Annotated in this window: 60 protein-coding genes and 2 tRNA genes (2 of these 62 cut by a window edge); 27 read left to right on the forward strand and 35 right to left on the reverse strand. The window is 64.1% G+C overall.

The features are described from left to right. Together nadA and nadC are read left to right on the forward strand one after the other, a co-directional pair. Positions 1-478 carry the end of a quinolinate synthase NadA gene (gene nadA, locus RQX22_RS05500; protein WP_315724393.1) on the forward strand. The gene continues 524 nt to the left of window position 1, outside the view, so only the last 478 of its 1,002 coding nucleotides appear in the window; its start codon lies beyond the left edge, outside the window; the stop codon is at positions 476-478. Positions 479-501: 23 nt separating this feature from the next. Beyond that, entirely contained in the window at positions 502-1,347 is an 846-nt protein-coding gene (nadC, locus tag RQX22_RS05505) for a carboxylating nicotinate-nucleotide diphosphorylase (protein ID WP_315724395.1), read from the forward strand. A gap of 6 nt (positions 1,348-1,353) precedes the next feature. Here the strand turns inward: nadC and RQX22_RS05510 are convergent, their stop codons facing one another. Further along, on the reverse strand, positions 1,354-1,800 hold the full coding sequence (locus RQX22_RS05510; protein ID WP_315724396.1) for a DUF4112 domain-containing protein: 447 nt from the start codon (positions 1,798-1,800) through the stop codon (positions 1,354-1,356). A 20-nt stretch (positions 1,801-1,820) separates the two neighbouring features. Then, positions 1,821-3,272 carry an ABC transporter substrate-binding protein gene (locus RQX22_RS05515; protein WP_315724398.1) on the reverse strand — a complete coding sequence of 484 codons (1,452 nt, stop codon included), beginning with the start codon at positions 3,270-3,272 and terminating at the stop codon, positions 1,821-1,823. Positions 3,273-3,402: 130 nt separating this feature from the next. Between RQX22_RS05515 and RQX22_RS05520 the strand changes: the two genes are divergently transcribed. Beyond that, on the forward strand, positions 3,403-3,732 hold the full coding sequence (locus RQX22_RS05520) for a hypothetical protein (protein ID WP_315724400.1): 330 nt from the start codon (positions 3,403-3,405) through the stop codon (positions 3,730-3,732). Positions 3,733-3,746: 14 nt separating this feature from the next. Here RQX22_RS05520 and RQX22_RS05525 read toward each other — a convergent pair. From RQX22_RS05525 to cmk, 4 genes are all read right to left on the reverse strand, one after another. Then, positions 3,747-3,833 (reverse strand) — tRNA-Leu (locus tag RQX22_RS05525). 74 nt (positions 3,834-3,907) lie between these two features. Beyond that, positions 3,908-4,204 (reverse strand): integration host factor subunit beta, encoded by a 297-nt coding sequence (locus tag RQX22_RS05530; protein WP_410001604.1) that lies wholly within the window; start codon positions 4,202-4,204, stop codon positions 3,908-3,910. Positions 4,205-4,376: 172 nt separating this feature from the next. Continuing rightward, positions 4,377-6,086 (reverse strand): 30S ribosomal protein S1, encoded by a 1,710-nt coding sequence (rpsA, locus tag RQX22_RS05535; protein ID WP_315724404.1) that lies wholly within the window; start codon positions 6,084-6,086, stop codon positions 4,377-4,379. A 176-nt stretch (positions 6,087-6,262) separates the two neighbouring features. Further along, positions 6,263-6,892, reverse strand: coding sequence for a (d)CMP kinase (cmk, locus tag RQX22_RS05540; protein WP_315724406.1), 630 nt, complete (start codon positions 6,890-6,892; stop codon positions 6,263-6,265). Positions 6,893-6,989: 97 nt separating this feature from the next. Here cmk and RQX22_RS05545 point away from each other — a divergent pair, with 97 nt between their 5' ends. The 4 genes from RQX22_RS05545 (at position 6,990) to RQX22_RS05560 (ending at position 8,361) form a co-directional block, all read left to right on the forward strand. Beyond that, positions 6,990-7,313, forward strand: a complete 324-nt coding sequence (locus tag RQX22_RS05545; RefSeq protein ID WP_315724408.1) for a TIGR02300 family protein — start codon at positions 6,990-6,992, stop codon at positions 7,311-7,313. A gap of 78 nt (positions 7,314-7,391) precedes the next feature. Continuing rightward, positions 7,392-7,467: transfer RNA gene (locus RQX22_RS05550), tRNA-Ala, on the forward strand. Between the two features lie 161 nt (positions 7,468-7,628). Continuing rightward, the gene (locus RQX22_RS05555) at positions 7,629-8,069 is read left to right on the forward strand and encodes a hypothetical protein (protein WP_315724410.1); all 441 of its coding nucleotides are present in this window, start codon (positions 7,629-7,631) and stop codon (positions 8,067-8,069) included. A gap of 121 nt (positions 8,070-8,190) precedes the next feature. Continuing rightward, a complete protein-coding gene (locus RQX22_RS05560) occupies positions 8,191-8,361 on the forward strand; it encodes a hypothetical protein (protein ID WP_315724412.1) in 171 nt (56 codons plus the stop codon). Between the two features lie 55 nt (positions 8,362-8,416). On the opposite strand, the gene RQX22_RS05565 is transcribed toward RQX22_RS05560, so the two are convergent. Further along, positions 8,417-9,688, reverse strand: a complete 1,272-nt coding sequence (locus RQX22_RS05565) for an MFS transporter (RefSeq protein ID WP_315724413.1) — start codon at positions 9,686-9,688, stop codon at positions 8,417-8,419. 122 nt (positions 9,689-9,810) lie between these two features. Here RQX22_RS05565 and pgsA point away from each other — a divergent pair, with 122 nt between their 5' ends. The 3 genes from pgsA to RQX22_RS05580 are packed head-to-tail and all read left to right on the forward strand — an operon-like array spanning position 9,811 to position 11,067. Then, positions 9,811-10,374 carry a CDP-diacylglycerol--glycerol-3-phosphate 3-phosphatidyltransferase gene (pgsA, locus tag RQX22_RS05570; protein ID WP_315724415.1) on the forward strand — a complete coding sequence of 188 codons (564 nt, stop codon included), beginning with the start codon at positions 9,811-9,813 and terminating at the stop codon, positions 10,372-10,374. Positions 10,375-10,388: 14 nt separating this feature from the next. Continuing rightward, a complete protein-coding gene (locus RQX22_RS05575) occupies positions 10,389-10,649 on the forward strand; it encodes a MoaD/ThiS family protein (protein WP_315724416.1) in 261 nt (86 codons plus the stop codon). Between the two features lie 13 nt (positions 10,650-10,662). After that, positions 10,663-11,067: a molybdenum cofactor biosynthesis protein MoaE gene (locus tag RQX22_RS05580; protein ID WP_315724418.1), complete on the forward strand. Its 405-nt coding sequence runs from the start codon at positions 10,663-10,665 to the stop codon at positions 11,065-11,067. Between the two features lie 15 nt (positions 11,068-11,082). Here RQX22_RS05580 and RQX22_RS05585 read toward each other — a convergent pair whose 3' ends face one another. Beyond that, positions 11,083-11,976, reverse strand: coding sequence for a hydrogen peroxide-inducible genes activator (locus RQX22_RS05585; protein ID WP_315724621.1), 894 nt, complete (start codon positions 11,974-11,976; stop codon positions 11,083-11,085). Positions 11,977-12,110: 134 nt separating this feature from the next. Between RQX22_RS05585 and RQX22_RS05590 the strand changes: the two genes are divergently transcribed. Then, positions 12,111-12,650: a peroxiredoxin gene (locus tag RQX22_RS05590; protein ID WP_315724420.1), complete on the forward strand. Its 540-nt coding sequence runs from the start codon at positions 12,111-12,113 to the stop codon at positions 12,648-12,650. A gap of 160 nt (positions 12,651-12,810) precedes the next feature. Next, a complete protein-coding gene (locus RQX22_RS05595) occupies positions 12,811-13,329 on the forward strand; it encodes a carboxymuconolactone decarboxylase family protein (protein WP_315724422.1) in 519 nt (172 codons plus the stop codon). Between the two features lie 38 nt (positions 13,330-13,367). Here RQX22_RS05595 and RQX22_RS05600 read toward each other — a convergent pair whose 3' ends face one another. Continuing rightward, positions 13,368-14,132 (reverse strand): sulfite exporter TauE/SafE family protein, encoded by a 765-nt coding sequence (locus RQX22_RS05600; RefSeq protein WP_315724424.1) that lies wholly within the window; start codon positions 14,130-14,132, stop codon positions 13,368-13,370. A gap of 158 nt (positions 14,133-14,290) precedes the next feature. On the opposite strand from RQX22_RS05600, the gene epsC reads away from it, so the two are divergent. Continuing rightward, positions 14,291-14,989, forward strand: coding sequence for a serine O-acetyltransferase EpsC (gene epsC / locus RQX22_RS05605; RefSeq protein WP_315724425.1), 699 nt, complete (start codon positions 14,291-14,293; stop codon positions 14,987-14,989). Further along, positions 14,989-15,351: a DUF2794 domain-containing protein gene (locus RQX22_RS05610; protein ID WP_315724426.1), complete on the forward strand. Its 363-nt coding sequence runs from the start codon at positions 14,989-14,991 to the stop codon at positions 15,349-15,351. The genes epsC and RQX22_RS05610 overlap by 1 nt, the downstream gene beginning before the upstream one ends. A 28-nt stretch (positions 15,352-15,379) precedes the next feature. On the opposite strand, the gene RQX22_RS05615 is transcribed toward RQX22_RS05610, so the two are convergent. The 9 genes from RQX22_RS05615 to RQX22_RS05655 form a co-directional block, all read right to left on the reverse strand. Then, complete coding sequence (locus RQX22_RS05615) at positions 15,380-16,462, reverse strand: hypothetical protein (RefSeq protein WP_315724428.1); 1,083 nt, start codon at positions 16,460-16,462, stop codon at positions 15,380-15,382. Positions 16,463-16,636: 174 nt separating this feature from the next. Continuing rightward, entirely contained in the window at positions 16,637-16,948 is a 312-nt protein-coding gene (locus RQX22_RS05620; RefSeq protein WP_315724429.1) for a hypothetical protein, read from the reverse strand. Between the two features lie 124 nt (positions 16,949-17,072). Continuing rightward, positions 17,073-17,771, reverse strand: a complete 699-nt coding sequence (gene phoB, locus RQX22_RS05625; RefSeq protein ID WP_315724431.1) for a phosphate regulon transcriptional regulator PhoB — start codon at positions 17,769-17,771, stop codon at positions 17,073-17,075. Then, a complete protein-coding gene (gene phoU / locus RQX22_RS05630; protein ID WP_315724434.1) occupies positions 17,768-18,475 on the reverse strand; it encodes a phosphate signaling complex protein PhoU in 708 nt (235 codons plus the stop codon). The genes phoB and phoU overlap by 4 nt, the downstream gene beginning before the upstream one ends. 11 nt (positions 18,476-18,486) lie before the next feature. Further along, positions 18,487-19,305 (reverse strand): phosphate ABC transporter ATP-binding protein PstB, encoded by an 819-nt coding sequence (gene pstB, locus RQX22_RS05635; protein ID WP_410001597.1) that lies wholly within the window; start codon positions 19,303-19,305, stop codon positions 18,487-18,489. A 5-nt stretch (positions 19,306-19,310) separates the two neighbouring features. Further along, the gene (pstA, locus tag RQX22_RS05640; protein ID WP_315724436.1) at positions 19,311-20,525 is read right to left on the reverse strand and encodes a phosphate ABC transporter permease PstA; all 1,215 of its coding nucleotides are present in this window, start codon (positions 20,523-20,525) and stop codon (positions 19,311-19,313) included. Positions 20,526-20,565: 40 nt separating this feature from the next. After that, entirely contained in the window at positions 20,566-21,957 is a 1,392-nt protein-coding gene (gene pstC / locus RQX22_RS05645; RefSeq protein ID WP_410001605.1) for a phosphate ABC transporter permease subunit PstC, read from the reverse strand. A 63-nt stretch (positions 21,958-22,020) separates the two neighbouring features. Beyond that, complete coding sequence (locus RQX22_RS05650) at positions 22,021-23,055, reverse strand: substrate-binding domain-containing protein (RefSeq protein ID WP_315724624.1); 1,035 nt, start codon at positions 23,053-23,055, stop codon at positions 22,021-22,023. Between the two features lie 96 nt (positions 23,056-23,151). After that, positions 23,152-24,381 (reverse strand): sensor histidine kinase, encoded by a 1,230-nt coding sequence (locus tag RQX22_RS05655; RefSeq protein ID WP_315724440.1) that lies wholly within the window; start codon positions 24,379-24,381, stop codon positions 23,152-23,154. 95 nt (positions 24,382-24,476) lie between these two features. On the opposite strand from RQX22_RS05655, the gene RQX22_RS05660 reads away from it, so the two are divergent. From RQX22_RS05660 to RQX22_RS05675, 4 genes are read left to right on the forward strand one after another with little or no spacing between them, the layout of a single operon-like run. Next, positions 24,477-24,881 carry a hypothetical protein gene (locus tag RQX22_RS05660; protein ID WP_315724442.1) on the forward strand — a complete coding sequence of 135 codons (405 nt, stop codon included), beginning with the start codon at positions 24,477-24,479 and terminating at the stop codon, positions 24,879-24,881. A 17-nt stretch (positions 24,882-24,898) separates the two neighbouring features. Further along, a complete protein-coding gene (locus RQX22_RS05665; protein ID WP_315724444.1) occupies positions 24,899-25,177 on the forward strand; it encodes an HPr-rel-A system PqqD family peptide chaperone in 279 nt (92 codons plus the stop codon). Beyond that, entirely contained in the window at positions 25,174-26,037 is an 864-nt protein-coding gene (locus RQX22_RS05670; protein WP_315724446.1) for an HprK-related kinase A, read from the forward strand. The genes RQX22_RS05665 and RQX22_RS05670 overlap by 4 nt, the downstream gene beginning before the upstream one ends. Beyond that, a complete protein-coding gene (locus RQX22_RS05675; RefSeq protein ID WP_315724448.1) occupies positions 26,034-27,035 on the forward strand; it encodes a nucleotidyltransferase domain-containing protein in 1,002 nt (333 codons plus the stop codon). The genes RQX22_RS05670 and RQX22_RS05675 overlap by 4 nt, the downstream gene beginning before the upstream one ends. A gap of 49 nt (positions 27,036-27,084) precedes the next feature. Here the strand turns inward: RQX22_RS05675 and RQX22_RS05680 are convergent, their stop codons facing one another. After that, positions 27,085-28,692 carry a GNAT family N-acetyltransferase gene (locus RQX22_RS05680; protein WP_315724450.1) on the reverse strand — a complete coding sequence of 536 codons (1,608 nt, stop codon included), beginning with the start codon at positions 28,690-28,692 and terminating at the stop codon, positions 27,085-27,087. Between the two features lie 125 nt (positions 28,693-28,817). Then, a complete protein-coding gene (gph, locus tag RQX22_RS05685) occupies positions 28,818-29,486 on the reverse strand; it encodes a phosphoglycolate phosphatase (protein ID WP_315724452.1) in 669 nt (222 codons plus the stop codon). Between the two features lie 61 nt (positions 29,487-29,547). Here gph and glmU point away from each other — a divergent pair, with 61 nt between their 5' ends. Genes glmU through RQX22_RS05700 form a run of 3 tightly spaced genes read left to right on the forward strand, consistent with a single transcriptional unit; the run spans position 29,548 to position 33,095 of the window. Beyond that, the gene (glmU, locus tag RQX22_RS05690) at positions 29,548-30,906 is read left to right on the forward strand and encodes a bifunctional UDP-N-acetylglucosamine diphosphorylase/glucosamine-1-phosphate N-acetyltransferase GlmU (RefSeq protein WP_315724454.1); all 1,359 of its coding nucleotides are present in this window, start codon (positions 29,548-29,550) and stop codon (positions 30,904-30,906) included. A 6-nt stretch (positions 30,907-30,912) separates the two neighbouring features. Next, on the forward strand, positions 30,913-32,736 hold the full coding sequence (gene glmS / locus RQX22_RS05695) for a glutamine--fructose-6-phosphate transaminase (isomerizing) (RefSeq protein ID WP_315724455.1): 1,824 nt from the start codon (positions 30,913-30,915) through the stop codon (positions 32,734-32,736). Between the two features lie 23 nt (positions 32,737-32,759). Then, positions 32,760-33,095: a GFA family protein gene (locus tag RQX22_RS05700; protein ID WP_315724457.1), complete on the forward strand. Its 336-nt coding sequence runs from the start codon at positions 32,760-32,762 to the stop codon at positions 33,093-33,095. Between the two features lie 269 nt (positions 33,096-33,364). Here the strand turns inward: RQX22_RS05700 and RQX22_RS05705 are convergent, their stop codons facing one another. Then, on the reverse strand, positions 33,365-34,453 hold the full coding sequence (locus RQX22_RS05705) for an acyltransferase family protein (protein WP_315724459.1): 1,089 nt from the start codon (positions 34,451-34,453) through the stop codon (positions 33,365-33,367). A 167-nt stretch (positions 34,454-34,620) separates the two neighbouring features. On the opposite strand from RQX22_RS05705, the gene RQX22_RS05710 reads away from it, so the two are divergent. Further along, positions 34,621-34,992 carry a hypothetical protein gene (locus RQX22_RS05710; protein ID WP_315724461.1) on the forward strand — a complete coding sequence of 124 codons (372 nt, stop codon included), beginning with the start codon at positions 34,621-34,623 and terminating at the stop codon, positions 34,990-34,992. Positions 34,993-35,073: 81 nt separating this feature from the next. On the opposite strand, the gene RQX22_RS05715 is transcribed toward RQX22_RS05710, so the two are convergent. The 5 genes from RQX22_RS05715 to RQX22_RS05735 form a co-directional block, all read right to left on the reverse strand. Next, positions 35,074-35,523, reverse strand: coding sequence for a MaoC family dehydratase (locus tag RQX22_RS05715; protein ID WP_315724463.1), 450 nt, complete (start codon positions 35,521-35,523; stop codon positions 35,074-35,076). 96 nt (positions 35,524-35,619) lie between these two features. After that, positions 35,620-36,720 (reverse strand): redox-regulated ATPase YchF, encoded by a 1,101-nt coding sequence (gene ychF, locus RQX22_RS05720; protein ID WP_315724467.1) that lies wholly within the window; start codon positions 36,718-36,720, stop codon positions 35,620-35,622. A 97-nt stretch (positions 36,721-36,817) separates the two neighbouring features. After that, positions 36,818-37,393 (reverse strand): aminoacyl-tRNA hydrolase, encoded by a 576-nt coding sequence (pth, locus tag RQX22_RS05725; protein WP_315724626.1) that lies wholly within the window; start codon positions 37,391-37,393, stop codon positions 36,818-36,820. 114 nt (positions 37,394-37,507) lie between these two features. Further along, positions 37,508-38,161 carry a 50S ribosomal protein L25/general stress protein Ctc gene (locus tag RQX22_RS05730; protein ID WP_315724469.1) on the reverse strand — a complete coding sequence of 218 codons (654 nt, stop codon included), beginning with the start codon at positions 38,159-38,161 and terminating at the stop codon, positions 37,508-37,510. Between the two features lie 120 nt (positions 38,162-38,281). Further along, entirely contained in the window at positions 38,282-39,184 is a 903-nt protein-coding gene (locus tag RQX22_RS05735; protein ID WP_315724470.1) for a TraB/GumN family protein, read from the reverse strand. A 102-nt stretch (positions 39,185-39,286) separates the two neighbouring features. Here RQX22_RS05735 and RQX22_RS05740 point away from each other — a divergent pair, with 102 nt between their 5' ends. From RQX22_RS05740 to ppdK, 3 genes are all read left to right on the forward strand, one after another. Further along, positions 39,287-40,195, forward strand: coding sequence for a glycine--tRNA ligase subunit alpha (locus RQX22_RS05740; RefSeq protein WP_315724472.1), 909 nt, complete (start codon positions 39,287-39,289; stop codon positions 40,193-40,195). After that, positions 40,195-42,441 (forward strand): glycine--tRNA ligase subunit beta, encoded by a 2,247-nt coding sequence (gene glyS / locus RQX22_RS05745; RefSeq protein ID WP_315724473.1) that lies wholly within the window; start codon positions 40,195-40,197, stop codon positions 42,439-42,441. The genes RQX22_RS05740 and glyS overlap by 1 nt, the downstream gene beginning before the upstream one ends. Positions 42,442-42,520: 79 nt before the next feature. After that, entirely contained in the window at positions 42,521-45,184 is a 2,664-nt protein-coding gene (gene ppdK, locus RQX22_RS05750; RefSeq protein ID WP_315724475.1) for a pyruvate, phosphate dikinase, read from the forward strand. Between the two features lie 12 nt (positions 45,185-45,196). On the opposite strand, the gene RQX22_RS05755 is transcribed toward ppdK, so the two are convergent. The 8 genes from RQX22_RS05755 to RQX22_RS05790 form a co-directional block, all read right to left on the reverse strand. Next, the gene (locus RQX22_RS05755; RefSeq protein ID WP_315724477.1) at positions 45,197-45,442 is read right to left on the reverse strand and encodes a hypothetical protein; all 246 of its coding nucleotides are present in this window, start codon (positions 45,440-45,442) and stop codon (positions 45,197-45,199) included. Positions 45,443-45,542: 100 nt separating this feature from the next. Then, on the reverse strand, positions 45,543-46,535 hold the full coding sequence (locus RQX22_RS05760) for a type II secretion system F family protein (protein WP_315724479.1): 993 nt from the start codon (positions 46,533-46,535) through the stop codon (positions 45,543-45,545). 19 nt (positions 46,536-46,554) lie between these two features. Further along, complete coding sequence (locus RQX22_RS05765) at positions 46,555-47,532, reverse strand: type II secretion system F family protein (protein WP_410001598.1); 978 nt, start codon at positions 47,530-47,532, stop codon at positions 46,555-46,557. A gap of 53 nt (positions 47,533-47,585) precedes the next feature. Further along, the gene (locus tag RQX22_RS05770) at positions 47,586-48,869 is read right to left on the reverse strand and encodes a pilus assembly protein CpaE (protein WP_315724481.1); all 1,284 of its coding nucleotides are present in this window, start codon (positions 48,867-48,869) and stop codon (positions 47,586-47,588) included. Next, the gene (locus tag RQX22_RS05775; protein WP_315724483.1) at positions 48,869-49,510 is read right to left on the reverse strand and encodes a CpaD family pilus assembly protein; all 642 of its coding nucleotides are present in this window, start codon (positions 49,508-49,510) and stop codon (positions 48,869-48,871) included. Before RQX22_RS05775 ends, RQX22_RS05770 begins: the two co-directional genes overlap by 1 nt. Before the next feature lie 25 nt (positions 49,511-49,535). Beyond that, positions 49,536-51,038, reverse strand: coding sequence for a type II and III secretion system protein family protein (locus RQX22_RS05780; protein ID WP_315724485.1), 1,503 nt, complete (start codon positions 51,036-51,038; stop codon positions 49,536-49,538). Position 51,039: 1 nt separating this feature from the next. Beyond that, positions 51,040-52,059 (reverse strand): Flp pilus assembly protein CpaB, encoded by a 1,020-nt coding sequence (gene cpaB, locus RQX22_RS05785; protein ID WP_315724487.1) that lies wholly within the window; start codon positions 52,057-52,059, stop codon positions 51,040-51,042. A gap of 46 nt (positions 52,060-52,105) precedes the next feature. Further along, on the reverse strand, positions 52,106-52,588 hold the full coding sequence (locus tag RQX22_RS05790; protein ID WP_315724488.1) for an A24 family peptidase: 483 nt from the start codon (positions 52,586-52,588) through the stop codon (positions 52,106-52,108). A gap of 36 nt (positions 52,589-52,624) precedes the next feature. On the opposite strand from RQX22_RS05790, the gene RQX22_RS05795 reads away from it, so the two are divergent. Continuing rightward, a complete protein-coding gene (locus RQX22_RS05795) occupies positions 52,625-53,563 on the forward strand; it encodes an alpha/beta hydrolase (protein ID WP_315724490.1) in 939 nt (312 codons plus the stop codon). Next, the gene (locus RQX22_RS05800) at positions 53,560-54,660 is read left to right on the forward strand and encodes an NAD(P)/FAD-dependent oxidoreductase (protein ID WP_315724491.1); all 1,101 of its coding nucleotides are present in this window, start codon (positions 53,560-53,562) and stop codon (positions 54,658-54,660) included. Before RQX22_RS05795 ends, RQX22_RS05800 begins: the two co-directional genes overlap by 4 nt. On the opposite strand, the gene rnhA is transcribed toward RQX22_RS05800, so the two are convergent. Further along, positions 54,633-54,719, reverse strand: partial view of a ribonuclease HI gene (gene rnhA / locus RQX22_RS05805; RefSeq protein ID WP_315724493.1) — the end only. Its footprint extends 354 nt past the window's final position; only the last 87 of its 441 coding nucleotides appear in the window; the start codon falls outside the window, past its right edge; the stop codon is at positions 54,633-54,635. The genes RQX22_RS05800 and rnhA overlap by 28 nt on opposite strands.

Consider the following 54,719-nt stretch of genomic DNA (forward strand, 5'->3'; position numbering starts at 1 on the left):
GCCGGGCGTCTGCATCGTCCATGAGGCCTTTTCCGAAACCGAACTGCTCAAGCTGAAGGCGCAGCATCCCGGCGCCCCGGTGCTCGCCCATCCGGAATGCCCCCCGCACATTCTCGACCATGCCGACCATGTCGGGTCGACCTCCTCGATACTTGATTATGCCCTGCGCGCGCCGGACTCGACCTTGATCGTGGCGACCGAGCCGCACATCATCCACCAGATGGAAAAGGCGGCGCCGCACAAGACATTCATCGGCGCGCCGGGAGCGGACGGAAACTGCAATTGCAACATGTGCCCCTATATGGCCCTCAATACGATGGAGAAGCTCTATCTCGCCCTGCGCGATCTGGAGCCTCGGATCGAGATCGAGGAAGGGCTACGCCTCGCCGCCAAGAAATCGCTCGACCGCATGCTCGACATGGCGGGCAGGACGGTGGGCCAGGGCGATGTCGGCAAGCCGATCTTCGCCGGCGATTGATCCTGAACTTGCGGCGTTCGGCCATGACCTTCGCGCTCGACCGTTTCGATCTGGATCGCTTCGTTGCCGATACGCTGGCGGAGGATCTCGGCGATCATGGCGACATCACTTCGGCGGCGGTGATTCCTGCCGATGCCGCCTTCACCGGCGTGATGGACAGTCGCGAGCCGATCGTGGTCGCCGGCCTTCCGCTTGCCGCCGCGTTTTTCGCAGCTCTGGATGCCAATGTCCGGGTCGAGATGCTGGCGGGGGAGGGGGATCGGGTCGGCGCCGGTGCCGATCTGATGCGGCTATCCGGCAACGCGCGTGCCATGCTGACGGCGGAACGGTCCGCGCTTAACACGCTCCAGCACCTTTGCGGGATCGCCACGCTGACCAGGCGCTACGTGGATGCGATCGCGGGCACCGGGGCAACATTGCTCGATACCCGCAAGACCATACCCGGGCTCCGCGTCCTTGAAAAATATGCGACCCGGATGGGCGGCGCGAAGAATCACCGTATGCGGCTCGACGATGCAGCGATGATCAAGGATAATCACGTCGCCGTCGCTGGCGGTGTCGCGGCCGCGGTGGATCGGGCGCGAGCGGCCGGGATTTCCCGAATCATCGTCGAGGTCGATCGGCTCGACCAGATCGACGCCGCCATCTCGGCCGGTGCGACCCACTTGCTGCTCGACAATATGGACGTTCCTGCGCTGCGCAAAGCGGTCGCGATCGTGGCTGGCCGCGTCCCGACCGAAGCCAGCGGCGGGGTCACGCTCGACACGATCCGGGCCAAGGCCGAAACCGGAGTCACTTATGTTTCCGTCGGCCGCATCACCCAATCCGCGCCGGCTGCCGATATCGGCCTGGATTTTTCGGCCGTCTGAACAAGATCAGCGGTCTCGGTCCCGCGCCACCACTTCGCCTTCCACTACCACCGTCGCCGGATGGTGCTTGTCTAGCCAGCGCTTCAAGATCTTGAGGTTGCGGGTGTTGGAGCGGAAAGCGAAGTCGAACAGATCGCCCACCAGCGGAATGGCGCCGATTGCGGTGTCGACGCCGATATTGCCCATCATCCGCCAAAGCTGGAATTTGGACATGCCGAGATTGCGTGCCTCCCAGACCAGCCAGGCGCCCATCGCTGCCGTGACGACGTCGCCGACCACCGGGACCAGGCCGATAATCGAGTCGAGGCCGACGGGCCGGTTGATGCCGGGAATCACGAAAATGCGTTCCAGCACGGCTTCCATCGCCTCCAGCCGCCGCCGCACGGACAAGGGATCGCGTCCGATCGGAAGCTGATCGGCCAAGGCTTCGAAATGGTCCTGCGGTGTGGGCATCGCCTCCTCCTCTTTGCTCTTTATGGGGAAGGGGCGGCCAATTCGCCAGCATAGTGGCGGGCGAACATGTTCGGACGGAACCCCGCCAGCCGGGGGGATAGCAGGGACCATCGTATCGGGGTCGCTATCGGGATGAAGACATTGGCCGCGGCCAGAAGCCGGTCGGCATTGGCGAGGAGGGCACGGCGAGCAGCCATGTTGGGCGCGATCCGAGCCGCCGCCATGGCTTCGTCGGCGGCAGGATCGCAGACCGGGTTGGCGTCGCAGCTGAATCGCCGCAGGTACCAGCTGGCCAAGCGTGCCGGCGCGACCAAGTCGATGAAGCGCAGATCGGCCTGATCATCGATGGCGACCTTTTGCGCGTCCACCCCGATCGCGGCCCAGTCCCGCTTGAGGCGTGCGAATAGAATGCGATAGCCCGGTCCCTGCGGCATGGCGACGCGAACCTGGATCGGCTTCGGGACGTCCAGCTTCCCGATCGTCTGGGCCGCATATTCCCGTCGCATCGGCAACGGATTTCCGGCCCATGCCGGCACGGCCGGCCGGGGCATTTCCTCCAACTCCGTCGGCACGAGCGAAAGCCGGGTTGCGAGGCCTGGTATGGCCAGCACCGAGCTCAGCGCGTCCCGGTCCAGCGCCATGCTGAGGGCCTGACGCACCGCGGGGTCCGTCAGCGGGCCTTCGGCGGCGGTGAAGGCCAGGCCGAAGAGGCCCTCGGCGGGATCGAAAGTCAGTCTGTCATTTCCGAGGCGTGCCGCTCTGGCCAAGGGAAGATCGCCGATCGTGCCGCCGATCACCAGGTCGGCTTCGCCTTCCAGAAAACGTGCGATGGCCAGAGCCGCTCTTTCGCCCTTCAGCAGGATGGGGGGCGGTCCATCTTCCTCTTCTTCTTCCTCGTTCCTTGGGGGCGTCAGCAGGACCGTACCATCCTCCTGCCACGTCGGACGATAAGGGCCCGCGCCCTGACCTTTGAACAATATTCCCATTTCCGGCTGGGCAAGCATTTGCAGGAAATTGGGTCGGGGCGATCTAAGGGCGATTTCCAGCACCTCGTCGGTCATCGCCATGATCTCGTCGATAGCGCCGAGCATCGGCTTCAGCGGATTGCGGCTGGCCCGGCTGCGCGCAGCCTGCAACCGTCCCGCGACCTGCTGCGCCGTCATCCGGCTTCCGTCCGGCCATCGCATCCGGGCAAGGCGGAAAGTGTAGCGCATGCCATCGTCGGAAACGATCCAGCTCTGCGCCAGCCCAGGTTCGATCTGCCCCGCCGCGTCGAACCGCACCAGGCCCTCCGCCGACGCTTCGATCAGGAAAGCGGATGCGGCGTCCAGCGGCTCCAGATTGGGATTGTCGAGCTGCGGCGGCTGCCCGATTGCGCTCACCCGGATGGGGCCGTCCGCGGGCTTGTCGCAGCCACCGAGGGGGAACAGGCATGCCAGGCATACCAACAAATGGTGCAACCGATTCGCCATGCCCGCCAAGCGATAAACCAGCCGGCGCGGCTGGGCGACCCGTCACGAAAAATATCCCGGCGGCCCGACGGCCTTTACCGCTCCTTCACCAATCCGTCTGTATTTACAGGTGCGGGGAAAAGGGATGAACATGAAGATGAAAGTGGACGAGGCAATCGATCCTCATTTCAAAGAGCGGCGATCGGTGCGGAACTCTGTCGAGACCAAGACGCAGCTTCGCCAGCAGAACCTCTACAATGTCGAGGTGACGATCCGCGACGTCTCGACCGCCGGCTTCATGGCGGAGTGCGTCGAGCCCGTTCAGATCGGCTCCTATGTCGCCCTGGAGGTTCCGGGCCTTGGCCCGATCCGCGCCCAGGTCCGCTGGCAACTTGCCGGGCGGATGGGCGGCATGTTCCTGGATCCGATCAGCCTCGACAAATGCAAATGGGAAGCGGTGAGGGCAGAAGAGCCGGCCTGAGCTCTGAGCTGCCTTGGTGCGGACGGCGGGACTCGAACCCGCACTCCCTTTCGGAAAACAGATTTTAAGTCTGCTGCGTCTACCGGTTTCGCCACGTCCGCACGAGGCGACCATGCCCTGTCGTTCGGGCTGGCGAAAGACCCTGCCAATCGATGTGCCGGCTTCCTGAAAACATTCAGACGTTCAGGCGCTCGCGCATTTCCTTGCCGGGTTTGAAATAGGGCACTCGCTTCGCGGAGACGTCCACCGCATCCCCCGTCCTCGGATTGCGGCCCTTGCGGGCGTCGCGATCACGGGTGGAGAAGGCACCGAAGCCGCGAAGTTCGACCCGGCCGCCCTGTTGCAACTGACCGATGATCGAATCGAAGAAAGCCGACACCACCCGCTCGATTTCCTTGGCGGTCAGATCGGGATGGTCTTCGCAAAGCTTTTGAACCAGCTCGGAACGGATCACGGCTTCCCCCAAATCAATTGTGGCGAACAGGACTCGGCCCCCCGCGGCCGCTGATCCAGATCAATCGCACCGAATAGCCGAAAAGGCAATATCACCTCGTTTCAGCGTCCAAAAACGGTTCAGTTCAACCATTTGGACGAAAAAAAATGGGGCCAGCGCACGCGCTGCGCCGGCCCCCGTTCGATGATGCTTATTCCTTGTTCTTCTGCTTCAGCGCTTCGCCGAGAATGTCGCCCAGGCTGGCACCCGAATCGGACGAGCCATATTGGGCAACCGCCTGCTTTTCTTCGGCGATCTGCATCGCCTTCACCGAGAAGTTCGGCTTTTTCGAACGATCGAAGCCACTCACCATTGCATCGAACTTCTGCCCGACCTGGAAGCGCTCCGGACGTTGCTCGTCACGGTCGCGGCCGAGATCGGTGCGCTTGATGAAGCCGGTGGCGCCATCGTCACCGACCTGAACTTCGAGGCCGCCGTCACGGACTTCGAGCACGGTGACCGTGACAACGTCGCCCTTGTTGACGCCGCCCGAGGCACCGGCACCGCCCTTGGCGACGCCACCGCGCTCGAGTTGCTTGATGCCGAGCGAAATGCGCTCCTTCTCGACGTCGACGTCCAGCACGACCGCTTTCACAATTTCACCCTTGCGGTGCAGGTTGAGCGCTTCCTCGCCGGTCACGCCCCAGGCGATGTCCGACATGTGGACCATGCCGTCTACATCCCCTTCGAGACCGACGAACAGACCGAATTCGGTCGCGTTCTTGACCTCGCCCTCCAATTCCGTGCCGACCGGATGGGTCTCGGCAAATGCCGCCCACGGATTGGCCTGGGCCTGCTTGAGGCCGAGCGAGATGCGACGCTTTTCTTCGTCGACCTCGAGCACCGAGACATCGACTTCCTGGCTGGTCGAGACGATCTTGCCCGGGTGGACGTTCTTCTTGGTCCAGCTCATTTCGGAGACGTGGACTAGGCCCTCGATGCCCGGCTCCAGCTCCACGAAGGCGCCATATTCAGTGATGTTGGTCACCCGGCCGCGGAACACGCCATCGATCGGATATTTGGCGGCGGCACCTTCCCAGGGATCGCTTTCGAGTTGCTTCATGCCCAGCGAGATGCGCTGCGTATCCTTGTTGATGCGGATGATCTGCACCTTCACGGTGTCGCCGATATTGATCATTTCGCTGGGATGGCCGACGCGCTTGTAGCTGAGGTCGGTGACGTGGAGCAGGCCATCGATGCCGCCCAGATCGACGAAGGCGCCGTAATCGGTGATGTTCTTGACGACGCCGTCGATCACCTGACCTTCGTGGAGCGACTGGATCAGGCCCGTGCGCTGTTCGGCCCGCGTCTCTTCCAGAATGGCGCGGCGCGACACGACGATATTGCCGCGGCGGCGATCCATCTTCAGGATCTGGAAGGGCTGGGGAAGGTCCATCAGCGGCCCGACGTCGCGGACCGGACGGATGTCCACCTGGCTGCCCGGCAGGAAGGCCACGGCGCCGTTGAGGTCGACGGTGAAGCCGCCCTTTACGCGGCCGAAGATGACGCCTTCGACGCGGTTGCCGGCGGTGAATTCGGTCTCGAGCGTGTCCCAGGCGGCTTCGCGTCGTGCGCGGTCGCGGCTGAGCATCGCTTCGCCCTGGTGATTCTCGACGCGGTCGACATAGACTTCGACCTCGTCGCCCACCTTGATGTCGGCCTTCTGGCCGGGTGCGGCGAATTCACGGAGCGCCACGCGCCCTTCGGATTTCAACCCGACGTCGATGACGGCGAGGTCGTTCTCGATCGCGGTGACGATCCCTTTGACGACGCGGCCTTCGAAACTTTCATTTTCGCCGCCGAGGGATTCGTTGAGAAGTGCCGCGAAATCGTCGCGGGTCGGCATTGCCGTGCTGGCCATAAAGCTGGATATCCTTTGATGCTTTTACCGGCCATCGGTTGTCTCCGATGGTCTTGGCCCGATGTGCCGCAGCGGCCCCATGCCGGATGCGGCGTACAGCCAGCGCTCGCGCGAGCGAAGTCTCGAAAGCATAAAGCAAAAATGCGCGTCAAGGATGCGGCCATTGCCGTCTTTCCTTACGCGCCTCGCCCTAACCGAGCCTCCACGAGCGCAATCGCCCGCTGGACGGCGGCGTCTATAGCCATCTCGCTGGTATCGAGCAAGTCGGCATCTTCGGCTTGCTGCAGCGGCGCCATGTCGCGCGTCCGGTCGCGCTCGTCGCGCGCCTGGATGTCCAGCAGCACGTCCTCCAGATGCGTCTGGAGGCCGAGCTTCGTAAGTTCCGCATGGCGCCGCCGGGCGCGGACATCGGCCTTGGCGGTCACGAACAATTTCGCCTCGGCCTGGGGGGCGATGACGGTGCCGATGTCGCGCCCGTCGAGCACGGCCCCGCTTGGCTGCTCGGCGAAATCCCGCTGCCGCTTGATCAATGCCGCACGCACCAGCGGATAGACCGAAATGCGGGAGGCGACGCCGCCTGCCGCTTCACTCTTCAATTCAGGATCGTCGAAGTCGATTTGGGAAAAATCGCAGGCGGCCAGCGCCTCTTTCTCGTCCGAGGGATCGCCGCCCCAACGCAGCAGGTTGAGCGCCACGGCGCGATAGAGAAGGCCGGTGTCCAGATGGGGCAATTGGTAATGCGCCGCCAGGGCCTTGGCGATCGTACCCTTGCCGCTGGCGGCGGGACCGTCCACTGCGATGATCATGACCGGGCTTTTGACAGCGGCTTACCCATGTGGCAAGGCGCCCGGCGATCCGGCCGCAGGCCGGCTTTTCTCTCAATCGGATGGAGACTTTTCACCCATGGTGAAAGCTGAATGGGGCACCAAGCGGACGTGTCCGAAATGCGGTACCCGCTTCTACGACCTGGGCAAGGAGGATCCCGTGACCTGCCTCGCCTGCGGCATTGCCTGGGAACCGGAACCGGTGCTGAAGTCGAAGCAGCCGCTTCCCTATGACGCGCCGAAGAAAGAGGTCGAAAGCGACGAGAAGGAAGACGCGGATCTTGCCGCCGATGAACTCGAGATCGATGAGGATGCCGAGGAGAATCCGGACGACGAGGTCGATCTGGGTGGGGACGACGATATCGGCGTCCCGGGACCGGGCGAGGACGACGACGAGGTTTGATCATCTTGCAAGGCGCCGCCCCCTGATCTAAGGGCGGCGCCACCCAGACCCGCCGAACCGATCGGCGGGCATCGGTACGGGGCCGTAGCTCAGCTGGGAGAGCGCTACACTGGCAGTGTAGAGGTCAGGGGTTCGATCCCCCTCGGCTCCACCATTTTTCCTGACATGTGGATATGTGCCCCGAAGCTTGCGTTGGCGCGTTGCCGGCCATCGTCGGCCATATCCGTTGGACATCGCTTTCCCTGCGGATAATGCCGGCTCGCGCGTCTCACGTCTGAAGGGCGTGGGCGGGGTTTGCGTAGAAAGGTGATGTGAATGAAACATTTGGTGGCGATGTTATTTATCGGGTTGTGTCTGAGCGGGTGTGGCGGATCGAACGACGGAGCCGACGATGCGGATCCGGCCGCCGCGAACCAGGCGACCACGACTTCGGGTGCGCCGACGGAAGCCGCAAAGAGCCTCGCCTCATGCCCGTTCCAGGAAACGACCGATTGGCACGCTTATGTCGAGGGCGGTCGGCTCCAGGTCAACGGCCAGGTCGATTTGCTGATGGCGGGGTTCAAACCCGTCTTGACCCGCCGGGCCGATGCGTCCCCGGGCGTCGTCGCTTTCGATTTGTCCCTCGTCCAGGAGGCGGGAGCGGCGGTCAATGACCGCGTGACGTTCAGCGGGGCCGGCGCCACGCCGTCGCGATCGGCTGAAATCTACTGCAACGACAAGCAGGTCGCGAAGATCGAGGTGATTTCGGTCGACTGAGCCGCAATGGCGTAAACATGGATGTCCGATAACGTCTCCCTCTGTGCCGACACGGCACAGAGGGGCCAAGGGCTGTCGAAAGCTCTTGAAGCGATGGTAAAGAAAGTCTTAACTGTGAGGTATGAACCGCCTCTCGCCGCTCATTACCCGGTCGTCCGCTCGCGCAGTCGCGATGGACAGCTGGATTGCTGAGCCGGCTTCCGAGCCCTCCACGGATCTGCTGGACGATCTGAAGCTTTTCGCGCTCGGGTGGTTGGGCGGACTGGTATTCTTCGGCACTCTGCTGGCCTGATTCGCTGAGGCTTCGAGCTCCTGCTGCGCGATCCCGCGCCGCAGGGAGTGCTCGCTCAATCACATGCTTTATGCAGGCGCCAGGCGATCCAGGCGGCGATCGGGCTTGCCGCGACCACCATCAGCAGCGTCTCCGCGACCGAAACCCCGATCTGGACCAGTATCGTCAGCATTGCCGCGGAAAGGACCATCGCCCCCGAATTGACGATATTGTTGGCTGCGACGGTGCGGGCGGTCTCGGATTTGGGCACGGTTGTCGTCAGGAAGGCGTAGAGCGGAACGACGAACATGCCGCCGGCGACGGCGACGCCGAACAGGTCGAACATCACCCATCCGGCCTGGGGAAGGACGACGAACGTCGCCAGGTCCATCAGCGGGCCCTGATCGATCGGCCATGCACGCACGTTCCAGTAGAGATGAAGGACGAACAGGCCCATGGCGATCGATGCCGCCGGGGCGAATTTGGCGAGCACACGCCCGGCCAGCAGCCGGTTGATCGCTATCGATCCCACCGCCACCCCGATCGAGAAGATGGCAAGGAAGAGCGTCGCCACCTCCTCGTTGGCATGAAGCACGTTCTTGACCAAAGGGGGGAATTGCGCCGCCAAAATCGCGCCTTCGGCCCAGAAGAAGCTGATCGCAACGATGGCCAGGAAGAGCCGCGGGATATGCAGCGTCGCTCTGACGAGTGCGATGGAAGCACGGATGATGTGCCAATCCATCCTTGCCACCGGCGCGTCGGGTTCGGGTGGCGCGGGCGGCACCTTCCCACCCGATATGCGGCCGATCAGGGCGACCAGCAGCACTCCGCCGGCGGCAACTTCCGGCCTCAGGATACCGCCGGCGATCGTCCCCAGGAGGATGGCGCCATAGGTCCCGGCTTCGACCAGCCCGGTGCCGCCAAGCACTTCGTCGCTTCTCAGATGCTGCGGCAGGACCGCATATTTGATCGGCCCGAAGAAAGCGGAATGGACGCCCATCGCGAACAGCGCCGCGAGCATGAGCGGAACATTGTGGAGCAGGAGGCCCGCCGCGCCGCCGATCATGATGATGATTTCCGCCGTCTTGACGATCCGGATGATGCGCGCCTTGTCGCTGGCATCTGCCAGCTGCCCGGCCAGCGCCGAAAAGAGGAAGAAGGGCAGGATGAACAGGCCGCTGGCGATCGCGCTGAACGCGGCCTCCTGGGCTTCGTTCTTGTAGATGCCGTAGATGACCAGCATGATCATCGCCGTGCGGAACAGGTTGTCGTTGAAGGCGCCCAGGAATTGGGTGACGAACAGCGGCAGGAAGCGCCGCTTGCCCAGCAGGCTCAAGGATGCTTGCACAGCTTTAGCGTTTCCTTGTGCCTTGCGGTCATGCCGGTTCGCTCATAGCTGCTAAAACGTTCCGGTCAAACGCCGTTCCGCTCTCCACATGGGCGGTGGGAGCCGCTAGAGGAACAAGGCCAATGCTGACGCTCGCCAATATTCTCACCTTGTCACGCATCTTCGCGGTGCCGCTGCTGGTGCTCCTTCTCTGGCCGAGCAGGGAAATCGGGCCGGCCTGGTTCGACTATGCCCTGGCCTTCGCCCTTTATTGCCTGATGGGTCTCACGGATTATTTCGATGGCTATGTCGCCCGCACCCAGGGCACGGTGTCGCGGCTGGGCGTCTTTCTCGATCCGATCGCCGACAAGATCATGGTCGCGGCGGTTATCCTGATGCTGGTCTTCACCCAGACCATCCATGGTTTGCACGTCGTGGCGGCCCTGGTTATCTTGCTGCGGGAGATTACCGTATCGGGCCTTCGCGAATTTTTGGCGACGCTCCAGGTGTCGGTCCCGGTCAGCCGTCTCGCCAAGTGGAAGACGACGTTTCAGCTCATCGCGCTGGGCGCGCTCATCCTGGGCGGCGCGGTGCCGCAATTCGGCTGGGTCCACGATGTCGGCCTGGCCAGCCTCTGGGCGGCGGCCCTGCTGACGCTCGTCACCGGATGGGACTATTTGCGGGTCGGCCTGCGGCATATGGACTGAAATCGAATTTGAAGATGGCCTTCTTGGATCTCCTCTATTTCGGCTCGCTGCGCGAGACGCTCGGCAAGGATGGCGAGCGTGTCGATCCGCCCAGCCATGTCCTCACGATCGAGGATCTCGTGGCCTGGCTGGGGGAGCGCGACGAACCCTATCGGTCGGCCTTCGGTGCGCCGTCGCGGATCGGCGGCGCCGTCGAAGGCGAGCGGGTGGGCAATCGGGACAGCATCTTCGGAGCGCGGGAGGTGGCTCTGTTTCCACCCCCGGGCGCACTGTGAGCCGGGCAGGACCGTGATCGACATTCGCATCCAGGCGGGGGATTTCGATCCGGGCCGCCAGCTTGGCCGGCTCGAGGAGCTCGGCCGGGCGGCCGTGTCCGGCTTCGTCGCGATGGTGGAGGCCGCCGAAGACGTAACCGAGATTCTGGTCGAGCATCATCCGGTGCTGGCGAAGAACGCACTCCGCCGCATCGCCGAGGAAACGGAGCGCAATTGGCCGCTTGCCGGCATCATCCTCATCCATCGTCATGGCCGGCTGCGGCGCGGCGAGCGGCTCGCATTCGCCGCGGTGGCGGCGTCCGATCCCCGCCATGCCCTCGATGGATGCTGTTTCCTTGTCGATGCATTGCGCAGCCGCGCCCTTTTCTGGCGCAAGGAACTTGCCGCCGACGGCAGTGGCCGTTGGATGGAACCCTGAAGCATCGGCCTGAAGTCAGGCGGCGGCCTTCAGTGCCTCGGCAAGCATTCGAAACTCCTTCCGGCGGGGGCTGCCCTTGCGCCAGATGAGCGCGATCCGGCGGCTGGCATGCTCCGCCGCGAGCGGCCGCGCGATCACGCCGGTCCCTTCCAATATGCCGGCGGTCACCGCCATTTCCGGCACGATCGTCAGGCCCAGTCCGTTGTCGACCATCTGCACCAATGTGTGGACCGACGTGCCGAGCATGGTCGCTTCGGCGCGCAATTCGGGCCGGTTGCAGGCGGCCAGCGCATGATCCTTGAGGCAATGGCCGTCTTCCAGCAGGAGCAGCCGACGCTGGTCGATCTCGCCGGGCCGGACCTGTCCCGCTGGCGCCTCGCCCGGCGGAAAGGCGACGAACAGGCCGTCGTCGAAGAGATCGGCTTCCTCGACTTCGCCGCAACCGAAAGGAAGCGCCAGCAGAACGCAGTCGAGCGTGCCGCGGTGCAGCGAATCGCAGGCAGCCTGGCTGGTTTCCTCCCTGAGATAGAGTTTGAGGTCCGGCCATTCCTTGCGCAAGCGCGGCAATAGCGTGGGGAGGAGGAAGGGCGCGATGGTCGGGATCACGCCCATGCGCAATTCGCCGGCCAACGGCTTGCCCGCTGCCCGGGCCATCTCACCCAGTTCCTCGGCTTCGCGGAGGATATTCTGTGCCTTGGCCGCGATGCGCTCGCCGAGCGGCGTGAAGCGGACCACCCGCCGGGTCCGCTCGACCAAGGTGACGCCGATCAGCGATTCGAGCTCCCGCAAGCCCGCCGACAATGTCGATTGGGTGACGAAGCAGGCCTCGGCGGCGCGGCCGAAATGTCCATGATCGCGAAGCGCGACCAGATATTGGAGCTGCTTGAGGGTCGGCAGATAGGTGCTCATCATCGCCTCAATCGATCAGTCATCATAAACTAATCAATTTGATCGATGGAAACCAGCCCTTATAGACGCGTCTCGACAGGGTGCCGGATTCGGCGCTCTCAGCCTTTCGCATCCATCAACAAGCAGGAGACTATATGCTTACCGTCGGTGATAAACTTCCTTCCCTTAAGGTTCCGGTTCAGCAGGGCAGCGCCTTGCCCGCCGGCGAGACGATCGACTTGGGCGAGACCAACGGCAAATGGAAGATCCTCTTCTACTGGCCGAAGGATTTCACCTTCGTCTGCCCGACCGAGATCATCGGCTATGGCGAACTGGCGCAGGATTTCGCGGACCGCGATGCCCAGCTGATCGGCGCATCCACGGACACCGATTTCGTCCATCATGCCTGGCGCAAGGCCGACGAGCGTCTCGCCGCCGCCGATTTCCCCTGGATCGCCGACAATAAGAAGGAGCTTGCCGACGCGCTCGGTATCGTCGCTCCCGATGCCGGCGTCGCCTTCCGCGCCACCTTCATCGTCGATCCTGACAACATCATCCAGCATGTCACGGTGAACGGGCTCAATGTCGGCCGCAATCCGCAGGAGACGCTTCGCATTCTCGATGCGCTGCAGACCGACGAGCTCTGCCCGTGCAACTGGCAGGAAGGCCAGGAGCCGCTGCGTCCCGCCGCCTGACGGATCGATCGGCACCAAGAAGGGCGCGGGAAAGGGATTTCCCGCGCCCTTTTTTCGACTGGCGAAGCGGGCCGATCCGGGGATCGGCCGTTCGTTCAATCGCATCGTCAAAAGCTGCAACTTTGCCGGCTTTTCAGCACCACGCTCTAGGAGACCCATCATGTCGCTCAAGGAATTCGCCGACACCCTTCCGGATTATGCAAAGGACCTTCGGCTCAATGTCAGTTCCCTGCTTTCGGACCAATTGCTGGGCGATCAGCGCAAATATGGCCTGCTGCTCGCTTGCGCCCACGGAACCGGCTATCGTCCGATCGTCGCCGCGGCGGAGGCGGAAGTCGAAGGCAAATTGTCCGCGGAGGCCGCCAATGCCGCCCGCGCCGCCGCCGCCATCATGGCGATGAACAATGTCTATTATCGCTTCGTCCATCTCGCCTCCAATCCCGAATATGGCACGATGCCGGCCAAGCTCCGGATGAACGTGATCGGCGCACCTGGCATCGAAAAGGATGATTTCGAGCTGTTCAGCCTCGCCGTCAGCGCGATGAACGGCTGCGGCATGTGCATCGACAGTCACGAGCGGATATTGCTGCAGCACGGGGTCAAGCCCGAGACGGTCCAGGCAGCCGCTCGCATTGGCGCGGTGATCAAGGCCATCGCCACCGTCCACGCGACCCTTTGAAATAAACGTGACCGCCTTCCTGGGTTCTTTGGCAAGGCTCAGGTCAGCGCGCGGTATAGGCCATAAAGGCTGGTCAGGCTCAGCACCACGCCGACAATCGTGAGGAGCAAATCGGGGGCGACGCGTTTGGCCATCAGGGCGCCGATCGGAGCCGCGATCACGCCGCCGATCAGCAGGCCGACGGTGGCGATGGTAAAGGCTTCCCATCCGAGCGCGAATAAGAAGGTCGCGGAGATGGTGACGGTCAGGAAGAATTCCGCCGTGTTGACGGTGCCGATCACCCGGCGGGGGCTGGCGCCCTGGACGAGCAGGTTGCTGGTCACGACCGGGCCCCAGCCACCGCCGCCGGCCGCATCGAGAAAGCCGCCGATCAGGCCCAGCGGCTCCACGATCTTGGGTTCGCGCTCGGTATGGCGATGGGTCGCGCCCCGCCAGAGCAGGTAGACGCCCATCCCCGCCAGATAGACGAGGACGAAAGGGCGCGCCGTTTCCGCGCTGATCTGCGTCAGCGCATAGGCGCCTATGATACCGCCGATCACGCCCGGGATGACGATGCGGGCGAACAATTTCCAGTCGACATTCTTGTGCAGGACATGGCTGACGCCGGAGACGCCCGTGGTGAAGGTCTCCACCGTGTGGACGCCTGCGGAGGCCGTGGCCGGCGGCACGCCCAGGCTGATCAGCAATGTCGTCGAGATCACGCCGAAGGCCATGCCGAGGGCTCCGTCGACCATCTGGGCCGCGAAACCGATGGCGATGAACGGCAATAGGTCCATCAAGCCGACACCGGAAAAATCGAACATTCACTGCCCCCTCGAGGTACCGCCGTCGGCGTCGCCCGCTTTGCTTGGGGGAGGGCCACGAAGGCAAGAGGGAATCGGCGGCAAGGAAAGTTTGCGGCTTTGCTGGATTTCCCGCCCGGAATGCCTATTTTGCGGACGAGCTTTATGAGGGAAAGCCTATGTTTTCAGGCCTGACTGCCTATCTGGAATCGATCAAGGCACGCGATCCGGCGCCACGTTCGCGCTGGGAAATCTTCCTCTATCCCGGCCTGTGGGCGCTCGGCATGCACCGGGTGGCTCACTGGCTGTTCAGGGGTGAACTCTATTTCCTGGCGCGGCTCGTCAACCACATCGCCCGCTTCCTGACGGCGATCGACATCCATCCTGGCGCGGTGATCGGCCGCAACTTCTTCATCGACCACGGATTCGTGGTGATCGGCGAGACGGCGGTGATCGGCGACGATGTCACTATCTATCAGCAGGTCACGCTGGGCGGCACCAATCCGACCAACGGCGAGCCCGGCAAGCGGCACCCGACCATCTCGGACGGGGTCATCATCGGCTCGGGCGCACAGGTGCTGGGGCCGATCGTCGTCGGCCCGCGCGCGCGGATCGGCGCCAATGCCGTCGTCACCAAGGATGTCCCGGAAGGTGCGACCATGATCGGCATTCCCGCCCGTTCGACGCTGGTCAGCGCCGAGCAGAGCGCGGGGAGCTTCCTTCCTTACGGGACGCCCTGCACGGAAGCCTATGATCCGGCGACCCAGAAGCTGGAGATCCTGAATTGCGAAGTCGAGCAATTGCGCAAACGCCTGGCGGAATTGCTCGACGAACGCGGCGCGGAGGGGACGGGCAAGCGCAAGCGCGACAGCGCCTGATGGGTACCGTCCACCCTTTTCCGGCCGCATCATCGGGCCCGAGGGGCGGGACGGCGGAGCCGCAGGCCTGCTTCACGCGGTTAGAACTCAACCGCATCATCGACCTTTACGGACGCATGGTCGCGGCCGGCTTGTGGAAGGATTATGCGGTCGAGTTCGGAGCCGATATCGCCGCCTTCTGGGCATTTCGCCGGACGGCCGAGCGGCCCGAATACCGGATCGAGAAGAGACCGGGCCTGCGCGCCAAGCAGGGCATGTGGGCCTTGGTCGGCGAGGATGGTGCTGTGCTGAGGCGGGGACATGAGCTCGGCCCTGTCCTTGCGCCCATCGAACGCCGATTGATGAAAGTCGTCGCCGGCTGACGGGATGGCCAGCCGGCGCCACTCTGCGTCAGGCCGTCAGCGGACGATCCATTACCGGCAGCCTGGCCCGCAGCCCGGCTGGCAACGGTTCCACCACCTTTCGCCTCGCGCTGTGCCAGAAGGCCGACAGCAGCAGCAAGGCCGATCCGATGATGAAAGCGGTGAGGGCGAAGTTCAGTTCCACGGCGCCGAAGCGCTTGAACAGGTCGCTCAGCGCCCACAATACATAGGCCAATGCGGAGACGAGCAGGGCCCTCCGATCGATAGCCAGCGCCGTCAGCCCAAGCATCACATAGACGATGACCACCACCATGGCCTCGAGGATCGTCGCATTGCCGTCCGTAAGGCCGAGCAGCGAAAAGACCGGGTGAACGATCAGCGGCGCCGAAAGCAAATGCAGCCAGAAGGCGACGTCGGATCGCCGGGTCTGCCGCGTCGGATCGGAGGAATCCCAGCGCATGGCGAACAGGAAGACGCCGACGCCGGCAACAAGGGCGGCGGCGAGCAGGGCGTCCTTCGTCGCCGGGCTTTCGCCGATCGCCGAGGCAATCAGGGCGAGCGCGAGGACGACGACGGCCGCGGCCCCCGCGGCGATCGTGATCGGCACCCGGAAACGGCGCCAGTGCAGCCGGGCCGCGCCGGCTGCGACCGCGGCGCTGACGGCGCCGATCATGGCCGCCGTCCGACCGTCGCCGGCCTCGTTCATTGCGTCCGGGAACATCATTCCGACGGCTGCACCGATCGTGACGAAGACGCCGCCGACGAAGGCGAGCAGGAGGATGATGCTGGGAAGGGCCATACGTCGCTTCAGTGTGAAGAATTCGGCCAGACCCCAGGCGGTGGCGGCGACGAAAAGGCCCGAAAAAGGTGTCGGCCCCTCCCACTGATCGCTGAACCGGACCGCATCCCCGATCCAGGCGACCGCGACCAGCAATATGGCGGCGGCGATGGCCACGAAAATATCGTTGAATCCGGTCAGCAGGCGAAAATGCTCCTCGTCCACCAGCGGAGACGCCGCTGATTCGGCGACGAAGTTTCTCAATGCGGCGGCGGCCTCGGGAGTCATTGCTCCCGCCGTCACCGCGGCGTCCAGGTCGCTATCGCTATACATAGTCTGTCCTCCCCTGTTTCGGACATATTGGCATAACTGTATTGTTTATACCATACACCCGATTCGACCGCCAGCACATTGTGCCATTTCACAACGCCTCGACGTCTTCAGGGCAGAGCAGGGTGACAGACCTCGTCGGCGGGCCGGAGGGGGAACTCCGGCCCTGAGGCGCCCTCAGGTCGGGTCGCGGACGCCGCGCTCATAAGCCTGGACGCAATTGTCCGTCACCGTCTTCGAGCAGACCGGATAGGTTTCGGTGCTCGGCTGGGTCGCGAAGGCGGCGCTGGCATTGGGATTCGGCACGACCTGCGCGCCAGGTTGCACGGTCAGGGGCTCGTTGACGCCAGGCGGCGCAGATGCCGGGTCGGAGACCACCGGAATTCCGCGCGCATCCAGTTCGGGTGCGCTGTTGCCCGGGGCGACCGTCTCCTGCGCGATGGCGCTCCCGCTCAACATCAGGGCCGCCGTGAATAAGAAAGTCTTCATTCCATCCTCCTTGGGTTGCAGCCCTATTCGAGCGCTGCCGCACTATCTAAACGAGGACGTAACGATTTTTCTCCGCCCGATCTTGAATGCGGGACAATTGCAGAATGGGCGTCAGGATCGCGCCTCAGGCGCGGCCTTCATTGTCCAGGGCATAACCGGCCGAGCGGACGGTACGGATGATGTCGCTGCGTCCGCCCGTGTTGATGGCTTTGCGGAGGCGGCGGATATGTACGTCGACGGTGCGAAGCTCGATGTCGCTATCCTGCCCCCAGACGCTGTCGAGTAGCCTCTCGCGCGAGAAGACGCGGCCGGGATGTTCGAGGAAATGGCGCAGCAGCCGGAACTCGGTCGGCCCGAGCTGCAGCGTTTCGCCGCCGCGTCTCGCCTTGTGGCTGGCGATATCCATTTCGACATCGGCATAGTTCAGCCGCTCGCCGGCAAGGGCGGGCCGCACCCGGCGGAGTACGGCGCCCACGCGGGCGACGAGCTCGCGCGGCGAGAAGGGCTTGGTCATATAATCGTCGGCGCCGGTTTCGAGGCCCCGAACCCGATCCGCTTCCTCGCCGCGGGCGGTGAGCATGATGATCGGCACATTGGCCGTCGCCGAAGACCGTCGCAGCCGCCGGCACACTTCGATTCCCGACACACCTTCGATCATCCAGTCGAGGAGCACCAGATCGGGCGGATTTTCCTGGGCGAGCATCAATGCTTCGTCGCCGTCCGGCGTATGCGAAACCTCATATTCCTCGCGTTCGAGATTATAGGTGAGGAGTTCGGCGAGCGCCCGATCGTCCTCGACCAGCAGCACGCGGCCCTTGCTCATCCGTCCGCCTCCAGCGTCGTATCATAGCCGCGCTCGCGCTCGGCCAGATGATTGCCTGTGGCGGCGAAATAGACCATCTCCGCCACATTGGTCGCATGATCTCCGATCCGTTCCAGGTTCTTGGCGACGAACAGCAAATGTGTTGCCGGCGTGATATGGTTCGGATTCTCCATCATGAAGGTCAGAAGCGCACGGAAGATGCTGCTGTAGAAATCGTCGACGGCCTTGTCGCGTTCGCAGACGGCGGCGGCCTTGTCCGCGTCGCGCGCGGCAAAGGCGTCCAGCACGTTATGGACCATCTCGGCGACGATCCGTGCCATTTCGGGCAGCAGCGAAAGCGGCTTGAGATCGGGCGCTTCCTCGATCACCACCACCCGCTTGGCGATATTCTTCGCATAATCGCCGATCCGTTCGACAACGCCCGCAATCTTCAGCGCGGCCACGACCTCGCGGAGATCGTCCGCCATCGGTGCGCGGAGTGCGATGACCTGGACCGCCTGGCGCTCGACCTCGGCTTCTAGGGCATCCAGCTTGGCGTCGTCCTCAATGACGCGGAGGGCCGACTGGCCGTCGCGCTGGACCAGGGCTCGCATCGATTCGGCGATCGCCGCTTCGGCGAGCCCGCCCATTTCGGCGATGCTGGCGCGGAGCTGGTCTAGATCCTCGTCAAAGGCTTTGACGGTGTGTCCGGTGGGATTTGCCATCCTGTCGCTCCTCAGCCGTAGCGGCCGGTGATATAATCCTTGGTCCGCTCGGCCCGTGGATTGGTGAAGATTTCGGACGTGTCGCCATATTCGACGAGATTGCCCAGGTGGAAGAAGGCGGTCCGCTGTGAGACGCGCGCCGCCTGCTGCATATTGTGCGTGACGATGACGATGGCGTAGCGGCCGCGCAGCTCGTTGATGAGATCCTCGATCTTGGCGGTCGCGATCGGATCGAGCGCCGAACAGGGCTCGTCCATCAGGATCACCTCCGGATCGACCGCGATCGCCCGGGCGATGCAGAGCCGCTGCTGCTGCCCGCCCGACAAGGCGGTGCCGCTTTCGTCCAGGCGATCCTTGACCTCCTCCCAGAGGCCGGCGCGTTTCAGCGACTGTTCGACGATGCCGTCCAAATCGCCCTTGGAACCGGCCAGGCCGTGGATCCGGGGCCCATAAGCGACGTTCTCGTAGATCGACTTGGGAAAGGGATTGGGCTTCTGGAAGACCATGCCGACGCGGGCTCGGAGCTGCACCACGTCCATGCCGGACGAATAGATATCCTCTCCGTCCAGCTCGATCTTGCCTTCCACCCGCGCGTTGGCGATCGTGTCGTTCATGCGGTTCAGCGTCCGCAGGAAGGTCGATTTGCCGCAGCCCGACGGGCCGATGAAGGCCGTGACATTTTCCTGCGTGATGTCGATCGAGACGCTGTCGAGCGCTCTCTTGTCGCCATAATATACGCTGACGTCGCGTGCTATCATTTTGGGGGACGCATCATGGCCATGGTCCGCCTGCTGGTGGGCAGCCAGCTCCCCTATCGTTTCATCTGTCATGATTTTCACCAGCTTCGCTCGAACTTGTTGCGGAGGTAGATCGCCAACCCGTTCATTGCGAGCAGGAAGACGAGGAGGACGATAATGGCTGCGGATGTCTTTTCGACGAAACCGCGGCTGACCTCGTCCGACCAGAGGAAGATCTGGACGGGAAGCACGGAGGCCGGATCGGTGATGCCGCCCGGCGGCGTCGCTACGAAGGCGCGCATGCCGATCATAAGCAAGGGCGCGGTCTCGCCCAGCGCGCGGGCCATGCCGATGATGGTCCCGGTAAGGATGCCCGGCAGCGCCAGCGGCAGCACGTGATGGAAGACCACCTGCACCCGGCTGGCGCCGACGCCCAGTGCGGCGTCGCGTATCGAAGGCGGCACCGATTTGATGGCATTGCGGCCGGCAATGACGATGACGGGCATGGTCATCAGGGCAAGAGTGATGCCGCCGACCAGGGGCGCCGATCTCGGCAGGTGCATGAAATTGAGGAACACGGCCAGGCCGAGCAGGCCGAAGATGATCGATGGCACCGCCGCCAGATTGTTGATCGACACTTCGATCAGGTCGGTCCAGCGGTTTCGGGTCGCATATTCCTCGAGATAGACGGCCGAAAGCACGCCGATCGGAAAGGCGAGGGCGATCGTTACCAGCATCGTCAGCAGCGAGCCCTTGAACGCGCCCCAGATTCCGACCGCGGCAGGATCCGTCGCGTCGGAGGCGGTGAGAAAGCCGCTGTTGAATCCGGTGCGGACGGCATCTTTCTGCTCGAGCGCGGAATATTTGCGTTCGGCTTCCGCATTCGCATCGCCTTTGGCGGCCATGTCGATCATGCTTTCGGCGGGAAGCCAGAAGGTCGTCGTACCGCCGATCATGGCGGGATCGTCCAGGATCCTGCCGCGGACCCGCAGCCATGCGCTGTCGGAAAAGAGTCGCGGGCCGTCATCCCCATATTGCGCTCTCGCCGCTGCCGCGACGGTGCCCTCGATATCCGCCCCGGCGAGGGCGTCTGCGGCCTGGTCGCCTTTCAGCGCGGCGGGATCGAGCATGAGCGCGCTGTTCGGGAAGTCGATCTGCAGCTTGATCTCCGTCTGGGTGAAGCCGCCCAGGCCCTTGGCCAGCATGTTGATCAGCAGGAAGGCCAGGAAGGCGGCCGACAGGAGGACGGCACCAAGGCCGACCAACCGGAAGCGACGCTCGGCCGCGTAGCGGCGGCGGATGCGCCGCTGCATTATGTTACCGGCCCATTCGGTTGGTGCTCGGGCGGCTATGTCATTCATAAGCTTCACGATATCTCTTGACGACGCGGAGGGCGACGATGTTGAGCAACAAGGTGACGACGAACAGGACAAGGCCCAGGGCAAAGGCCGCGAGCGTCTTGGCGCTGTCGAATTCCTGATCTCCGGTCAGAAGCTGCACGATCTGCGTGGTGACGGTCGTGACGCTGGCGAAGGGGTTGGCGGTCAGGTTGGCCGAGAGGCCGGCCGCCATCACCACGATCATGGTCTCGCCGATCGCCCGGCTGACCGCCAGCAGGACCCCGCCGACGATTCCTGGAAGGGCCGCCGGCACGAGCACCTTGCGGATCGTCTCCGATGTGGTCGCGCCCATGGCGAGCGATCCGTCCCGCATCGCCTGCGGCACCGCCGCGATCGAATCGTCGGCCATCGAGGAAATGAAGGGGATGATCATGATGCCCATGACCAGGCCGGCCGCCAGCGCGGATTCGGACGAGGCGCCGGCGATGCCGATGGCCTGGGCGAAATCGCGTATGGCGGGCGCCACTGTCAGCGCCGCGAAATAGCCATAGACGACGGTTGGAACGCCGGCGAGGATTTCGAGCAACGGCTTCATCCAGCGGCGGACGACAGGCCGCGCATATTGAGTGAGGTAGATGGCGCTCATCAGGCCGAGCGGGATGGCGACGATCATGGCGATGATCGCGCCGATGAAGACGGTACCCCAGAACAGGGGAACGGCGCCGAACGCTCCGGACGATCCAGCCTGGTCGGCGCGGATGGCCGTCTGCGGGCTCCAGGTCAGGCCGAACAGGAATTCGAACGGATTGACCATGGAGAAGAAACGCAGGGATTCGAACAGGAGCGAGAGGACGATGCCGAGCGTGGTGAGGATCGCGATCAGCGACGCGATCAGCAACACCGCCATGACGAGGCGCTCGACACGGGTCCGGGCCCGGAAGGCGGGCGAGACGCGGCTGAAGGCGAATGCGCCGCCGGCGAAGGCGAGCAGGAAGGCGGCGACGCCGCCGATCAAAGTATATCGTCCGGTCGCCTGGGCGAAAAGCGGCGCGAGCGCCTCGGCCTCGGGATTGAAGGCGTTGATCTGGCTGTTGCCGGCCATGCTGCGCGCTTCGTTGAGGATGGCGTTACGCTGCATCTCCGCTTCGGGAAGATTTGCGGCGGCCGGGCTTTCCATGACGGCCTGGGTGACCAGGCCCTCTGAAATGGGCGACCAGATGACGAGGAAGATCAAAGCCGGCAGCAGCGCCCAGAGCGCCACATACCAGCCATGCTGGTTGGGGAGCGAGTGCGGGCGCGGACCGCCCGCGGTCGCGAAGGACTTCGCCTTGGCGCGCGCGGCCGCCCAGGCGATCACGCCGAAGCCGGCAATCATCAAGGCAACAGCAAATGCCGACACTTGCATCATCCTATTAGAGAACAAGGGTGGCGCCGGGCCCCCTAGGGCAGGGCCCGGCGCCGGGGAAGTCTATTTCAGCTCGCCTGCGGCGAGCGGTGTGAGCGCGGTCGCCGCCTGCGTCGCTTTCGCCTGTGCGTCGGCGGGGGCGGGGATGAGACCGCGGCGTTCGAGATAGCCGCCGGCGCTCCAGGCCTTGGCATATTCCGCCAGGAATTCCTTCATGCCCGGCACAGCCGCCACATGGTCGCCCTTGACGTAGAGGTAGAGCATGCGCGCGCCCGGATATTCGAGGCTCGAGATGGTCTCCGCATTGGGCTCGATGCCGGCGAGCGGAATGCCGCGGACCTTGTCCGTATTTTCCTCGAGGAAGCTGTAGCCGAGCACGCCGATCGTACCCGGGCTCTGCGCCACCTTCTGGACGAGCAGATTGTCGTTCTCGCCCGCCTCGATATAGGTGCCGTCCTCGCGGATCTTCGTGCAGATATCCTTATGCTTGTCCGAATCCGAATCCTTGAGCGCCTTCATGGCGGGATCGCTGTCGCAACCCTTTTCCAGGATCAGCTCGGCGAAGGAATCGCGCGTTCCTGACGTGGGCGGCGGTCCCATGACACGGATCGCCACCGCCGGCAGCGCCGGATTGACGTCCTTCCAGGTCTTGGCGGTGTTGGGCTTGCCGAACGGGTTGGCGGCCAGCGCCGCATAGATATCCTTCACCGTCAGGCTGAGCTTTTCGGCATCCTCGGTCGATTCGATGAGAGCGAGGCCGTCGATCCCGACGGGAACCTCGACCACCTGCTTCACGCCATTCTTGGTGCAATCCTCGAATTCGGAAGCCTTCATGCGCCGCGATGCGTTGGTCATGTCCGGGAAGGAATCGCCAACGCCGGCGCAGAATTGCTTCATGCCGGCACCGGTGCCCGTCGATTCGACGATCGCGCTCATGCCAGGATTGTTACGCTGGAATTGCTCGGCGACCGCGGTTGTGAACGGATAGACGGTGGAAGAGCCGACGATATGGATCTGCTGCCCGGATTGAGCCCCCGAGCCCGATCCACCCTGTTCGCCGCAGCCTGCGAGCGCCAGCGCGGTCAGCGCGACGCCCATGATGGACTTTTTCAAAATTGCCTCCTTGTGTGCCCCATGCATCGAATCCCGGCTAGCCGGACTCGGCGTGAGTCTTGTGACGTTTCGGAGACTCTTTTATGACAATGGTTCGAAAGAATTCGCGCGCGGGATGAACACGGTCACGATCGTGCCTTCGCCGACGGTGCTTGCGATCTCCAGCCGGCCGCGGTGCCGTTCGACGATATGCTTGACGATGGCGAGGCCGAGGCCGGTGCCGCCCTCGGCCCGGCTGCGGCCCGGATCCACCCGGTAGAAACGCCGCGTCAGGTGCGGCAGATGCTCGGCGGCGACGCCTTCGCCCTGGTCGGCGACGCTGAATCGGATCATGTCGGACGCGCTTTCGCCGATGCCGATCGTCACTGTCGATCCTTCCCGCCCATAGCGCACGGCATTTTCCATGAGGTTCATGACAAGCTGCAGGATCTGGGGCCGGTCGCCCGCGACGATGGCCGGATGCGCCGGCTCCTCGATCGCCAGATTGACGCCCTTCTTCTCCCTGAGCGGGCGAAGGTTGGACCAGGCTTCCTTGACCAGCGGCAACAGCTCGACGGGCTCGCGCGGCATGCTGAACCGCTTCGCCTCGATCCTCGACAGCGACATCAGGTCCTCGACCAGCTGCTGCATCCGCTTCGCTTCGCCAAACATGATCTGAAGGAAGCGCGACCTTTTTGCTTCATTCTCCACCACGTCCCGATCCTGCAGGGTTTCAAGGAAGCCCAGCAGGGTCGCGAGCGGCGTCCGGAGTTCATGGCTGGCATTGGCGACGAAGTCGGATCGCATCCGTTCGGCGGCGTGGATCTCGCTGGTGTCGGTGAGGCCCACCAGCATATCGTCTCCGCTCAGCGGCACGGTCGTCATGTTCCAGCGCCGGTCCTGGTCGCCAAGCCCCACAAGTTCGATCGGCGGATCCAGCTGATCGACCTGGCGGCCCTTTGCGAGCCGCTCGGCGGCAGCCGGGTGTCGAATGGCGAGGCGGACGTCGGCGCCTTCGATATGCTCGCCCAGGATATGACGGGCTGCTCGATTGGCTGCCAGCACGCGTCCGCTTCGAACGATCAGCAAGGGCTGGCTGAGCGCATCCAATATCTCGCGGGTGGCGGGCAGTGCGGGACCTTCATCCTTCTCGACCGATTCGGCGCGGACTTGTCCCGGATCCTGCCTCACGAGGAGGAAAGCGGCCAACGCCCCGCCCGCCACGGCGCAGAGCACGGCCAGCAGCGATGCGCCCGCCGCCAGCGCGAGCGCCAGGCCGGCCACGATCGCGGCAGCCGCCGCCAGCGCCTGGGAAGGGGTGAAGCGCAGCATTTCCGTCCCTTAGCGGGACGGCCCCGCCTCCGCCACTGCTCGCAATTGCACGTCTTTACCCTTATGAAACAGGATGAGAATAGGTGCCGGATTCTATGAGCGACAAGGACGAGATGGAACAGGACGGCGAAGGGAAGCCATCGCGGCGCGTTGTGCTGGCGCTCGGCGCGGCCGCGGCGTCGACGGTGGTGACGATACGGCCCGCTCTGGCCCAGACCGCCGGCTCGGTGCTCAACTGCCAGATCCCGGTGCCGGCGCCGCAGGCCGCGGGCCAATATATTGCCGCCGATGGCACACTGGTGGCGCCGGGCACGCCCGGATCCTTCCCGCCCGCGGCGCGGCCGCTGACCGGCGAGGAAGTGAAAGTGATGCTGAACGGTGGCCCGTCGCCGGCCGGGATAGATTCGCAGTCCGCCCAGGCCTATGCAAATTATATCCGCAGGCTGCAGGCGGGGATGAGCGGCTTCACCTGTTACGCCTCGCTCCAGATGCCGCGCTGAGCTAGGATCGGGCCGGCATGACCGGTCTTCGCTATATCGCCGACAGTCCCGAATCGATCCGCACCGTCGAACTGGACGGGCTGGTCGCCCTGTTTCATCGGCCGTCGGGCATGACCCACATCCTGGCGCCGCCGGCTCCGCAGATATTGGAGGTCCTGGCCGGCAATAGCGGCGATGCCGTGGACATCGCCGACCGGATAAGCGCGCGCTTTCAACTCGAGGCGGATGATGTCCATGCCGCCATCGGAGCGCGGCTCGCCGAGCTCGAGGCGGCTGGCCTGGTGCTGCGCGGGTGAGGCACAGGCTCGACCTCAGGATCGGGCCCGTGAGCTTTCGCATCGGCTCGCAATGGGCAGAGCCGCTCGATCGTCTGCGCCGCCTCTATGCGACCTATCCGGAGGCGGATCCGATCAGCGACTTCACGGTCCGGCTGGAGCCGGAACATGCCTGGAGGCGCTGGGTCAGGCCGTCCGTGGCGATCAAGGGCGATTATGTCCTGCCCGACGCGGCCCCTTTGTCGCTCGCCCATGGCCTGCTGGCCGCCGAAATGGGCATGAACCTGCAAATGGCGCTCGGGCAGAAACATTATCTGCTGCTCCACGCCGCCACCGTCGAGCGCGACGGCCGCGCCTTGCTGATGACCGGGGAATCGGGCGCCGGCAAATCGACCCTGGCCGCCCTGCTCGGGGAACGCGGCTGGCGACTGATGGGCGACGAATTCGCCCTGCTCGATCTTGGCGACTTCACGTTGCGCGCCTTCCCGCGTGCGATCAGCCTCAAGAATCAGGCCATCGGCCTTTTCGACGGGGTGGAGCCGGATCGGCTGGGGCCGATGCTGGAAGGGACGCCGAAAGGCACGATCCGCCACCTCCGGCCCAATGCCGAAGCCGTGGCCCGGATGGACGAGACGGCCCGTCCGGTGCTGATCCTCTTTCCCCGCTTCGGCGTTGGTCTCGAGCCGGCCGTGCGGCCGGTCGGGACCGCGGAGACCTTCGTGCGCCTGACCCAGGCGTCCACCAATTACGTCCAGCTCGGCGAAGCTGGCTTCGATGCGCTCAACGCCCTGTTGCGGGCGGCCCCCGCCCGGGCGGTGGATTATCCGGATACAGGTTCGGCCGTCGCCTTGGTGGAAGAGCTTTGGAGCCGGGCCGGATGAAGGATGCGCGCCAGCTCGTCCGGCTGCTCGCCGATCCCGCGCGGGTGGACGAGGTCCGGGACTGGACCGGTCTGCTTTCGGTCGCCCGGGCGGAATCCTTGCTTGGGAGCCTGGCCTTCCGGCTTCACGATCGGCCTCTGCCCGATCGCGTCGGGCTTATTCTGGAGGGCGCCCGCCGCGATGCGGAGCGGGCCAGGGTGCAGGCGTTGTGGGAAGCGGAAATGGCGCGGCGGGCGCTGGCGCCGCTCGGCGTTCCGGTCGTCCTGCTCAAGGGAACCGCTTATGCCGCATCCGGCTTGTCCGCCGGCATTGGCCGCGCGATCGGCGATCTCGACATTCTGGTGCCGCGCCCGCGCATGGACGCGGTGCAGGAGGCCTTGCTCGGGGCCGGCTGGGAATGGGTCAAGCAGGACGATTATGACGATGATTATTATCGGCGCTGGATGCATGAACTGCCGCCCCTGATCCACAAGGAGCGGGATCGGATGATCGACGTCCATCACACCATCCTGCCGCTCACGGCGCGCCCGACCCCCGATGCGACGGCGATGATCGCCGACAGCCGTCCGCTCCCCGACGGCCTGAGGATTCTCTCCCACGTCGACATGATCGTCCACGCCGTCGCCCATCTGTTCGCCGACGGCGATCTGGCGGGCGGCCTCCGCAACCTCTGGGATCTGGACCGGATGCTGCGTGAATTTGCGGCGGCACCCGGCTTCTGGATGAAATTGCGGCAGCGCGCCTGGCTGCATGGGTTGAGCGACGAAACCGCGCGTGCCCTGCGTCTGGCCGCGCGTCTCTACGAAACCCCCGTCGAAGGCGGGGGGCGGGCGCGTTGGGCCGACGATCTTTACGTGCGGCGGCTATTGGCGCGGGACGGATGGGGCAGGACCACGCAGCGTCCGCTCCGCTTCGCCTTCTACATCCGCTCTCATTGGCTGCGCATGCCGCCCCTGATGCTGGCGCGGCATTTGATCGTGAAGGCGCTCCGTCGATGATGGCCCGAGGCGAGGACCCTCTGTCCAGCCAATGTGGGCGGCGCGGGATCTAACCTCCGCCCGGCGCCTTCGATCCCATGGGCCGGCTTGCGGTGGATTGGGCAACGCCGCGCCCGCCCCGACTCCAGTCTATCCGATAGAGATCGAAACGCCGGTCCGAAAGATTGCGCACCGTCCCTTCGGCCCGGGCCCATGTGAGATCGGCGAGGTTGACGTCGGCGATGGTCAGGGTCTCGATATTCTCGCTGGCCTCGGCGGCGATGCCGTCTCGGGCAAAGGGGAAGTCGCACGGGGTGAGGATGCAGGATTGCGCATATTGCACGTCCATATTGTCCACGCCCGGAAGGTTGCCGACATTTCCCGACATGACCACGAAGCACTGATTCTCGATCGCGCGCGCCTGGGCGCAATAGCGTACCCGCATATAGCCCTGGCGGTTGTCGGTGCAGAAGGGCACGAAAATGATCCGCGCCCCTTCGTCGACCAGCCGCCGCGCCAGTTCTGGAAACTCGCTATCGTAGCAGATCAGCACGCCGATGGGGCCTATATCGGTCTGGATGACATCGACCGAGGATCCGCCCTTGATCTTCCACCAATAGGCTTCGTTCGGGGTGGGGTGGATTTTTTCCTGAGAGTGAACGGATCCGTCGCGGAGGCAGATATAGGCGACGTTCTGCACGCTGCCATCCTCGGTGCGGGTCGGGTGGGACCCGCCCACGATGTTGATATTGTAGCGCAACGCCATGCGGGAAAGCTCGGCCACGACCGGCGCGCGATGGTCGGTCATTCGATCGATCGCCGCCATCGGCGTCAGCGCCTCCGTTTCGAAGGACAGAAGGGACATTGTGAACAATTCGGGGAAGATGACGAAGTCCGAACGATAATCTGCCGCGACGTCCACGAAATATTCGATATTGTGCACGAATTCGGCGAAATCCTTCACCGCGCGCGCCTGTAGCTGGACTGTCGCGAGGCGCACGCTCTCCACATCACGCGGCAGCCGGAACGCCGGCGGCTCGTCCGGATCGACATAGGGGTTTCGCCATATCATGTGCGCGGCATAGCCGCCCGACGCCTTGTCGAGCGGCAGATAGTCGCGGAGCACGCCGATCGGCGAGAAGCCGTTGGCGAGCTGGAAGCCGATCACCTGATCGCGCAGCTTGCCGTCGCGGACGGCGGCAAGATATTCCTCCGGGCCGGATACCTTGTTCCTGGCCCGGGCATAGCCGGGCATGCGCCCGCCGAAGACGATGCCCCTGAGCTCGAGCCGCTCGGCCAGAGCCCGTCGCGCTTCGTAGAGCCGCTTCCCGATGCGCAGCCCCCGACGGCGGGCGTCCACCGCCATTTCGATACCGTAAAGCCAATCGCCGGTGGGGTCGTGGCGGCTGCCGAAGCCGTTGCCGGTGATGGTGGCCCAATCATGCGGGCCAAGCGCGATCGCCTCGTCGACACGAGAGGATGCGCAATAGCCGACCACTTCCCCCTCGAAGATTGCGACGAACTGGCCATCGGGAAAGTTGTTGATCTGGCCCGTTATCTGGCCGACGCCGTAATTCTCCATGCCTGGATAGGAACGGCCGATCAGGGACAGAATTCCGGCCATGTCAGCCGACGTGGCAACGCGGATCTGAAGCCTGACGGGCGTTTTCTTCGACATGTTGATACTCCGGGGAATTGGTGGACAGCGGATCGGGCGGCGCCGCCCGTCAAAAGGACTAGCATCTTCATCGCTTGCTCATGCTCAACCTATCAACCTGCCATCTGTTGCGGACGAAATGCGTTTCAACGCTCGAGTTTTTGCAGCGCGGGTACCAGGTCGACATAGCCATGGATCACGACATCCGCTCCCAACTGATCGACCGGCCGATCCGAGAAGCCGAAGCTGACCGCGACGAAGGGGAGGCCGGCCGCCCGGGCCGTGTCTGCGTCCGTGATCGAATCCCCAACCAGGATGCCGCTCTGCCCGCCCGCGCGGGCTATGGCTTCGCGAAGCGGCGCGGGGTCGGGCTTTCGCACCGGCAGCGTGTCGCCGCAGACGATGGCATCGAAGCGGTCCTGCCAGCCCAGCGCCTCGACGAGCTTCATCGTCAGACTCTCTAGCTTGTTGGTGCAGATGCCGATGCGCAGGCCGCGCGCGCGAAGCGCGTCGAGCGCGCTTTCCAGGTCCGGATAGATTTTGGTGCCGACGCAGATGTTGGTGGCATAGAAATCCAGGAACAAAGGCATGCCCTGTTCCACAAGATCCTCATTCGCTTCCCCCGTGGCGGCCAGGCCGCGCCGCAGCAGGGCGCGTGCGCCGTGGCCGATCAGGCGCTGAACCGAAGGCGTCGGCACCGCTTCCCGGCCCATCCGCGTCAGGGCGTGATTGAGCGCCGCCGCCAGGTCGAAGGCCGTGTCGGCAAGCGTGCCGTCCAGGTCGAAGATCACGGTGTCGAAAGAGAATGAGGCCATCGGTGCCGGGCTCTGGTCGAGCGGTCTGGAAATGGCAAGATTTCCGTGCGATGGCCGAGCCATGACGTCTTCCAGGCCCTTTGCCGCTCTGATCCTCGCCGCGGGCAAGGGCACACGCATGAAATCGGACCTGCACAAGGTGCTCCACCCGATTGCCGGGCGGGCGATGCTCGATCATCTGCTCGGCGTCGTCGACGGTCTCGGCCCGGCGCACAAGATCGTCGTGGTCGGCAGCGGCCGCGAGCAGGTCGAGACACTGGTCCAGGCGCGGGGCGGGCAGGTGGTCGTCCAGGACCCACAACTCGGCACCGCCCATGCCGTGCTGCAGGCGGAACCGGCGCTTCGGGATTTCGCCGGCGATGTCCTGATCCTCTATGGCGACACGCCGCTGGTGGAGGCGGAAACCATGTCGCGGATGCTGGGCCGGCTGCGCGCGTCCGATCGGCCGGCGGTTGTGGTGGTCGGGTCCCGGCCGGAAGATCCGGCGGCTTATGGCCGGATCGTCGCCGACGACGAGGGTGTCATCGAAAAAATGGTCGAATATAAGGATGCGACCACCGAAGAGCGCGCGATCGACCTCTGCAATTCGGGGCTGATGGCCGCGCGCGCCGAGGATCTGTTCCCGTTGCTCGCGCGGGTCGGCAACGACAATGCGGCCGGAGAATATTATCTGCCCGATATCGTCATGCTCGCCGCCGAGGACGGCCGCGCCTCGGTGGTGATCGAGGCGGAGCCGTGGGAAATGGCGGGTGTCAACAGCCGGGCCGAACTCGCTTTGGTCGAGGCGGAATGGCAGAAGAGGCGGCGGCTGAAGGCGATGGCCGATGGCGCTACCCTGGTCGCTCCCGATACGGTCTGGTTCGCGCACGATACGGAAATCGGCCGCGACTGCCTGATCGAGCCGAACGTCGTGTTCGGCCCTGGGGTCCGCGTCGCCGACGGCGTCACCGTCCGCGCCTTCAGCCATATCGAAGGCGCGACCATCGCGACCGGCGCCGAGATCGGTCCCTATGCGCGGCTGCGGCCGGGGGCGGAGATCGGCGAAAAGGCCAAGATCGGCAATTTCGTCGAGGTCAAGAAAGCCCGCTTTGGCAAGGGCGCCAAGGCCAATCACCTTAGCTATGTCGGCGACGCGGACGTGGGGGCAGGGGCGAATATCGGCGCCGGCACCATAACCTGCAATTATGACGGCTATTTCAAATATCGGACGGAGATCGGAGAGGGCGCCTTCATCGGCTCCAACAGCGCCCTCGTCGCCCCGGTGTCGATCGGCAAGGGCGCCATAGTGGGCGCGGGCTCGGTCATCACCCGCAGTGTCGAGGAAGACGCGCTGGCGCTTGCGCGCGGCGTGCAGGACGCGAAACCCGGCCGGGCGAAGCGTTTTCGCGAAGTCATGCAGGCCAAGAAATCAGGAAAGTAAGAGCGCATGTGCGGCATTATCGGCATCATCGGACATGGCGAGGTCGCGCCGCGGCTGATGGACGGCCTGCGCCGGCTCGAATATCGCGGCTATGACAGCGCGGGCCTGTGCACCATTGTCGGCGACGCATTGGAGCGGCGGCGGGCGGAAGGAAAGCTGGACAATCTGGCCCGCGAGCTGGAGGCGCATCCGCTGCCGGGTGATGCCGGCATCGCCCATACGCGCTGGGCAACCCATGGCGCGCCGACCCGCGACAATGCCCATCCCCATGCCACCGGCGAGGTGGCCCTGGTCCATAACGGCATCATCGAGAATTTCCGGCCGCTTCGCGAGGAGCTGATCGCCGAAGGGCGGCATTTCGAAAGCCAGACCGATACCGAGGTCGTCGCCCATCTTGTCACGCGGGAGCTGGAGGGCGGCGTCAGCCCGCAGGACGCCGTCTCGCGGACGCTGAAGCGCATCCACGGCGCCTTCTCGCTCGCCATTCTGTGCCGACGCTTCCCGGACATGCTGATCGGCGCCCGCCTGGGCTCTCCTTTGGTGGTGGGTTATGGCGAGGGCGAGACCTATCTCGGCTCGGATGCCTTGGCATTAGCGCCGCTCACCCAGCGTATCTCCTATCTGGAGGAGGGCGATTGGGTGGTGCTGAGCCGCGATGGGGTTCAGGTCTATGACCGCGACGATCGCCCAGTCGAGCGGCCGATCGTCAATTCGGGCGCCTCCAGTGCGATGATCGAGAAGGGCAATCACCGCCACTTCATGCAGAAGGAGATTTTCGAGCAGCCGATCGTCGTTGCCCAGACCCTTCAATCCTATCTGCGTCCGCTTGAGCAGAAGGTGGCGCTGCCGGACATGGAGTTCGATTTCGCCGACGTTCCGCGCATCACCATCGTTGCGTGCGGCACCAGCTTCTACGCCGGCATGGTCGCCAAATATTGGCTGGAGCAATTCGCCCGCGTCCCCGTCGAGCTCGATATCGCTTCGGAATTCCGATATCGCCAGCCGGTGCTGGAAGAAGGCGGGCTGGCCTTGTTCATCTCCCAGTCCGGCGAGACCGCCGACACGCTCGCCGCGCTCCGCCACGCACGTGCCGAAGGCCAGCGCATCGCAGTGGTCGTCAACGTCCCGACCAGCTCGATGGCGCGGGAGGCGGATCTCCTTCTTCCCACCCATGCCGGTCCGGAAATCGGGGTCGCCTCGACCAAGGCGTTTACCTGCCAGCTTGCAGTCCTTGCAGCTCTCGCGGCCAAGGTCGCCCGCGACAAAGGGAGAATGAGCGAGGAAGAGGAGCGTGAGATTGTCGCTCACCTGAGCGAAGCGCCGGCCGCGATGAACGCGGCGCTCGGCCACGATGCGGAGATCGAGGCAATGGCGCCCTTGATCGCGCCGGCGCGGGACGTACTCTATCTCGGCCGCGGTCCCGATTATCCGATGGCGATGGAAGGGGCGCTGAAGCTCAAGGAGATCAGCTATATCCATGCCGAAGGCTATGCCGCCGGCGAGATGAAGCACGGCCCGATCGCCTTGATCGACGATAATGTGCCCGTCATCGTGCTTGCGCCTTCGGGGCCGCTGTTCGAGAAGACGGTCAGCAACATGCAGGAGGTCCAGGCGCGGGGCGGCAAGGTGGTCCTGATCTCTGACGCCGAAGGCATAAAGGCGGCCGGCGACAATGTCATCGCGACCATCGAGATGCCCAAGGTCCATCCGCTGATCGCGCCGCTCGTCTACGCCATTCCGGTGCAGCTGCTCGCTTATCATGTCGCCGTGTTCAAGGGCACGGACGTCGATCAGCCGCGCAACCTGGCGAAATCGGTGACCGTGGAGTGAAGGGCGGCTGCCATTGCGGCGCCGTGCGTTTCGAAGCCCGGGTGCCGGCCGAGGTCGAGATCCTCGACTGCAATTGCTCGATCTGCACCGCGACCGGCTTTCGCCACCTGATCGTGCCGCATTCCGCGTTCACCTTGCTGTCGGGCGAGGACAAGCTGACCAGCTATCGCTTCGGCACCGGCGCGGCCAACCATCTCTTCTGCAGTGTCTGCGGCGTGAAGAGCTTCTATCAGCCGCGTTCGCATCCCGACGCCTGGAGCGTGAACTTCAATACGCTGGACGATGCCTCCGGCCTGTCGGTCTCGATCCGCCGCTTCGACGGGCGCAACTGGGAAGAGGCGAGGGCGGCGCTCGATTGAGGGCGGAGCCACTCTTGGTCACGGACGGATCGATTCGACCGGGCAGTTCTCCCGCCTCAATCCATCGACGCGCGCGCACAAGAGTGGTTTCAAGTCAGATGGAATCATCTGACGACTCGGAAAGCACGGAAAACAAAGAAAGAAGACTCGTTCACGGTTCAATATAACCGTGAACGAGTCTAGCGCAGATTGCAGGTGACGACGATCGTGGAGGTGCTACGCGACTCCGCTTCGCTACATTTATCAATGGTATGAACGAAGACTGCCTATCACCCGGCGGAAGCCCAATGGCGCGGCGCGCGGCGCCTGTCCCATGCCAGGTTCAGCCAGCGCTGCGCCGGCCGCTCGAAGCCGTGATACAAAACGGCCGACAGCGTCAGGATTGCCGCCGTCAGGGCGAGCAGGGGCAGCAGGCCGACGGTTTCGCCCTCCGCGACGAATAGCAGTTTAAAGATCTTGATCGCGATATAATGGCAGAGATAGGTCGCGTAGCTGATATTGCCGAGCCAGAGGAGCGGCGCCCATTCCAGCACGCGGTTTCGGGCGAGCGCCAGGCCCAGGATCAGGCTGGCCCAGACCAGCGGCACGACAGGGGCTCCGGCCAGGATATGAAGGCCGGCGAGGGTGCCGGCCAGGGCCAGCAGCGGCATTGCCAGGCGGGACTGGCCGGCAAGGCGCTGGTAGAGCTCGCACACCAGCATGCCCATCGCGAATTGAAGCAGGCAGCGGATAAGACCCGTCTGCGCGACGGCATCGGGATAGGGAAGGGCGAACAGCGCGAAGATGGCGTGGACCGCGACGCCCAGGGCGATCGTCGTGGCGACGAGCAGCCAGGCGGGCCGCCGCCAGGGTGCGAGCATGGCCAGCAGGGCGGGAAAGAGCAGATAGGCGCCGAATTCCGTCGAGATCGACCAGGCCGGAACATTCCATTTCAGGGCGTCCGTGAATCCCCAGTTCTGGACGAGGAAGAGCGAGGCGAGGAAATAATCGAAATTCTCCTCCTCGATCCGCGCCGAGCCGAACAGCAGGGCGGCCGACACATAAGCGAGGAATGCCAGCAGGATCAGCAGGTGGAGCGGATAGATGCGCGCAAAGCGGCGGAACAGGAATTCCCGTGTCGAGACCCGTCGCGACGTCAGGCGTTCCGCGTAATTGAGATAGATGACGAAGCCAGAGAGGAGGAAGAACAGGTCCACGGCCAAATTGCCTGCCCCCAGGAAAGTCAGGACGGGAGCCGGAAGCCAGGGCGCCAGCAAGGCGCGCATATGGAACAGCACCACCCACCATGCCGCCAGGCCACGCAGCGACGTCAGCGGCACGAGCTCGCCCGTCGGCGGGGTGGGGGGGATAGTCTTCATCTGCGTCTCGGCTTCGTCCCGACAGGCTCGCGACATATGTATTTAGCGGGTGGGCCGTTGCGATTTCACTAATGACGCCCTTTGGTCATGATTCGTTAACGTTCAGCCGACATTCACGCGCTGCGGTGGATTTTCCCAAGCTTCGTCAGTATCTTGGGAGAGTTGCAATGTATTTGCCCCGTCTGCGAACCGTAAGCTTGATTCTCGTCGCCGGCCTCGGCCTGACCGCCTGTGGCTACGACCGCTACGGCTATAGCGGTGTATCGGTCGGCTATGGATCGGGCTATTACCAGCCCTACCGGTCCAATTATTATGGCTGGTACGGAAATTATTATTATCCCGGCACCGGCTATTATATCTACGACCGGCGCGGCGAGAGGCACCGCTGGTCCGATCGCCATCGGCGCTATTGGGAAGGTCGCCGCGGCGGTTATCGCGACCGCCGCGAAAATTGGGATGGCTATCGTCATCAGCGCCGCGACTATCGCAACGACGGTTATCGGGACCGCGATGGCCGCAGGCCCCATCGGCGTCGTTGACCGAGGTCTGAACATGCGAACGGAGCCTGATTCGCGTCATCGGTGGAGGCGCGGAGCGCTTCCACCTCGAACGATCAGGCTCTAATCCGCAGGCCGTCGCCGCATCAGGACGATTGAGACGTAGCGCATCACGGATTCGCCATGCTGGTTCGTCACCTCGGTCTCGGTCCGGACGGATCCGATATCGGGCTTGCTGCGTGACGGCTTCGTCTCGACGATCTTTCCGGCGACATGCAGCGTGTCGCCGGGGTAGACCGGCTTCAGCCATCTGAGCTCGTCGATGCCCGGCGATCCGAGCCCTGCCTGCTGCTGGTCGACCATATAGCGGGCGATCACTGCCATCGTCATCGCGCATGTGTGCCAGCCGCTTGCGGAAAGCCGTCCGAAATAGGTCTTGGCCGCGGCTTCGTCGGAGAGATGAAAGGGCTGCGGATCATATTTGCGGGCGAATTCGACAACTTCCTCGCGGGTGACCTCATAAGTGCCGTAATCGGCCGTCTGTCCCACCTCGATGTCTTCGAAATAGATCATTCGCTTCTTCCAGGTTCCAAGCCCAAAAATTTGAAAAGAGCCCTGATTCGGTCATCGGCGGAAGCGCGGAGCGCTTCCACCTCAAAAGATCAGACTCTACACGTTGAAGCGGAACAGCATGATGTCGCCGTCCCTGGTGACATAGTCCTTGCCTTCCGAGCGAAGCTTGCCGGCTTCGCGCGCGCCGGCCTCGCCGCCGCAGCGGATGAAATCGTCATAGGCGATCGTCTCGGCACGGATGAAACCCCGCTCGAAATCGCTGTGGATGGCTCCCGCCGCCTGCGGTGCCTTCGACCCTTTTTCGACCGTCCAGGCGCGCGCCTCCTTCGGCCCGACCGTGAAGAAGGTGATGAGATCGAGCAATTCGTAGCCAGCCCGGATGATCCGCGCGAGACCGGTTTCCTCAAGGCCGAGATCGCGAAGGAACTCGGCTCGGTCGTCTGCCGCCATCAATGCGATCTCCGCCTCGATCGCCGCCGAGATCACCACAGCCTTGGCGCCTTCGGCCGCCGCCTTCTCGAACACACGTGCGCTGTGCGCGTTGCCCGATGCGGCGTCGCCTTCGTCGACGTTGCAGACATAGAGAACCGGCTTGGCGGTAAGCAGCTGGGCCTGTTCGAGCGCTTTGCGCTCATCCTCGTCCTTCGGCTCGGTCAACCGAGCGGGCTTGCTGTCGCGAAGCAACGCCAGGGCCTGGCCCAGCACGGAGGCCTGGACCTTGGCCTCCTTGTCGCCCTGCTGCGCCTTCTTGACGAGGTTGGGGACGCGTTTTTCCAAGCTTTCGAGATCCGCGAGCATCAGTTCGGTCTCGACGGTCTCGGCATCTGCGACCGGATCGACCCGCCCCTCGACATGGGTGACATCGCCCTCCTCGAAGCAGCGCAGGACGTGGACGATCGCGTCTACCTCCCGGATATTGCCGAGGAACTGGTTGCCGAGACCTTCACCGGTCGATGCGCCGCGTACGAGGCCGGCAATGTCGACGAACTCAAGCTGGGTCTCGATGATAGTGGCGGATTTGCCGATCGCGGCGATTTCCTGGAGCCGGGGATCGGGCACGGCCACCCGGCCCACATTCGGCTCGATCGTGCAGAATGGATAATTGGCGGCCTGCGCGGCGGCCGTCTCGGTCAGCGCATTGAAAAGGGTCGATTTCCCCACATTGGGCAGCCCGACGATCCCGCAACGAAAACCCATGTCATTCCTGTTCGAAAATGGAAAATGGCAGCACGTCGCCGCATCAGTGCCGGCCGATAGAGGCTAAGCACGCCTTGCGCCAGTCCGCGGAGCGGCTTCAGCCGACATCCTGCTGGCGGCGCGCCACCTCGCTCATGAACCGTGCGTCATCCCCCTGGGCGAGCCACCCGGCCTCCCCGGCGATGGCGCCGAGCATGTCGGCAAGCGCATCCATTTCCGACTTGGCGTAATTGCCGAGCACATATTTCGTCACCTTGTCCTTATGGCCGGGATGACCGATCCCGATCCGGACGCGGCGGAATTCGTTGCCGATATGCGCTTCCGTGGATCGCAGGCCATTATGTCCGGCGGTGCCGCCGCCGGCTTTCACCTTGACCTTGAACGGGGCGAGATCGAGTTCGTCATGGAAGATCGTGACGTCGCCCAGATCCTTCTTGAAGAAGCGCATCGCCTCTCCAATCGACCGGCCGCTTTCGTTCATGAAGGTGGCGGGCTTCAGCAGCAGGATGCGGGCCGATCCGATCCGCCCTTGCTGGGCCCAGCCTTGAAAGGCCTTTCTGGGCGGCTCGAAGTCGTGCAGCTCGGCAATGGCGTCGATCGCCATGAAGCCGACATTGTGCCGATGCAGCGCATATTGCGTGCCCGGATTGCCGAGGCCGACCCAGATCTGCACGGGCTCCGCGTCCCATTCCTCTGCCGCTGCGCCGCTTTGTCCCAGCAGCTCGACCGGCCTGAAGCCGAGAAGTCTGCCGAAAAGGCCGCCGCGCAGCGGCAAGGATGGGCTCCCTTAGCCTTCTTGTTCCGCTTCGGGCGCTTCGTCGCTGACGGTCGGGACGGCATCGGCCGGAGCTTCCTGATCCGCTTCGGACTTGAGACCGGACGGCGCGACGATGGTGGCGATCGTGAAATCGCGGTCCTCGATCGCCGAAACCGAACCTTCCGGCAGGGTGACGGCCGAAATATGGACCGAATCGCCGATATCGTAGCCGGTCAGGTCGATGACCACATCGTCGGGCATCTGCGAAGCGTCGCAGACGAGCTCGAGCTCGTGGCGGACGACGTTGAGCACGCCGCCGCGCTTGATGCCGGGCGCCGCCTCGTCGTTGACGAAGCGTACGGGCACATTGACATGCACCTTGCTATGTTCGGAGATGCGCAGGAAATCGACATGCAGCGGACGGTCGGTGACCGGGTGGAACTGAACGTCCTTGGGCAAGGTGCGGTTGGCCTTGCCGCCGACTTCCACCATGACCACGCTGTTCATGAAATGGCCGGTGTTCAGCATCTTCACCAGTGCCTTTTCCTCGACGTGAATCGAGAGGGGCTCTTCCTTGGCGCCGTAGACGACGGCGGGAACGCGGCCTTCGCGACGCATTGCGCGGGAGGCTCCCTTGCCTGCCCGATCGCGCCTCTCAGCGGGCAGCGTAAGCTGTTCGCTCATGTGCATGTCTCCAGTTCAAAAATTGGATGTTCGAAATCCACCGCTCACGCCTCCAGGGATGAATATGAACGGGGAAGCGGCGGCCTGTAACGGAGACCGGCCGGATAGGCAAGTTGGGCGCTATTGCAGCCGCCGTGCCTTGAGCCCCTGGGCGCGAAGCATGTGCTGCAGCGAATCGTCCCCCGCCAGATGACCGGCGCCGACGGCGACGAAGATCGTGCCGGGCCGATCCATGCGCTTGGCGAGCCAGTCCGCCCAGCGCGCGTTGCGCTGCTTCAGCAATTTGTCGCGCAGGGCGGCGGACAAGGCCATATCCTCGTTGAATGTCCGTGCGATGCTGTCGACGTCGCCTTTCATCCAGGCGGCGAGCATGGCGGCGAATTGCGCCCGCGCCTGGGCTGGATCGTCAAGCACGGCAACCAGAAGCTTGCGTTGCGCCTCCTCCGGCAAGGCATCGAAAAAACCGAACTGTTCCTCCGCCGTCTCCAGGCCGCGGATCGGCTTGCTTGCGGTCCCATAGTCGCCCGTCAGCTTTTTTTCGATGCCCTGTTCGGGATCGAGGCCCAGCCGCTGGAAATTGATCGCCGTCAGCGTCAGGGCAGCAGCCCAGCTCTCCATCCGGTCGAGCGCCTGGATGGGGATGCCGCCATCGGCGATCATCTTGCGGAGCGCATCCCTCTTTTCCTCGGGAACCCGCTCGATCAGCGGCGGCAGGCCCGCCGAAAGCCCCAGCTTCCGCATCGCCCGGGCCGTGGCCATCGGATCGTCGCCCATCGCGACCTCCAGCACCAGCTCGTCCGACGAAGCGATCGCCCGCTCGATGAGCGGCGTCCGCCATTGCAAGCCGGGCGGCAGCATGTGAATGGTCCCGAACAGGTAGATCCTGGTGTCGGAATCGGCCAGCTCCCACAAGGCCGGGCCGCTGGTGCGCGCCGTCGGCGCCGTCGCGCAGCTCGCCAGGGCGAGAGCTGCTGCGGGTGCGGCTATCCGGCCCAGCGCATTCCTGATCCGGGACCATGACATCGACCCTGCTCCTTTCCAACGCTGCATCCGCTTCCTTGACCCTCTTATTCCCTTGCGCCAAAGCAGCGCGACCGATTTTGTTGCACTTGCGAAGGCTGTCAGGTGGGTTCTCGGCCCTTAAGTTTCCAGAAGCTCATCCTGACGCTCCATGATTATTGGAGCGCCCAGGGCTGCGTGATCCTGCAACCGTACGATCTGGAAATGGGGGCAGGCACCTTCCATCCGGCGACGGCACTGCGATCGCTGGGCCCGGACCCTTGGAAGGCTGCTTATGTCCAGCCTTCGCGGCGGCCGACCGACGGGCGCTATGGCGAGAATCCCAACCGGCTCCAGCATTATTATCAATATCAGGTGATCTTGAAGCCGAGCCCGCCCGACCTCCAGTCGCTCTATCTGGGCAGCCTCGCGGCGATCGGCATCGATTTCCTGCGCCATGACATACGATTCGTGGAGGATGATTGGGAAAGTCCGACGCTGGGTGCCTGGGGGCTGGGCTGGGAAGTCTGGTGCGACGGGATGGAAGTGACCCAATTCACCTATTTCCAGCAGGTGGGCGGTTATGATTGCAGGCCCGTCTCGGGCGAGCTCACTTACGGTCTCGAGCGCCTGGCGATGTACATCCAGGGGGTCGACAGCGTCTACGATCTCGCCTTCAACGATGACGGCGTCAGCTATGGCGACGTCTTTCTGGAAAATGAGCGGGAGTTCAGCGCCTATAATTTCGAGATTGCCGATACGGAGAGTCTGTTCCGCCGTTTCAGGGACGCCGCCGACGAATGCCGCCGCTGCATCGACGCCAAGCTGCCGCTGCCGGCTTACGATCAGGCGGTGAAGGCCAGCCATATCTTCAACACGCTTCAGGCCCGCGGCGTCATTTCGGTGGCCGAGCGCCAAGCCTATATCGGACGCGTCCGTGACCTGGCCAAGGGCGCATGCCAGGCGTGGATCGAAAAGAATGGCTGGGCCGAACAAGCTGCGCCCGGCGCGGGCGATACGGGGGGGGAAGGCTGATGGCCGATTTCCTGCTCGAACTCCTGTCGGAGGAGATACCGGCCCGCATGCAGGCCAAGGCGCGCGCCGATCTCGAACGCCTGTTCGTCGAACGGATGGGCGCCGTCGGCCTGACCGCTACGGCCGTCGAGACCTATGCGACGCCGCGGCGGCTGATCCTGGTCGCGCGCGGCCTCCCGCTCGAAACCGATGCGGTGCGGGAAGAACGGCGCGGGCCGCGTGCCGATGCTCCCGACCAGGCGATCCAGGGCTTCCTTAAATCGACGGGCCTTGGCCGTGATCAGCTGGAGGAGCGGGAGGACAAGAAGGGCCGTTTCCTGTTCGCCACGGTCGAGAGGCCAGGGCAGCGAACCGCATCGGTCCTCGCCGAAGCCATCAAGGCCGTGATCCGGGTCTTTCCATGGCCCAAATCGATGCGGTGGGGCATGGCTTCCGCTTCGGCGGATGCGTTGCGCTGGGTCCGGCCGCTCCAGAACATCCTTGCCCTGCTGGGCGACGAGATCGTCCAATGCGACATTGCCGGCGTGACGAGCGGCGCGGCCACGCTTGGGCATCGCTTCCATCATCCCGGCAGCATCACGATTGGCAGCGCCGCCGATTATGCGGAGAAGCTGCGTGCCTGCCACGTCCTCATCGATCCGGAAGAACGTCGCCGCCTGATTGCCGAAGGCGCGCGCGCCGCCGCGGCAAAGGCCGGACTGATCCTGGTCGAGGATGAAGGCCTTGCCACCGAAAATGCCGGGCTGACCGAGTGGCCGGTGCCCCTGCTCGGCAGCTTCGATCCGGCATTCCTGGAACTGCCGCGCGAGGTGATCCAGCTCACCATGCGCACCAACCAGAAATATTTCGCCTGCGTCGACCCGGCTGGCGCGCTCGCGCCCTATTTCGTCTGCACCGCCAATATCGACGGCAGCGACGGAGGCGAGGCGATCGTTGCAGGCAACCAGAAAGTCCTCGCCGCCCGCCTTTCCGACGCAAAATTCTTCTGGGAACAGGATCTCAAGGTTCCGCTCGAGCAGCAGGCCGAACGGCTGGACCAGATCGTCTTTCACGAAAAGCTGGGAAGTGTCGCCGCCAAGGTGGATCGCGTCGCGAAATTGGCCCGCTGGCTCGTCCAGGAGCGGATCGTGGCGGCCGATCGTGACGAAGTCGATGGCGCCGCGCGGCTCGCCAAGGCCGATCTGGTGTCGGAGATCGTCGGCGAATTTCCCGAACTGCAGGGGATCATGGGCGCCTATCTTGCCCGGGCCCAGGGCAAATCCGACGCGGTCGCCGATGCGATACGCGATCATTACAGGCCGCTGGGACCAACCGACGCGGTCCCCGATGCGCCGGCAACGATCGCCCTGGCTTTGGCCGACAAGGTGGATACGTTGGTCGCCTTCTTCTCGATCGGCGAAAAGCCGACGGGGTCGCGCGATCCCTTCGCGCTTCGCCGGGCGGCGCTGGGCGTATTGCAGATCATCGTGAGGAACGGACTTCGTCTGTCGCTCAAGGATGTGATCATCGAAGCAGCGGTGCTGTTGCAGCTGTCTCAAATGGGCGCCTTGCACACAGCTTCCTTTCCGCACCTGCTGGAGGAGGAAGAAGGCGACCACGAGATCACGGCCGAGGTCGGCTCCTTCACCTATCGTTCCGGCGGCAAGGTGGTCGTCCGATGGGATTCGGCGGCGACGCCGACGCTGGAGCGGGGCAAGTTCATCGAACAGGCGATCGACCTTCAGGAGGAGGTATTCGCGTTCCTGGCCGAACGGCTCAAGGTGCAGCAGCGGGAAGCGGGCGTCCGCCACGACCTGATCGACGCTGTCTTCGCGGCCGGTGGCGAGGATGACATGGTCCGTCTCCTGGCGCGGGTAGGCGCGCTGCAGGCCTTTGTCGAAAGCGGGGTCGGCGCGGATCTGCTTGCGGGCTACAAGCGTGCCGCGAATATCCTGCGCAAGGAAGATTGGAACGGCGGCCAGCGCAACACCTTCTTTTCCTACGATCCAGAGCCGGCGGAACGTGCGCTCGACTCCGTCCTCGACGCGGTCGAACCGCGCGCCAAGGCGGCGCTGGCGGCGGAGGATTTCGAAGGAGCCATGGCGGCTTTGGCCAGCCTGCGCGGTCCGGTCGACGATTTTTTCGATCAGGTCACCGTCAACGACAGCGATCCGGAGAAGCGCGAGACGCGGCTGATCCTGCTGGCGCGGATACGGCACGCCGTCGCCGATGTTGCCGATTTTTCGAAGATCGAAGGGCGCTCGTGAGCTTGCGTGCCCGGAGCGGACCGGCCTGGTCTGGCCGGCGCTGCGACAATTATGAACCTTGCAGGGAAGGGCCTGTTGAATGACCCGTCATGTATACCGTTTCGGCGAGGGCGTCTCGGATGGCGGGAAAGGCGACAAGGAAATATTGGGCGGCAAGGGTGCGAACCTTGCCGAAATGGCGGCGATCGGACTGCCGGTCCCGCCCGGCTTCACCATCGGGACGCCGATGTGCCTCCTTTACTATGAGGAGGGCGAGCACTTTCCCGATACGCTCCGCGCCGAGGTCGCCCAGGGTATTGCCCATATCGAGCTGAAAACGGGAAAGAAATTCGGTGATGTCGCCGATCCGTTGCTGGTCTCGGTCCGTTCGGGCGCGCGGGCGTCCATGCCCGGCATGATGGACACCGTGCTCAATCTCGGCCTCAACGACGAAACCGTTCGCGGCCTTGCCGAAGCGTCCGGGGACCCCCGTTTCGCATGGGACAGCTACCGCCGCTTCATTCAGATGTATTCGGACGTCGTCCTCGGCCTCGATCATGGCGCCTTCGAGGAAGCGTTGGAGATCGCCAAGGAAAATAAGGGTGTCCATCTGGACACCGATCTTGCAGCCGAAGACTGGCAGGCCTTGACCGCACGCTACATGGAACTGGTGGAAGAGCTGTGGGAAAAACCGTTTCCGCAGGACGTCCATGAACAGCTCTGGGGCGCGATCGGCGCCGTCTTCGGCAGCTGGCAGTCCGAGCGTGCCAAGATTTATCGCCGCCTGAACGGCATTCCGCACGACTGGGGAACCGCGGTCAATGTCCAGGCCATGGTGTTCGGCAATATGGGCGAAACCTCTGCCACCGGCGTCGCCTTCACGCGTGATCCTTCCACGGGCGAGCGTGCTTATTATGGCGAATATCTGATCAACGCGCAGGGCGAGGATGTCGTCGCCGGTATCCGCACCCCGCAATATCTGACCAAGAGCGCACGCGAGGTTGCCGGCGCCAAGGCCGTCTCGATGGAAGAATCGATGCCGGAGGTGTTCGCCGAGCTTTCCCGCGTCTTCGATCTGCTCGAGCGCCATTATCGCGACATGCAGGACATCGAGTTCACGGTGGAGCGGGGCAAGCTGTGGATGCTGCAGACGCGCAGCGGCAAGCGCACCGCCAAGGCGGCGCTCAGGATCGCGATCGACATGGCGGGCGAGGGCTTGATCTCGGAGCAGGAGGCCGTCCTCCGCGTCGATCCGGCGGCGCTGGATCAACTGCTCCACCCGACCTTGGACCCGGCCGCCGAGCGGCAGGTGATTGCCCGCGGCCTGCCCGCCTCTCCCGGCGCGGCGTCCGGCCGCGTGGTGTTCGATGCCGATACGGCCGAGAAGCGCTCGGGGCTTGGCGAGAAGGTCATCCTCGTGCGCATCGAGACGTCACCCGAGGATATTCACGGCATGCATGCGGCGCAGGGCATATTGACCGCCCGGGGCGGGATGACCAGCCATGCGGCGGTCGTTGCCCGCGGCATGGGAAGGCCTTGCGTCAGCGGCGCCGGATCGGTCTCGATCGACTATAAGGCGAAACAGATGCGCGTCGGCGGCTGCGAGATCGGCGAAGGCGACATGATCACCATCGATGGCTCGACCGGCGAAGTGATGCTGGGAGAGGTTCCGACCGTTCAGCCGGAGCTTGTCGGCGATTTCGGTACCTTGATGTCTTGGGCCGACCGCTCCCGCCGGCTGCGTGTCCGCACCAATGCCGAAACGCCGAACGATTGCCGCACCGCGCGGGAATTCGGCGCGGAAGGCATCGGCCTCTGCCGGACCGAGCATATGTTCTTCGACGCCGAGCGGATCACCAGCGTCCGCCAGATGATCCTTGCCGAGAACGAGGCGGGTCGCCGCGCCGCGCTTGCCAAATTGCTCCCCGAACAGCGTGACGATTTCGAGCAGATCTTCGCGATCATGGCCGGTCTTCCGGTCACGATCCGGCTGCTCGATCCGCCGCTGCACGAATTCCTGCCCCACAGCGAGGAGGAATTCGCCGATGTCGCCTCGGCGGCGGGCACGACTGTAGATCTGCTGAAGCGGCGTGTCGCCGAACTCCATGAATTCAATCCGATGCTTGGTCATCGCGGCTGCCGGCTCGGAATCACCTATCCTGAAATCTATGAGATGCAGGCGCGCGCCATTTTCGAGGCGGCGGTGAAGGTCGCGAAATCGGGCGGCGAGACCCCCATCCCGGAAGTGATGGTTCCGCTGGTCGCGACCAAGGCGGAACTCCAGATCATCCGGGCCCTGATCGACCGCACCGCGCGTTCGGTGTTCGAGGAGCAGGAGCTTTCGGTCGACTATCTGGTCGGAACGATGATCGAGTTGCCCCGCGCAGCCCTGATGGCGGGCGGCATCGCCGAGGAAGCCGCTTTCTTCAGCTTCGGCACCAACGACCTGACCCAGACCACGCTCGGCGTCAGCCGCGACGATGCCAGCCGTTTCCTCACCGTCTATGTCGAGAAAGGCATTTATGCGCGCGATCCCTTCGTCAGCATCGACGAGGAAGGAGTGGGCGAATTGATCAGCATCGCGACGGAGCGTGGGAGGGCCGTCAAGCCGGACCTCAAGCTCGGCATTTGCGGGGAACATGGCGGGGACCCGGTCTCGGTCGCATTCTGCGAGCGGATTGGCCTCGATTATGTCTCCGCATCGCCGTATCGGGTGCCGATCGCCCGCCTGGCGGCGGCTCAGGCGGCGCTCAGGCGCGGCTGACCTGGTCTTGCCCTAAAGCGGGCCGCGCTCCGAATCCGGACGGTGACCGGAGCGGGTCGCGGCATTGCGCAGGGAAGCGATCTCCTGCGCCTCGGCCTGCAGCCGGCGATTCTCTGCTTCAAGTTCTTCGCGCCGATGGACCTCGTCGCGATAGCGGCGTTTCCACTTTCCGCCCGCCATGAAGATCATGCCGAGCACGAGGCCCAGCAGGAACACAAGGGCGAGCACGATCCATTGGTCGATGGTGAATGCCGTCACGTTCGGGTCTCCGTGGCGAGATGCCACCGTAACAATCGGCGAACGGGCGGCTTGTTCCGCCTTCTCGCCATTGCTCTCGGGTGGGGCTCTCGATCCTCGATTATTTCAGCAACGCGTCGGATATCGAGCAGGAGGCCGGTCCGAGAATGACGATGAACAAGACCGGAAGGATGAACAGGATCAGCGGTACCGTCATGATCGCCGGCAGACGTGCCGCCTTCTCCTCGGCGCGCATCATGCGTTCATTGCGGAATTCGGCGGAGAGAACGCGGAGCGCGCTCGCCAATGGCGTGCCGTATTTTTCGGTCTGAATCATGGTCGTGACAACGCCGCGGACCGATTCGAGGTCGATGCGCATGGCGAGATTCTCGAAGGCGGAGCGCCGGTCGGTCAGAAAGCCGAGTTCGATCGAGGTCAGCGCGCATTCGTCGCCGAGCTCCGGATAGGCCTTGCCAAGCTCACGCGCGACGCGCCCGAAGGCGGCATCGACGGTCAGGCCGGCCTCGGCGCAGATCACCAGCAGGTCGAGCGCGTCGGGAAGCCCCTTGCGAATGGCATTGGTGCGCTTGTCGACGCGGTTCTTGAGCCATAAATCGGGCGCCTTGTAGCTCAAGATCAAGGTGCCGGCGACCAGGCCATATTTCTTGAGCATGCCCCAATGGGGAAACCAATCCAGCATGTAGACGCCGACGATCACGATCGAGCCGAACACGAGCGGCAGGACGAAGCGGGCGAAGATGACCACGAAGGCAAGGTCCTTCGACCGCATACCGGCCTGCATCAGCCGCCGCTGGGCCTTTTCGACCTGCTCGTCCTGCAGCATCTTGAGCGAGCTCAGGAAGGAGCGGACGCGGTCCGCAACTTCATTCTTGTTGGAGATGCTGCGGCGGCGCTTCGAGGTCGAGGCGACGATGCCGGCCTTCAGCTGTTCGCGACGCTCGTTGAGCGCACGGACTCTTTTGGCCATCGGATCGCGCACCGTGGTCGCCGCATAGATTGCGAGCAGCACGGCGAACGTCGCCACGGCGGCGAGGACGGTCGCCACCATGATGACATCGATTCCCATGATCGTCGGGCCGCTTGCAGGTTCCATGGTCTGAATGCCTATCCGCTTAAATTTCGAAATCGATCATCTTGGACATGATGAAGACGCCTATGCCCATCCAGACCAGGCCGCCGCCGCCGGCGATCATCAGCCGCTGATCGACGAAGAAATCCTGCATATATTTGCCGTTGATGAACCAGATGAGGATGAAGACGATGAAGGGCAGCGAGCCGACGATCCAGGCCGAAGCCTTGGATTCCGAGGACATCGCCTTGATCTTGAGCTTCATCGCGGCGCGCTTCCTCAACACGTCGGCAAGATTGGACAATGTCTCGGCCAGATTGCCGCCGGTCTCGCGCTGTATGGCGAGGGTGATGACGAAGAATTGCATCTCCGGAGTGCCCAGCCGATCGGCCGTGTCCTGAAGGGCGGATTCCATCGTGCGGCCGATCTTCATTTTGTCCGAAACGCTGCGGAATTCCTCGCTGACCGCGCCCGGCACCTCGTCCGCGACGATTCCCATGGTTTCGGAGATCGGCAGGCCGGAGCGAAGGCCCCGCACCATCAGTTCGATCGCATCCGGGAATTTCGAGGTGAATCTGGCGATGCGAAGCTTGATGAGCTTGCCGATGACGAAATGAGGAAGGCCGATGCCGACGAACATGCCGAGCAGGACCGCCAGGAAGACCGGCAGGCCCTGAAAGCTGAGCCCTCCGGCAACGAGCAGGCCGAGACCGGCGGAGCCCAACGCATATTGGGTCAGCGTGATCGGCTTGCCCGTCTGGTGAAGCCGTTTGGTCAAAAGGGCGGGATTGGGGATCAGGCTTTGCGCCCAGCCGTCCATCCTGGTCGCCTGGCGGGTCGCGAGGATTCGCTTCAGCTGCGCCTGCGCCGCAACCTCGCTCGACTTGCTATGGCGCTCCCTGACGTCGTCGAGACGACGAACCTGCGCCTTCGACACGGACGGGCCGGACAAGCCGAAATACAGCAAGGCGAGGGTGCCGAACAGTCCGGCCATCAGGGTCAGCAATTCAAAGCTTGGCACATCCTGTCCTTTACTTCCTCGAGACCAGCCTGAGGGCCGCCTTCACGAACCACTCACGCGGCGGCCTTTTCCTTCGGCTTCTTGGCGACGAGCGACTTCAGATTGAGCTTGCCGAGCAGAGAGGATCCGACCTCGTCGCCGTCCTGATCGCCTCCGCCATCTTCGACGGTGGCGATGCTCGCTCCCACCAGCTGGGCGAAGGGCTGGGAGATTTTCGAACTTCCTCCGACCTTGGCGATCGGCTGACCGAGTTTGGCCGCCTGGGCCGCCGCCTTCTGATCATAAGGGATGACGATGTCGACCTTGCGTTCGATCGACTGTTCGAAATCCTTCCGGCTGATCTCCAGCGACCCCGATGGAACACGATTGGCGACCACGATCACCCGGGCGTCCGGCGCATTGCTGCGCAGCCAGGAAAGAATGCGGATCGCATCGCGGGTAGCGGCAAGGGTGAATTCGACCACCAGCACCGCCACGTGAACGTCATGCACCAGATGCGGATATTGAACGAGCATCGACCGCGGCAGGTCCAGGATCGTAGCCTCGAACGCATTGCGGATTTCTTCCTCCAGCTGGAAGAAGGCAGTGCCGTCATTGATCAGCGGCTGGTTGATCGGCGCTTCGGCAGAAAGGACGCTGGGCTTTTCGTTCGCCCGCACCATGGCGCGTTCGATGAAGAGGCCGTCGATACGGCTCGGATTTTCGATCGCGTCCGTGAGGCCCCGGCCAGGCTCGAGATCCAGCGACAAGGCGCCGGTCCCAAAATGGATATCGAGGTCGAGCAAGGCCGTGGAGCGACCGGCTTTGTCGCCCATCAGCCAGGCAAGCGAAGCCGCGACGGTTGAGGCGCCGACACCGCCGCGAACGCCGATGACGGCGGCCATCAGATGCGCCCTCTCGGTCGACTGCTCGTTGAGACGGGGCCCGGAGATCGTCATCTGCGCATTGGCGAACGCGTCGCGCAGCTGATCCGCCGTGAACGGCTTGAGCAAATAATCCTGGATGCCACTGGCAACCAGGTCGCGGTATAGACGCACGTCGTTGACCTGGCCGGCGGCGATCACCACCGTCCCGGGCTCGCAGACTTCGGCCAATGCATTGATGTCGTTCAACGGGTCTCCGGACTCCGAGAGGTCGACGAACAGGATGTTGGGGCTTGCCGAGACGGAGAGGGACTGAACCGCATTGCGCAACCCTCCCTTGTTGACCTTCTCGGGTGCCCAGCCATGCTCGACGGCGATCGGCCGCAGCATTTCAGCCGTGGCTTCGTCACAGACGAAAGCCGTGAATGGATCGCGAAGCGCGGCTCCGCGCGAACCGTGAAAGGGCGCGTTCATTACTTTCCCCCTGTGCTTTCTGATTTGACGGCCCCGACGGTCGCTGGCTTGTCCCGATAGACCTTGACCGGCTTGGCAGCATCTTTGGGATCGGTTCCGCTGCCAGGTTTGCCGAGGACGAGATCCACGGGGTCGGCGATCATGGCAGCAAGATTGGAATTGGTGGCGCAGCCATAATTGGTCGAAGTGGGGGTCGGTCCGCTGCGCCAGCTGGTATCCCAATTGGGGCAGCCGGGAACGGTCGCGACGCTTCGTCCGACGATGACGCGAACGGAGCCGGGCTGGACCTGGCCGGACGTCGCGGGCGCGCTTTCGTCCAGGAACAAGCCGTAATCGCCCACCAGATTGGCGACATCGTCACGGCTGGGGGTGGGGCCGTAGGCCTCTTCCACCCAGACATGGTCGCCATAGCTGAGGCCGAGCGTTTCGAACCAGTCGGCGAGACGCGCCTGTTCGGATGTCGGAAGGCGTCCGCCCGGGGCCGAAAGATCGAGCACGTAATCGGTGCGCTGAACGACGGGCTGGTTGACCGAGTAAAGGCTCCGGTTCGACGCGGACGCGACATCTCCGCCGGACGGCGAGCATGCGGCGACGGTGCCGGAAAGAGCGAGAAGGGCTGCAATAGAGAGCGTGCGTGCCATGATTAGCTGTCCTTTCAGTCGCTCGTCAGAAGCTGAAGCCGGGATTGGCCGGCGCCTGCTGCTCGCGGCGCGCCGCCTGCTGCCGTGCCGTCGGAGCGGAGAGGGCCGCCGATGGGCCGACACCCGGAGCCGCCGCCTGCGGGCCGGCCATGGTGGGCTCGGGCCGCGGCGCATTGTTGCGGCCGACTTCGTCGCGATCGATCAGCATGCGTTGGGCGGTCGTCGGGAAGGCGAAGCCGTCGGTTGGCAGCGCAATGTCCCCGGCATTGACCGGCTTGACCAGATAAGGCGTGACGACAACCACCAGCTCGGTCTCGTTGCGCTGGAAGCTGTTCGATTTGAACAAGGCGCCCAGGATCGGAAGATTGCCGAGGAAGGGGGTCTTGGCCGTCGAATTGTTGCCGCTATTGCTGAGCAGGCCGCTGATCATGAAGCTCTGACCGGAGCCGAGTTCGACCGTTGTTTCCGTGCGTCTGGTCGTCAGCGCGGGAATGCGCGTGCCGTCGAGGATGACGGCGCCATTGCTGGAGATTTCCGAAACCTCCGGACGCACCCGCATCGAGATTCTGCCGCCTTCCAGGACGATCGGCGTGAAGGACAAGCTGACACCATATTGCTTGAACTCGACCGTGGTCGCGTTGAGACCCTGGGCAATCGGTATCGGAAACTCGCCGCCGGCCAGGAAGCTTGCCGTTTCGCCGGACACGGCAGTCAGCGTCGGTTCGGCGAGCGTCGTGACGAGGTTGTTCTGCTCCGCAAGGTCCAGGGCGCCGAGGACGTCGAGGCCGAAGAGACGGCCCAGGCCGCCGATCGTCGTTCCTTCTCCCGGCGTGATCGTGCCGCCGCCGCCAGGCAGGATATTGCCGGCGTCGCGACCTGTGAACAGGCCGAAGTTGAAGCCGCCGGTCTGGTCCAGGGTCTGGATGCTGGTGTTGATGTTGCGCGACAGTGTGCGGTTCACCTCGGCGATCTTCACCTTGAGCATGACCTGCAAGGGGGTCGCCGTCTTGATCCGGCTGATGACCTGGACGCCTTCGCCGACATAGGCCTGCACGATCCGCGCGGCTTCCTCGACGTCGACCGGTGCGGCGACGGTTCCCGTCAGCAGCACGGTGTTGTTCATCGGAAGGGCCTGGAGCCTCGCTTCCGGCATGGCCACCTGCAGCAATTCTTCGATCGAGGCGATGTTCGGGCCGACACGAACCGTGGCGGAATAGACCGTCCGCCCGGCACGATCGGTGGCGAAGACCGAGGTTTCGCCGGTGCCCTTGCCGAAGATGTAGATCTGGTTCGCGGATTTGACCTGCACATCGGCAATGTCACTGTTCGCGACGAACAGATCGGTGATCGGACGTTCCAGGCGGACCAACCGGCCGGTTCCCGCGGAAATCGGCACCGTGTTGGTCGGCTTCACCGCCTGGCTCTGGGCCAGTGCCGGTGCCGGAACGGTCCCCGCCATGCCAGTCGCGACGAACGCGGCGATTGCCGTGCCGAGCGAAAAGCGGCTTATCGTGTTCATCTTGGTCATCTTATTTGGCTCCCACCGGAACATCGGTGACGTTGTTGCCGCGCGCGACGCGGACGGTAGGACCAGTGGGCTTGAGCAACTGGCCTGTCGTGGTGACCGCGGAACCGCTCCCGGTGCCGGCGTCTGCGGCAGGCGCCTTCGGGGGAACGGTGCTACGCTGGAAGCGTGAGACGTCGGCGCCGACCGTATAGGTCGAATTGCCGTCGCTCGGCTTGTTGGCGATGGCGAGGAGCATGCGCTTCTCGGCCTTCGGATCTTCGCCCTCAGGCACATTCACCTCACCGGACGCGATGGCGCGTTCCAGCTCGGCCGTGGTATCGGCCAGCGGGCGCAGCGACAGGGAAAGCGATCCGAAGGTTTGCGCCACGGCGATCTTCTCCGCGATCCGCGGCGTCGCCTCGAACGTGACCATCGAGATATTCTGGGGCACCGGTTTTCCGCTCTCGTTCATCACATTGGTGCGGCGATCGGTCGCCAGCACGCGGATGTTGCGGATCACGGTCTCCGAAACCTTGAGCGGCGGACCGTCGCCACCGCCATTCACCTCCTGGGTCAGGACGATGTCGACGCGGTCGCCCGGAAAGACGAACCCGGCAACGCTGCCCGTATCGGACACGCTGACCGTGACGGCGCGCATGCCAGGCCCGAGCGCTGCGGCAAGAAAGCCGCGTTCGCCCGGCTGGATGAGCGATCCTTGGGTCACCGGCTGTCCGGCCGTGATCTCCGTGCGGACCACCGTGCCGATCAGCTCGACCGGATCCGTGGCGCCTTCGCCCTTGATGTAATATGCGGGCTGGACAAGGCCTTCCGGCCATGTCTGGAAGCGAAGCGCTTCCGCATCGATGAGGGTGCCGACCGGCAAGGAGCGGGTCGCGACCAGCACTTGCGGACCGGCCGGGACCATGGCTTTCGCCTCGGCCTTGGGGGCGGATGCGCCGCTAAACATGTTCTTGGCGGTGATCGCAGTCACCGCAGCAATGATTAGCGCGCCAACCAATAGCGCGATCTTTTTCACATCCATGACCTCAGTCGCCTCCTGCCCGCTTTCGAAAAGCTGGGTTCAATCTTCACGCAAATTGGTTAAGAATCCGTTCGCTAATCACCCAAAATCCGGCGAAGGCGATGGCGATGCCATAGGGGATCTCGAGCGGGTTCGCCGATTTCGCCAGCCGGTGCGAAATCATCATTACCAGAGTGAGCACACCGCCGGCGGCGGACATTATCAGCAGCAATTGCAGCATTTCCAGCGGGGGCAGCCAAAGGGCGAGGGCCGCCAGCATCTTGACGTCGCCGCCACCCATCAGGCCGGCCGCAAAGGCAAGCGAGAACAGGCCGAGCAAGGTTGCGCCGACGGCCAGCTGCAGCACGATATCGGGCCACAAGGAGAGACCGATGGACCACCAGAACGGGATGGCGAGAAGGGCGATGCTGCCGTTCAGCCAGTTGGGGATGATCCGGCTTTGCCAGTCGCGCGCGGCCGCCAGGGCGAGCGCCGCGGCCAATATGGCGATCAGGATCCAGGAAAAGCCCCCATGCATGGTCGCGACCACTAGACGGACTTGCTTTCAAAACCGTAACCAGCCGCGATGGAGCCGCAAATCCACCGCCGCAGCATTCTTCCGCCCGAAGTGTCATTTGCCGAATGGAAGGCGCCCGATGGCTGGGCGTATCGCCGCTTGGACTGGCTTCAGCCGGACCCGGCCCAGGCGCGCGGCAGCATCCTTTTCGCTGGCGGACGCGGTGACTTCATCGAGAAATATATCGAAATCTACCGTCATTGGTACGATCAGGGCTGGAATCTCACGGCCTTCGATTGGCGCGGACAGGGTGCCTCGCGCGGCAAGACGTCCGGCGGGCATCTCGACAGCCTCGATCCGCTGGTCGAGGACTTGGCGTCTTTGGTCGAGGATTGGCGAGCGCAGGTTTGTGGGCCCCATGTCGTAGTGGGTCATTCGATGGGCGGCCATATATTGCTGCGCTTGCTGGTCGAGCGCCGGCCGGAGCTGGCGGCCGCGATTCTGGTCGCGCCGATGCTGGGTCTCAACAGTGCGCCGCTGCCCGCTTGGCTGGCCCGCTGGCTCGCATTCTTCCTGACCCTCATCGGTGCCGGCAAGAGGCCTGCCTGGCGCACGCCTGACGTGCCGTCGGGGGCGGGCTCTAAGCGCCAGATCTATCTGACCGGCAGTCGGGATCGTTATCTGGAAGAGCTTTGGTGGTGGGGCCGCGAACCCGGCTACAATTTGGGAGCGCCCAGCTGGGGATGGCTCAATGCCGCATATCGTTCCTCGGCATCGCTCGGCCCGCGCGCACTCGCAAAGGTCGAAACGCCATTGCTGCTGCTCGGTACCGAGTGCGACCGGCTGGTCAGTGCCAAGGCGATCCGGCGGGCGGCATCTCTGATCCCGGGTGCCGAGCTGCTGATGTTCAAGGATTCCGGGCATGAGATCCTGCGGGAAGAGGATCGAATCCGCCTGCCGGCGCTCTCCCGGATCGACACCTTTCTGCAATCGCATGCGCCGCGATGAGCCGCCGCTTCGATTTCGCGGTCGTAGGCGCCGGGATGGCGGGAGCGAGCCTCGCCGCTGAATTGTCCTCCGGCGGTGCGACGGTCCTGCTCCTCGAAGCCGAGGATCAGCCCGGTTACCATGCCACCGGCCGCTCCGCGGCCTTCTGGTCTCCGAGCTATGGAGGCCCGCTGATCCAGCCGCTTACCATGGCTTCGGGGCCGTTTCTGGCCGATGGGTTTCTGCGGCCGAGGGGCGCCATCTATATCGCCCGTGCCGAAGGACATGAGGCTCTCGGCCGCCTCCGGGATCGATTTTCCGGGAGCGAGGCCCCGCTGGAGCCGGTCGATGCCGCCACCCTTCGCCGCATCGTGCCGGGCCTCAGGCCGGATTGGGACAGTGGGCTTTGGGAACGAAGCTGCGCCGATATCGACGTTGCTGCCCTCCATTCCTTCTATTTGAAGGCCGCTCGTGCCAACGGGACGTTGCTGGTTGCATCGGCTCCCCTGATGGCTGCCCGCAAGACTGCGAAGAATTGGTCGCTCGAAACCGGTGTCGGGCCGTTCGCCTGCGATGTGCTGATCAATGCAGCAGGCGCCTGGGCCGACCAGGTGGCCGGTCTGGCCGGAGCGGAACCGCTTGGCGTCACACCCTATCGGCGAACGATCGCGCAGCTCCGTGTCGATCCGCCCGCACCGCCCGATCTCCCGCTCGTGCTCGACGCGCTGGAGCGTTTCTATTTCAAGCCCGAAGCGGGCGGGCGGCTCTGGCTCAGTCCGCATGACGAGACGCCGAGCGATCCTTGCGACATCAGCCCCGACGAATATGACGTGGCGCTCGCCATTGACCGGCTGCAGCAGGCGGTCGACTGGCAGGTCGAGCGTGTCGAGCATCGCTGGGCCGGCCTTCGCAGCTTCGCTCCCGATCGACTGCCGATCTATGGTTTTCCGCCCGGCCGCAGGGATTTCTTCTGGTTCGCCGGGCAGGGAGGTTTCGGGATCCAGACTGCACCCGCCGCTTCCATGCTCGCCGCGTTCCTGCTCCTGGGCGGTGGTGCCGATCCTTCGATAGCCGCGATCGATCCGTCGCCTTATCTCGCGGAGCGGTTCAGGAACTGAAGCGCGGCGTCGCAGGCAAGCTTGTCGGCGCGGTCGTTTTCCGGATGACCGGCATGGCC

Origin of the sequence: Sphingosinicella rhizophila (assembly GCF_032378825.1) — a bacterium.
GTDB lineage: Bacteria > Pseudomonadota > Alphaproteobacteria > Sphingomonadales > Sphingomonadaceae > Allosphingosinicella > Allosphingosinicella rhizophila.

Excerpts from the sequence above, each read along its gene's own strand:
- nadC (WP_315724395.1), top strand. The coding sequence starts at position 502 with ATGACCTTCGCGCTCGACCGTTTCGATCTGGATCGCTTCGTTGCCGAT.
- RQX22_RS05510 (WP_315724396.1), bottom strand. The coding sequence starts at position 1,800 with ATGCCCACACCGCAGGACCATTTCGAAGCCTTGGCCGATCAGCTTCCG.
- RQX22_RS05515 (WP_315724398.1), bottom strand. The coding sequence starts at position 3,272 with ATGGCGAATCGGTTGCACCATTTGTTGGTATGCCTGGCATGCCTGTTC.
- RQX22_RS05520 (WP_315724400.1), top strand. The coding sequence starts at position 3,403 with ATGAAGATGAAAGTGGACGAGGCAATCGATCCTCATTTCAAAGAGCGG.
- rpsA (WP_315724404.1), bottom strand. The coding sequence starts at position 6,086 with ATGGCCAGCACGGCAATGCCGACCCGCGACGATTTCGCGGCACTTCTC.
- cmk (WP_315724406.1), bottom strand. The coding sequence starts at position 6,892 with ATGATCATCGCAGTGGACGGTCCCGCCGCCAGCGGCAAGGGTACGATC.
- RQX22_RS05545 (WP_315724408.1), top strand. The coding sequence starts at position 6,990 with ATGGTGAAAGCTGAATGGGGCACCAAGCGGACGTGTCCGAAATGCGGT.
- RQX22_RS05555 (WP_315724410.1), top strand. The coding sequence starts at position 7,629 with ATGAAACATTTGGTGGCGATGTTATTTATCGGGTTGTGTCTGAGCGGG.
- RQX22_RS05560 (WP_315724412.1), top strand. The coding sequence starts at position 8,191 with ATGAACCGCCTCTCGCCGCTCATTACCCGGTCGTCCGCTCGCGCAGTC.
- pgsA (WP_315724415.1), top strand. The coding sequence starts at position 9,811 with ATGCTGACGCTCGCCAATATTCTCACCTTGTCACGCATCTTCGCGGTG.
- RQX22_RS05575 (WP_315724416.1), top strand. The coding sequence starts at position 10,389 with ATGGCCTTCTTGGATCTCCTCTATTTCGGCTCGCTGCGCGAGACGCTC.
- RQX22_RS05585 (WP_315724621.1), bottom strand. The coding sequence starts at position 11,976 with ATGAGCACCTATCTGCCGACCCTCAAGCAGCTCCAATATCTGGTCGCG.
- RQX22_RS05590 (WP_315724420.1), top strand. The coding sequence starts at position 12,111 with ATGCTTACCGTCGGTGATAAACTTCCTTCCCTTAAGGTTCCGGTTCAG.
- RQX22_RS05595 (WP_315724422.1), top strand. The coding sequence starts at position 12,811 with ATGTCGCTCAAGGAATTCGCCGACACCCTTCCGGATTATGCAAAGGAC.
- RQX22_RS05600 (WP_315724424.1), bottom strand. The coding sequence starts at position 14,132 with ATGTTCGATTTTTCCGGTGTCGGCTTGATGGACCTATTGCCGTTCATC.
- epsC (WP_315724425.1), top strand. The coding sequence starts at position 14,291 with ATGTTTTCAGGCCTGACTGCCTATCTGGAATCGATCAAGGCACGCGAT.
- RQX22_RS05610 (WP_315724426.1), top strand. The coding sequence starts at position 14,989 with ATGGGTACCGTCCACCCTTTTCCGGCCGCATCATCGGGCCCGAGGGGC.
- RQX22_RS05615 (WP_315724428.1), bottom strand. The coding sequence starts at position 16,462 with ATGTATAGCGATAGCGACCTGGACGCCGCGGTGACGGCGGGAGCAATG.
- RQX22_RS05620 (WP_315724429.1), bottom strand. The coding sequence starts at position 16,948 with ATGAAGACTTTCTTATTCACGGCGGCCCTGATGTTGAGCGGGAGCGCC.
- phoB (WP_315724431.1), bottom strand. The coding sequence starts at position 17,771 with ATGAGCAAGGGCCGCGTGCTGCTGGTCGAGGACGATCGGGCGCTCGCC.
- phoU (WP_315724434.1), bottom strand. The coding sequence starts at position 18,475 with ATGGCAAATCCCACCGGACACACCGTCAAAGCCTTTGACGAGGATCTA.
- pstB (WP_410001597.1), bottom strand. The coding sequence starts at position 19,305 with ATGACAGATGAAACGATAGGGGAGCTGGCTGCCCACCAGCAGGCGGAC.
- pstA (WP_315724436.1), bottom strand. The coding sequence starts at position 20,525 with ATGCAGCGGCGCATCCGCCGCCGCTACGCGGCCGAGCGTCGCTTCCGG.
- pstC (WP_410001605.1), bottom strand. The coding sequence starts at position 21,957 with ATGCAAGTGTCGGCATTTGCTGTTGCCTTGATGATTGCCGGCTTCGGC.
- RQX22_RS05650 (WP_315724624.1), bottom strand. The coding sequence starts at position 23,055 with ATGGGCGTCGCGCTGACCGCGCTGGCGCTCGCAGGCTGCGGCGAACAG.
- RQX22_RS05655 (WP_315724440.1), bottom strand. The coding sequence starts at position 24,381 with ATGCTGCGCTTCACCCCTTCCCAGGCGCTGGCGGCGGCTGCCGCGATC.
- RQX22_RS05660 (WP_315724442.1), top strand. The coding sequence starts at position 24,477 with ATGAGCGACAAGGACGAGATGGAACAGGACGGCGAAGGGAAGCCATCG.
- RQX22_RS05665 (WP_315724444.1), top strand. The coding sequence starts at position 24,899 with ATGACCGGTCTTCGCTATATCGCCGACAGTCCCGAATCGATCCGCACC.
- RQX22_RS05675 (WP_315724448.1), top strand. The coding sequence starts at position 26,034 with ATGAAGGATGCGCGCCAGCTCGTCCGGCTGCTCGCCGATCCCGCGCGG.
- RQX22_RS05680 (WP_315724450.1), bottom strand. The coding sequence starts at position 28,692 with ATGTCGAAGAAAACGCCCGTCAGGCTTCAGATCCGCGTTGCCACGTCG.
- gph (WP_315724452.1), bottom strand. The coding sequence starts at position 29,486 with ATGGCCTCATTCTCTTTCGACACCGTGATCTTCGACCTGGACGGCACG.
- glmU (WP_315724454.1), top strand. The coding sequence starts at position 29,548 with ATGACGTCTTCCAGGCCCTTTGCCGCTCTGATCCTCGCCGCGGGCAAG.
- glmS (WP_315724455.1), top strand. The coding sequence starts at position 30,913 with ATGTGCGGCATTATCGGCATCATCGGACATGGCGAGGTCGCGCCGCGG.
- RQX22_RS05705 (WP_315724459.1), bottom strand. The coding sequence starts at position 34,453 with ATGAAGACTATCCCCCCCACCCCGCCGACGGGCGAGCTCGTGCCGCTG.
- RQX22_RS05710 (WP_315724461.1), top strand. The coding sequence starts at position 34,621 with ATGTATTTGCCCCGTCTGCGAACCGTAAGCTTGATTCTCGTCGCCGGC.
- RQX22_RS05715 (WP_315724463.1), bottom strand. The coding sequence starts at position 35,523 with ATGATCTATTTCGAAGACATCGAGGTGGGACAGACGGCCGATTACGGC.
- ychF (WP_315724467.1), bottom strand. The coding sequence starts at position 36,720 with ATGGGTTTTCGTTGCGGGATCGTCGGGCTGCCCAATGTGGGGAAATCG.
- RQX22_RS05730 (WP_315724469.1), bottom strand. The coding sequence starts at position 38,161 with ATGAGCGAACAGCTTACGCTGCCCGCTGAGAGGCGCGATCGGGCAGGC.
- RQX22_RS05735 (WP_315724470.1), bottom strand. The coding sequence starts at position 39,184 with ATGTCATGGTCCCGGATCAGGAATGCGCTGGGCCGGATAGCCGCACCC.
- glyS (WP_315724473.1), top strand. The coding sequence starts at position 40,195 with ATGGCCGATTTCCTGCTCGAACTCCTGTCGGAGGAGATACCGGCCCGC.
- ppdK (WP_315724475.1), top strand. The coding sequence starts at position 42,521 with ATGACCCGTCATGTATACCGTTTCGGCGAGGGCGTCTCGGATGGCGGG.
- RQX22_RS05760 (WP_315724479.1), bottom strand. The coding sequence starts at position 46,535 with ATGGAACCTGCAAGCGGCCCGACGATCATGGGAATCGATGTCATCATG.
- RQX22_RS05770 (WP_315724481.1), bottom strand. The coding sequence starts at position 48,869 with ATGAACGCGCCCTTTCACGGTTCGCGCGGAGCCGCGCTTCGCGATCCA.
- RQX22_RS05775 (WP_315724483.1), bottom strand. The coding sequence starts at position 49,510 with ATGGCACGCACGCTCTCTATTGCAGCCCTTCTCGCTCTTTCCGGCACC.
- RQX22_RS05780 (WP_315724485.1), bottom strand. The coding sequence starts at position 51,038 with ATGACCAAGATGAACACGATAAGCCGCTTTTCGCTCGGCACGGCAATC.
- cpaB (WP_315724487.1), bottom strand. The coding sequence starts at position 52,059 with ATGGATGTGAAAAAGATCGCGCTATTGGTTGGCGCGCTAATCATTGCT.
- RQX22_RS05795 (WP_315724490.1), top strand. The coding sequence starts at position 52,625 with ATGGAGCCGCAAATCCACCGCCGCAGCATTCTTCCGCCCGAAGTGTCA.
- RQX22_RS05800 (WP_315724491.1), top strand. The coding sequence starts at position 53,560 with ATGAGCCGCCGCTTCGATTTCGCGGTCGTAGGCGCCGGGATGGCGGGA.